At 44.4% G+C, this 49,433-nt stretch carries 39 protein-coding genes and 1 pseudogene; 20 read left to right on the plus strand and 20 right to left on the minus strand.

Annotation, left to right across the window (positions count from 1 at the left end; all coding sequences use genetic code 11):
* The first annotated feature begins 74 nt into the window (after positions 1-74).
* Positions 75-919, plus strand: a pseudogene (locus F6K63_RS28295) (IS630 family transposase).
* Between the two features lie 41 nt (positions 920-960).
* Positions 961-1,212 carry a macro domain-containing protein gene (locus tag F6K63_RS28300; RefSeq protein ID WP_287313785.1) on the plus strand — a complete coding sequence of 84 codons (252 nt, stop codon included), beginning with the start codon at positions 961-963 and terminating at the stop codon, positions 1,210-1,212.
* Positions 1,213-1,333: 121 nt separating this feature from the next.
* On the opposite strand, the gene F6K63_RS28305 is transcribed toward F6K63_RS28300, so the two are convergent.
* On the minus strand, positions 1,334-1,459 hold the full coding sequence (locus tag F6K63_RS28305) for a hypothetical protein (RefSeq protein ID WP_287251041.1): 126 nt from the start codon (positions 1,457-1,459) through the stop codon (positions 1,334-1,336).
* A 172-nt stretch (positions 1,460-1,631) separates the two neighbouring features.
* On the opposite strand from F6K63_RS28305, the gene F6K63_RS28310 reads away from it, so the two are divergent.
* Positions 1,632-2,459 carry a TlyA family RNA methyltransferase gene (locus tag F6K63_RS28310; protein WP_287251039.1) on the plus strand — a complete coding sequence of 276 codons (828 nt, stop codon included), beginning with the start codon at positions 1,632-1,634 and terminating at the stop codon, positions 2,457-2,459.
* A gap of 296 nt (positions 2,460-2,755) precedes the next feature.
* Positions 2,756-3,475 carry a DUF1822 family protein gene (locus F6K63_RS28315; RefSeq protein ID WP_044494771.1) on the plus strand — a complete coding sequence of 240 codons (720 nt, stop codon included), beginning with the start codon at positions 2,756-2,758 and terminating at the stop codon, positions 3,473-3,475.
* Between the two features lie 314 nt (positions 3,476-3,789).
* Here the strand turns inward: F6K63_RS28315 and F6K63_RS28320 are convergent, their stop codons facing one another.
* The 5 genes from F6K63_RS28320 to F6K63_RS28340 form a co-directional block, all read right to left on the minus strand.
* Entirely contained in the window at positions 3,790-3,993 is a 204-nt protein-coding gene (locus F6K63_RS28320; protein ID WP_008188204.1) for a hypothetical protein, read from the minus strand.
* 64 nt (positions 3,994-4,057) lie between these two features.
* On the minus strand, positions 4,058-5,296 hold the full coding sequence (locus F6K63_RS28325) for an RNA-guided endonuclease InsQ/TnpB family protein (protein ID WP_008188205.1): 1,239 nt from the start codon (positions 5,294-5,296) through the stop codon (positions 4,058-4,060).
* A gap of 114 nt (positions 5,297-5,410) precedes the next feature.
* Entirely contained in the window at positions 5,411-5,740 is a 330-nt protein-coding gene (locus F6K63_RS28330) for an RpnC/YadD family protein (protein ID WP_008188206.1), read from the minus strand.
* Between the two features lie 305 nt (positions 5,741-6,045).
* On the minus strand, positions 6,046-9,591 hold the full coding sequence (locus tag F6K63_RS28335; RefSeq protein WP_287313787.1) for a WD40 domain-containing protein: 3,546 nt from the start codon (positions 9,589-9,591) through the stop codon (positions 6,046-6,048).
* A gap of 706 nt (positions 9,592-10,297) precedes the next feature.
* Positions 10,298-13,759: a GAF domain-containing protein gene (locus F6K63_RS28340; protein WP_287267900.1), complete on the minus strand. Its 3,462-nt coding sequence runs from the start codon at positions 13,757-13,759 to the stop codon at positions 10,298-10,300.
* Between the two features lie 801 nt (positions 13,760-14,560).
* On the opposite strand from F6K63_RS28340, the gene F6K63_RS28345 reads away from it, so the two are divergent.
* Positions 14,561-15,595 carry a phosphate/phosphite/phosphonate ABC transporter substrate-binding protein gene (locus F6K63_RS28345; RefSeq protein WP_008188209.1) on the plus strand — a complete coding sequence of 345 codons (1,035 nt, stop codon included), beginning with the start codon at positions 14,561-14,563 and terminating at the stop codon, positions 15,593-15,595.
* A gap of 264 nt (positions 15,596-15,859) precedes the next feature.
* Here F6K63_RS28345 and chrA read toward each other — a convergent pair whose 3' ends face one another.
* On the minus strand, positions 15,860-17,098 hold the full coding sequence (gene chrA, locus F6K63_RS28350) for a chromate efflux transporter (RefSeq protein WP_287252808.1): 1,239 nt from the start codon (positions 17,096-17,098) through the stop codon (positions 15,860-15,862).
* Between the two features lie 10 nt (positions 17,099-17,108).
* Entirely contained in the window at positions 17,109-18,119 is a 1,011-nt protein-coding gene (locus F6K63_RS28355; RefSeq protein ID WP_287252810.1) for a sulfotransferase family protein, read from the minus strand.
* A 1,209-nt stretch (positions 18,120-19,328) separates the two neighbouring features.
* On the opposite strand from F6K63_RS28355, the gene F6K63_RS28360 reads away from it, so the two are divergent.
* Both F6K63_RS28360 and F6K63_RS28365 read left to right on the plus strand, forming a co-directional pair.
* Positions 19,329-21,023: a beta strand repeat-containing protein gene (locus F6K63_RS28360; protein ID WP_008188212.1), complete on the plus strand. Its 1,695-nt coding sequence runs from the start codon at positions 19,329-19,331 to the stop codon at positions 21,021-21,023.
* A 388-nt stretch (positions 21,024-21,411) separates the two neighbouring features.
* Complete coding sequence (locus F6K63_RS28365; protein ID WP_287313789.1) at positions 21,412-25,134, plus strand: two-partner secretion domain-containing protein; 3,723 nt, start codon at positions 21,412-21,414, stop codon at positions 25,132-25,134.
* 720 nt (positions 25,135-25,854) lie between these two features.
* Here the strand turns inward: F6K63_RS28365 and F6K63_RS28370 are convergent.
* Together F6K63_RS28370 and F6K63_RS28375 are read right to left on the minus strand one after the other, a co-directional pair.
* Positions 25,855-26,061, minus strand: a complete 207-nt coding sequence (locus tag F6K63_RS28370) for a hypothetical protein (RefSeq protein ID WP_008188216.1) — start codon at positions 26,059-26,061, stop codon at positions 25,855-25,857.
* A 194-nt stretch (positions 26,062-26,255) separates the two neighbouring features.
* Entirely contained in the window at positions 26,256-27,608 is a 1,353-nt protein-coding gene (locus F6K63_RS28375; protein ID WP_008188218.1) for a DNA cytosine methyltransferase, read from the minus strand.
* A gap of 274 nt (positions 27,609-27,882) precedes the next feature.
* Between F6K63_RS28375 and F6K63_RS28380 the strand changes: the two genes are divergently transcribed.
* The 5 genes from F6K63_RS28380 to F6K63_RS28400 all read left to right on the plus strand — a co-directional run bounded on the left by F6K63_RS28380 (position 27,883) and on the right by F6K63_RS28400 (position 31,931).
* Positions 27,883-28,164, plus strand: a complete 282-nt coding sequence (locus tag F6K63_RS28380; RefSeq protein ID WP_207554303.1) for a hypothetical protein — start codon at positions 27,883-27,885, stop codon at positions 28,162-28,164.
* Between the two features lie 310 nt (positions 28,165-28,474).
* Positions 28,475-29,944, plus strand: a complete 1,470-nt coding sequence (locus F6K63_RS28385) for a sodium/pantothenate symporter (RefSeq protein ID WP_287251102.1) — start codon at positions 28,475-28,477, stop codon at positions 29,942-29,944.
* A gap of 35 nt (positions 29,945-29,979) precedes the next feature.
* A complete protein-coding gene (locus tag F6K63_RS28390; protein ID WP_267872020.1) occupies positions 29,980-30,108 on the plus strand; it encodes a hypothetical protein in 129 nt (42 codons plus the stop codon).
* 331 nt (positions 30,109-30,439) lie between these two features.
* Positions 30,440-31,000: a 3'-5' exonuclease gene (locus F6K63_RS28395; RefSeq protein WP_287297545.1), complete on the plus strand. Its 561-nt coding sequence runs from the start codon at positions 30,440-30,442 to the stop codon at positions 30,998-31,000.
* A 379-nt stretch (positions 31,001-31,379) separates the two neighbouring features.
* Positions 31,380-31,931, plus strand: a complete 552-nt coding sequence (locus F6K63_RS28400; RefSeq protein ID WP_287251099.1) for an RNA 2'-phosphotransferase — start codon at positions 31,380-31,382, stop codon at positions 31,929-31,931.
* Here the strand turns inward: F6K63_RS28400 and F6K63_RS28405 are convergent.
* Together F6K63_RS28405 and F6K63_RS28410 are read right to left on the minus strand one after the other, a co-directional pair.
* Complete coding sequence (locus F6K63_RS28405; RefSeq protein ID WP_287251098.1) at positions 31,924-32,226, minus strand: hypothetical protein; 303 nt, start codon at positions 32,224-32,226, stop codon at positions 31,924-31,926. The genes F6K63_RS28400 and F6K63_RS28405 overlap by 8 nt on opposite strands.
* 15 nt (positions 32,227-32,241) lie before the next feature.
* A complete protein-coding gene (locus F6K63_RS28410; protein WP_287313791.1) occupies positions 32,242-32,964 on the minus strand; it encodes a phosphoribosyltransferase in 723 nt (240 codons plus the stop codon).
* A gap of 164 nt (positions 32,965-33,128) precedes the next feature.
* Here F6K63_RS28410 and F6K63_RS28415 point away from each other — a divergent pair, with 164 nt between their 5' ends.
* Positions 33,129-33,824 carry a uracil-DNA glycosylase gene (locus F6K63_RS28415; RefSeq protein WP_287313793.1) on the plus strand — a complete coding sequence of 232 codons (696 nt, stop codon included), beginning with the start codon at positions 33,129-33,131 and terminating at the stop codon, positions 33,822-33,824.
* Between the two features lie 10 nt (positions 33,825-33,834).
* A complete protein-coding gene (locus tag F6K63_RS28420; RefSeq protein ID WP_287313796.1) occupies positions 33,835-34,326 on the plus strand; it encodes an NUDIX domain-containing protein in 492 nt (163 codons plus the stop codon).
* Between the two features lie 49 nt (positions 34,327-34,375).
* Here F6K63_RS28420 and sodC read toward each other — a convergent pair whose 3' ends face one another.
* From sodC to F6K63_RS28435, 3 genes are all read right to left on the minus strand, one after another.
* Entirely contained in the window at positions 34,376-34,906 is a 531-nt protein-coding gene (gene sodC / locus F6K63_RS28425; RefSeq protein WP_287313798.1) for a superoxide dismutase [Cu-Zn] SodC, read from the minus strand.
* A 291-nt stretch (positions 34,907-35,197) separates the two neighbouring features.
* Positions 35,198-35,539, minus strand: coding sequence for a hypothetical protein (locus F6K63_RS28430; protein ID WP_008186364.1), 342 nt, complete (start codon positions 35,537-35,539; stop codon positions 35,198-35,200).
* Positions 35,540-35,654: 115 nt separating this feature from the next.
* Positions 35,655-35,996 (minus strand): hypothetical protein, encoded by a 342-nt coding sequence (locus tag F6K63_RS28435; protein WP_008186367.1) that lies wholly within the window; start codon positions 35,994-35,996, stop codon positions 35,655-35,657.
* 1,145 nt (positions 35,997-37,141) lie between these two features.
* Between F6K63_RS28435 and F6K63_RS28440 the strand changes: the two genes are divergently transcribed.
* Positions 37,142-38,392, plus strand: coding sequence for a competence/damage-inducible protein A (locus F6K63_RS28440; protein WP_008186371.1), 1,251 nt, complete (start codon positions 37,142-37,144; stop codon positions 38,390-38,392).
* A 68-nt stretch (positions 38,393-38,460) separates the two neighbouring features.
* Here F6K63_RS28440 and F6K63_RS28445 read toward each other — a convergent pair whose 3' ends face one another.
* The 3 genes from F6K63_RS28445 to rpaB all read right to left on the minus strand — a co-directional run bounded on the left by F6K63_RS28445 (position 38,461) and on the right by rpaB (position 40,463).
* Positions 38,461-39,000 carry a DUF456 domain-containing protein gene (locus F6K63_RS28445; protein ID WP_008186373.1) on the minus strand — a complete coding sequence of 180 codons (540 nt, stop codon included), beginning with the start codon at positions 38,998-39,000 and terminating at the stop codon, positions 38,461-38,463.
* A gap of 28 nt (positions 39,001-39,028) precedes the next feature.
* Positions 39,029-39,673 carry a cofactor assembly of complex C subunit B gene (locus tag F6K63_RS28450; RefSeq protein ID WP_008186376.1) on the minus strand — a complete coding sequence of 215 codons (645 nt, stop codon included), beginning with the start codon at positions 39,671-39,673 and terminating at the stop codon, positions 39,029-39,031.
* 61 nt (positions 39,674-39,734) lie between these two features.
* Positions 39,735-40,463, minus strand: a complete 729-nt coding sequence (rpaB, locus tag F6K63_RS28455; RefSeq protein ID WP_008186378.1) for a response regulator transcription factor RpaB — start codon at positions 40,461-40,463, stop codon at positions 39,735-39,737.
* Between the two features lie 204 nt (positions 40,464-40,667).
* Between rpaB and radA the strand changes: the two genes are divergently transcribed.
* Together radA and F6K63_RS28465 are read left to right on the plus strand one after the other, a co-directional pair.
* Positions 40,668-42,266, plus strand: coding sequence for a DNA repair protein RadA (gene radA, locus F6K63_RS28460; protein ID WP_008186382.1), 1,599 nt, complete (start codon positions 40,668-40,670; stop codon positions 42,264-42,266).
* Positions 42,267-42,326: 60 nt separating this feature from the next.
* Complete coding sequence (locus F6K63_RS28465; RefSeq protein ID WP_154659846.1) at positions 42,327-42,485, plus strand: hypothetical protein; 159 nt, start codon at positions 42,327-42,329, stop codon at positions 42,483-42,485.
* A gap of 30 nt (positions 42,486-42,515) precedes the next feature.
* Here the strand turns inward: F6K63_RS28465 and F6K63_RS28470 are convergent, their stop codons facing one another.
* Both F6K63_RS28470 and F6K63_RS28475 read right to left on the minus strand, forming a co-directional pair.
* Positions 42,516-43,262 (minus strand): creatininase family protein, encoded by a 747-nt coding sequence (locus F6K63_RS28470; protein ID WP_008186384.1) that lies wholly within the window; start codon positions 43,260-43,262, stop codon positions 42,516-42,518.
* A 184-nt stretch (positions 43,263-43,446) separates the two neighbouring features.
* Positions 43,447-44,892 carry a zinc ribbon domain-containing protein gene (locus F6K63_RS28475; protein ID WP_287297553.1) on the minus strand — a complete coding sequence of 482 codons (1,446 nt, stop codon included), beginning with the start codon at positions 44,890-44,892 and terminating at the stop codon, positions 43,447-43,449.
* A 309-nt stretch (positions 44,893-45,201) separates the two neighbouring features.
* Between F6K63_RS28475 and F6K63_RS28480 the strand changes: the two genes are divergently transcribed.
* From F6K63_RS28480 to phoU, 3 genes are all read left to right on the plus strand, one after another.
* On the plus strand, positions 45,202-45,948 hold the full coding sequence (locus F6K63_RS28480) for a response regulator transcription factor (protein WP_008186390.1): 747 nt from the start codon (positions 45,202-45,204) through the stop codon (positions 45,946-45,948).
* 533 nt (positions 45,949-46,481) lie between these two features.
* Positions 46,482-47,789: a sensor histidine kinase gene (locus tag F6K63_RS28485; RefSeq protein ID WP_287255524.1), complete on the plus strand. Its 1,308-nt coding sequence runs from the start codon at positions 46,482-46,484 to the stop codon at positions 47,787-47,789.
* Between the two features lie 706 nt (positions 47,790-48,495).
* Positions 48,496-49,158, plus strand: coding sequence for a phosphate signaling complex protein PhoU (phoU, locus tag F6K63_RS28490; RefSeq protein ID WP_008186395.1), 663 nt, complete (start codon positions 48,496-48,498; stop codon positions 49,156-49,158).
* The last annotated feature ends 275 nt before the right edge of the window (positions 49,159-49,433 follow it).

Consider the following 49,433-nt stretch of genomic DNA (forward strand, 5'->3'; position numbering starts at 1 on the left):
TATAGTTGTTTCAATTAAGGATAAGACGGTGATGAGGTAAAATGAAAAGGGTATATTTTCAATAACTGACAGCAATGCCATACAGTCTAGATTTCAGAAAAAAAGTAATAAACTATATAGAAAAAGGTGGAAAAATTACAGAGGCAGCGAAAGTATTTGGGATAGGAAGAGCGACAATATACAAGTGGTTGAATCGTTCCGAACTAAAGGCTAATAAAGTAGAACGTCGTCAAAGAAAGCTAGATTGGAAAGCCTTAGAACAAGATGTCAAAGAAAATCCAGATGCTAAATTAATAGAGAGAGCCAAAAAATTTGGAGTGCGCCCAAGTGCAATATTATACGCACTCAAAAAAATGAAAATAACTCGTAAAAAAAAAGAACTTCGTTATCGGGAAAGAGATAGGAAAGAAAGAATAAAGTATTTAAGAGCATTAAGAGAATTAATAAAAATATATGGAATTAAAAGCCTTGTATTCATTGATGAGTCGGGGTTTTACAAAATACAGTCATGCCTTTATGGATGGTCAAAAAAAGGGAAAAAACTGTATGGTGAACAAACAGGAAAACGAATAAAAAGAGAAAATTTAGTAGCAGGAAGAAGGAAGAAATCAAAAGATTTAATAGCCCCTTGTTTAGTGGTAGTCTTAATGCCGAAGTATTTGAAGGATGGTTAAGCCAATATTTATTAGCCTCATTAACAATTCCTTCAGTATTAATTATGGATAATGCACCAATTCATAGAAAAAATGCAATTAGAGAATTAGTAGAGTCAGCCGGTCATCAAGTATTATTTTTGCCGAAATACTCTCCAGATTTCAATGATATAGAGCATGATTTTAGTGCTTTAAAGAGAGCCAGAATGTATACTTCTATAGACACTTCTCTGGATGAAGTAATTCGTGAATATTGTGCTTCTTAGTGTCTCCTCCTTATTTAAAATAACTATACATTTGGAATTCTTTGAGCTGTCTTTGGGAAGAAGTTCGCCGGAAGGGTCATGGTATCGACGTTGCTATACCTGTTATTGGAGCGGACTTAGCTCGTACTAACTTACCTCGAATGGCATTAGCTAAGTTAATTATTCTTTCATTCGTAGTGGCTTCTAAGAAGGAGTTTGTCACCAGGAAACTAACTTTAGTCATCCATCCTAAAGACTTAGAAAACACAGATTTCTATGAATTAGAGGATTTCTTGACATCGGCTTGTTTTTGATATTGTCCTTAAAATCGGTATTATATAGTGTTTTCAATGGGGTGAGCTACAAAGCTCCTAAGTTAATGGGAGTAGGGATTAAGACCTGAGGGGGTGATAACAAGGGTAAAAAGGTGGCTTGTCACTCCCTTTGGGATGCGATCGCATTTACTACTCGATTCCAGTTTCTCCACCAGCGAAGGTAACACAACAACCCAAACCAAAGTATCTCAGTGGTAAACTGCAAAGAGATCAAAAGTGCAGCCACTAGGCATTAGGCTCTTTATAAACCCCCCCTTCCAACCTCCTAACCTCCTAACCTCCTAACCTCCTAACCTCCTAACCTCCTAACCTTCAACCTCCTAACCTTCAACCTCCTAACCTTCAACCTCCTAACCTCCAACCTCCTAACCTCCTAACCTCCTAACCTTCCAATCCCATTGGTTAAACAACGACTCGACAAATTATTAGTAGACCTTAACCTGTGTGAATCCCGACAGCGAGCTCAGGTGCTGATTCGTGCCGGTGAAGTAATGGTAGATGGACAAATATTAGATAAGCCAGGAACTGAAATTAAGACCACGGCTCAGATTCAGGTCAAAGAGAAACCCCCTTTTGTATCCAGAGGAGGGCAAAAACTTGCCAAAGCCTTAGAGGTATTTGGGATTTCAGTAGAAGGACGCATTTGCCTAGATGGTGGCATTTCCACCGGTGGCTTCACCGACTGCTTGCTAAAAGCTGGAGCAAAACAGGTTTATGGTGTTGATGTGGGATATGGACAAGTAGCCTGGAGTCTGCGCAATGACCAGCGAGTGGTGTTGAAAGAACGTACCAACTTACGCTATCTTCAGCCAGCCGACTTGTACGGTGTTTCACCAGTCCCGAATCAAAGTCAAGTCTATGCTGATTTAGGCGTAGTCGATGTTTCCTTTATTTCCTTAACCAAAATTCTTCCTGCTCTGTGGCAACTGCTATCCCCTCCCCGTGAAGTAGTGTTGCTAGTCAAGCCTCAGTTTGAAGTTGGTCGTGACCGTGTCGGAAAAAAGGGAGTAGTTAGGGACCCCCATCACCGTGCGGATGCGATCGCAAACGTTCTAGAATCCGCCAAACAGCTGGGTTGGCAGTACAAAGGATTAATCTCCTCTCCCATTACTGGCCCCGCCGGGAATATCGAGTACTTACTTTGGCTAGCAATGGATAGTATATTATGCTATCCCGATTTAGCAGCAATTAGAGAGATTACCAGCAAAATGAAGAATTTAGAATGAAGAATGAAGAATTTAGAATGGTTAAGGGTTAAGGCATAATTTCAAATTCTACATTCTTATAGCGTTTATCATAGCTATCAGATACACAATATTTTTAACCTATTGCCTATTGCCTCTTATCTGCTCCCTGCTCCCTGCTCCCTGCTCCCTGCTCCCTAAAACCCAGACATTTGTACCTCAAAAGTCGTAGAATTTATATAATTTAAAACTGATACAAATGAGACAAAAACTGAGAAATTTTGCGATTGTCTGGCCATTATTATGAAAATTGCAGAGTGTATTGGAGTAACTTATTAATGTCACACACCACTATTCCAGCAGGACAAACCCACAAAGCAGTTCCCGTTTTTCGCAGAGGTTCCGGAAGGCAAGGGGATTCAGGATCTAATAGCTCCCATTCCCCATTCCCCATTTCCCCTTCTCCCTTCCCTAAGGATAGTTTGAGATTAGACAATTTTAGATTAGACCCCAGCCCACCACAGCGATCAAAACCCAGTCAAAAGGTGGTAAAACTAAAGCGGTGGTTAGAGGATTGTTTTGATCCGGGTTGGGAAAACGTGGAGACTATCTTAGAGCAATACCCAGAGCGAGTTTTAAGTTTTAGAAGTGACTCCTTTCACCAAGCGATGCAGCGCGGTCTTGGGGGTTTCCCCCATGAGCGACTGCATCAAGAAGCTAGTAGCAAATTCCATACTACAGCAGGAGTGAAAAGAGGTAAGCTACTCGGTACTGAGATCGGCTGGGGTGATCAGCAAGTCGCTTTATTAGTGGAGCTACATCGGACAGAATCACCCAAAATGAATCTATCCATTGAGCTGCATCCTGCTGGTGGTCGAGACCTTCTCCCCAAAGGTTTACAAATTATGGTGCTAGATGAAGAAGGAATTGTGGTGATTCAAGTCCAAGCCAGAGAGACAGAAAATCTTAAGTTGCAAGTTAGCGGCGAAGCAGGAGAACATTTTACCATTAAGTTGGTTTGGAATGATATCAGTATTACCGAAAATTTCTTAATCTGAATGCTTACAATCAGATTAAGAATGAAGAATGAAGAATGAAGAATGAAGAATTAAAAAAAATCCAATTCTAAATTCTAAATTCTAAATTATACATTCTTCATTCCAATAATTTCTCAAATTTTCCTGTGGCACTTTCCGTTAAGCGCACCGTAAGGATTCAGCTATCAGCTAATAGGCTATTAGCTTTTGAATAAAACAGGTCAGCATTGGTTGAATCTAAGTTATGTAACAGTGTCGAAGCCCGTGCCACAAACATTAAGCCTATGCCACAAAGCTGACTGCTGACTGCTGACTGCTGAATGCTTACAGCGCACCTAAGAACTTTGCTCACCAGAAGCTAGCTGCTGATTAACCACAACCATAAACTCCTCTACAGAAGCAATGGTAATTGCCTGTCTGTGCAACATTGTCAAAATCGAGTCCTCCTTAATTTGGTTGATTGTTTCCACCAACTCACTAGGCACATCTTCAAAACGAAGCCGAAGTACTTCCAGGAGCCATTCTCGACCTTTTTCCAAAATGCCGATTTCAATCCCTTCTTGACGAGCAAGGCGTTCAAAACTAGTAACTTGACACTCCCCACTAATCGCGAGACGGGGATTCTTGGTTCAATGACTCGGCTTGCTGTGACAGGTTTTCACCAATCAAAGTAGAGGCTAAATCTCCCCAAGCGTTTGGAATATTATTCCAAGTTCCGGTGTGCCCCACCGTACTCAAGGCTCGATTCAAAATGTTGATTGCGGCGTTGTGGTCACGATCTAATTCACATCCGCACGAACAGACATGGGTTCTAGTAGAAATCGACTTCTTAACCACTTCGCCACAATTAGAACAGTTTTGCGAAGTATAGGAAGGATTGACTGCAACAGTTACTCTACCAAACTTCGTACCAAAATGTTCTATCCATTTTCTGAATTGGTACCAACCTGCATCATAGATAGATTTAGCAAGAGAGTGGTTCTTAACCAAGTTTTTAACCCTCAAATCTTCATAGGCTACCAAATCGTTAGATTGGACTACGCAACGCGCCAGTCTCTTGGCATGTTCTTCACGCTGCCTACTTATATTAAGGTGAGTCTTGCCTAGTCTATTAATGGCTTTCTTACGGTTGGCTGTTCGCGAAGCGTGGCCTACGGCCTTGCCTTTCTTTTTCCGGGAAACCCGACGTTGATGAAATTTTAGTCGTTTCTCACCTTTTCGATAAAATCTAGGGTTAGGTTGACTATCGCCATTAGAATCGGTATAGAAGTTTTTTAATCCAACATCTAAACCAATAGTTTTGCCCGTTAATTCTATCTCCTCATAAATGTCAGTATTGACACAAAATTGGACATAGTATCCGTCTGCTCGGCGGACTATCCTAACTCTTTTTATCAGTTTTATTTCCAAACACCATAAATCCCATGTTCCTTTGAGTTTAAGTTTTCCAATACCTTTCTTGTCGATAAAATTAATCCACTTTTTGTCTGGACATAGTTTCCATCCCGTAGTCTTATATTCCACCGAGTGGCAGTGCTTTTTGAATTTTGGAAAACCTTTCTTCCCTGGGACTTTCTTCTTGCAGTTGTCATAGAAACGTGCAATCGATGACCATGCTCTTTCAGCGCTAGCTTGTCGAGCCATGGAATTGAGTTCATTGGCAAATGGGAATTCTTTGGCTAGGACAGCACAAAGAGCACTTAAATCAGTTTTCTTTACACCTTTATTATCCATCCAGTGACGGATGCATTTATTGCGAATAAATTTAGCTGTTTTTATAGCTTCATCAATCGCATTATATTGTTTTTGCTTGCCGTATGCCTTGAACTCTATAACTATCATCAGTATCGACCTTTTTTACTTACTTTATTATACACCACGCCGGATAAAAATTACGGAATATTGAAAAGATTTTTTTCACGGCTAAAAGCGCGCTACCAACCTTCATCCCCGCTTTTAAAAGACCATGAGCGACTCCATCAAGACATTGTACACATAAATCCTCTCAGCAAACACGGATTCGTATTGACTTTGGACTTCCACATGAATTAGTACCCAAGTTTCCTGGCCATCGCTGCGCCAAACCTTAACTAATTTGTCTGCTTCCCTAGTGCTAATTTCCCCATCCCGGGCTATCTGTTGGAATTCCTTGTCGAGAAATTCATAGCCTTTATCCCAGTCAATGTTTTCCTCAATTTCGGGAAATAAAAATGCCATAAAAGGTTGGAAATATAAGGAAATTGCCTCTTTCCATGGATTATCGTAGTCTGCACGTTGATTGGTCATAACTCATGGAATAAATGTTACCCAATTCAGAATTTATAATAACTATTATACTACTAAAATTATACCTTATTAATACAGTTTAAATATCAGCTAATGCGCTACGGTAACAGCTAAGCTAAATGGGTTCGCGTAGGGGCTATTTCAGAGCATAGCATTCCCTATTATTTTGATACTGCAATGGCGACAACTGCAAAAATAATGAAGAATGAAGAATGAAGAATGAAGAATGAAAAAAATCCAATTCTAAATTCTAAATTCTAAATTCCCAATTCTAAATTCTAACTTCTAACTTCTAACTTCTAACTTCATCCTATCGCTCCCAACGTTTTCAGAGTTGCTTTCTGTGCCTCAGTTAACCCTCTAACTCCAGTAATATTCATGGCTTCATAGAGTCTAGGAGTTCTCAGGATTTTCAAACACTCCCCTGTTTCTACATCCTTTAGCCTTACCGTTTGGTCTTGAGACCCACTCGCCATAATTTGACCATCCACACTGAAGGCGACTGAAGAGACCAGATGGCTATGTCCGGTGCAAATGTCACGGCACTCCCCTGTGGAAACATCCCAAAGTCTGACCGTTTTGTCAGCACTGCCACTGCTTAGGGTTTTCCCATCGGGACTGAAAGCAACTGACAATACCCAATTGGTATGTCCCGTCAAGGTTTTGCAGCACTTACTCTCACGGATATCCCACAGCTTCACCGTGTGGTCTGTACTGCCACTAGCCAAAAGCTGACCATTGGGACTAAAGGCGACGGAGTGGACTCGATTACTATGTCCGCGCAAAATTCCTACACAGCTTCCGGTCTCACAATTCCATAACCTGACCGTGTGGTCGGCACTGCCACTGGCTAAGGTTTTCCCGTCATTACTGAATGCCACTGAACGCAGTCTATCGGTATGTTCTTGAAACGTTCTGATGCAGTGACCTGTGCTGACATCCCACAGCTTGACCGTGTGGTCGGCACTGCCACTGGCTAAGGTTTTCCCGTCACTACTGAATGCTACTGAAAATACCCAATCAGTATGGCCATGTAGTGTTCTAATGCAGCAACCTGTGCTAACATCCCACAGCCTAATCGTATTGTCTGTACTGCCACTGGCTAAGGTTTTCCTATCACTACTGAATGCCACTGAATAGACAAAGTCAGTATGTCCGGGCAAGGTTCTGATGCAGCTACCAGTACCATAATCCCATACTCTTACCGTGTAGTCGTTACTGCCACTAGCCAGGGTGTGACCGTCACTACTAAACGCGATGGGCATTGCCCAATCCGTATGTCCATACCAAGTTTTCAAGCATTGACCGGTTTGACAATCCCACAGCTTCACCTTTTGGTCTAAACTCACACAAACCAGGGTGTTTCCATAAGGACTAAAGGCAACTGAAAATACCTGATTGCTGTGTCCATGCAACGTTTTCAAACATTCATTGGTGCTAGTATCCCAGAGCCTGACTATGTGGTCGCCACCGCCACTAGCCAGGGTTTTCCCATCTGGACTAAAGGCGACGGAGTAGACACCACTACTATGTCCTGTGTAAGTTCTTAAGCAGCGACCTGTGCTTACCTCCCAAAACTTCACCGTGTGGTCGCCACTGCCACTGGCTAGGGTTTTCCCGTCACTGGTGAATGCCACTGACCCAACGCAATCCCTATGTCCAGTGCCAGTGTTCAGGCATTCACCAGTGCCACTATCCCAGAATTTCACCGTGTGGTCGTCACTGCTACTGGCTATAGTCTTACCATCTGGACTAAAGGCAACGGATCTAACCCAACTGCTATGTCCGGTGCAAGTTTTGAGACATTCTGCAGTTTTGATATCCCAGACTTTCAAGGTGTGGTCGCCACTACTAGTAACTAGGGTCTTACCATCTGGACTAAAAGCGACTGAACATACTTCATTAGTATGTCCGGTACAAGTCTTTAAGCACTTACCATCACTGACATCCCAAAACTTAACGGTGTGATCGGCACTGCAACTAGCTAAGATTTTACCATCATGGCTGAAAGCAAGGTCTCGTACCAAATTGGTATGACCCTCACATAGCAAAACTAGTTTACCGCTTGGTACTTCCCACAGGCGAACTTTCCAATCTGTATCACAGGTTGCTAATAGTTTACCATCTGGGCTGAATGCTGCTGATAAAATATTTCCTAAGGTTTCCGTAAATACTGAGCTGGTAAAGTCAGCATCAGCGAAATTGACATTGTGTAATTTAATCCCCTCTAGGTTAGCTTGCCAAACTGTTAGATTAGAAAAGTCATAGCTGTTTAAATCCACCTGTAATTGGCGCATTATATTAATTATATTGCCGCAGATATATGCCGGATCTTGAGTTATTTTTTTTACCGTGGAAGTTGGGGAGCGCAGCATTGAAATAATTTCCAGCAAGTGATTGCTGAGCTTTTTTGTGGAACCAAAACTGGCGAGTAATCTTTCAATAATTGGTTCGAGAATAAGACAAACTTGAGTATCCCAAACATACTCAGGAGCAGTAGCTTTGACTAATGCGTGAGTGCGCAACAGAGCAAAATTTTGACTAGTAATTTCCTCAGGAATCTGCTCAATTAATCGATTAAGCATGTATTCCATCACGACAGGTTGTTGGGTAAACCCAGCCGAGGTTTTTTCAATCAATGAGCGCCGTTGTAGAGACCCTAAAGACTGTAAAATATCAGGAGCGCATCGGTGGCAGACAACGTCCTGTTCCAACTCTTTAAAAAAAATCGGTTCGCGATTAATAGCTAGCCAGTACATCAGGTCTTGTTGTGTAGCACTCAGGCGCTGAAACTGCCGATCTAGCAAATCCCGAATATCATCAAAAATGAATGAGCCTTGGTTTAAAAAATTCAGGAACTGAGCAATATTACCATAAAAAAAGTCTCTGACCAGACAAGCCACCATTTTTAAAGCTAAAGGATTGCCAGCATAGTGCTCAATTACAGTTAGCCACTGGCTGTCATCCCCAGCAAAATTTCCTTTTTCCTTCAGGATTTCCTGCCCATCGGTTTCTGATAAGCCTTTGAGTGGCAAGCAGCGAATGGGTAAGTTTTCCCCCTCCAGAATAGTCAAGTCCTGGGGTGGCTCCCGAGAGGTCAGTAATAGACAGCTGTGGTGGGCGGTTTCACCAATACTTCTGAGCAGCTCACCGTATTCAGCATATCCTTCTCGATAACTACCGGTGCGATCGCCACTTTGCAGAATCGACTCAACATTATCTAGAACTAGCAAGCAACGCCGCCCTTGTAAATACCGAATCAATCGCAGAATTTTGCCATCCACAGAGGAGGGTAAATTGGTTTCCTGCTGTCCAGACAAAAATTGAATCAGGTCTGCCAGGAGTTCTTCTAGGGGAGGCGCATTGCGTAGAGTCCGCCAAATCACAAACTCAAATTTATCTTCCAGAAGATGGGCTAAAGTCACAGCCACAGAGGTTTTACCAATTCCCCCCATCCCTAGAAGTGTCACCAGGCGGCACTTGTCCTGAAGAATCCATTGCTGTAGGGTGTTGAGTTCCTCAGTACGACCGTAGAAACCTCTTAGCTTTGGTGCTTGTCCCCAATCAACACGTTTAATTTGAGCCACAGTGGGACTCTTGCCGTTATTGATTTGATCTGCCTTAATCTGATCTGGCTCAACAACCTTTTCCCAATCAACCCCTACAGCACTACAAATAGCGATGAAGGTGTCACAGCGAATCGGTTGTCTGGCCCAAAATCGGTTTAAAGTTGCCCTAGAGGTTAAGGCACTGCTACACCAAGCTTCTGCGGTTTTGTTCCATTTTTTCAGGCGTCTAGCCCGGTCAAGCAATTTGAGTCCTAATTCAGAAGCTCGCACTGAATTCTTCATACCGAAATCTGGTTCTGCTCACTATCCACGCCAATTGTTATGCCAAACTCTGAGATAACCATGAAGTCAATCTGAGACAATTGAGATAATCACCTCAGACAAGGGCACAGGTAACTTCGGATCCTAGAACAGCAAGGGTTTGAGGAACTTTAAGTTTTTTGAACACAGTTAATATAATTTAATGTAAGCATTCAGCTATCAGCTATCAGCTATCAGCTATCAGCTATCAGCTATCAGCTATCAGCTATCAGCTATCAGCTATCAGCTTATGGGCACGCTACTTGAGGTGCTATCAGCTATCAGCTATCAGCTATCAGCTATCAGCTATCAGCTATCAGCTATCAGCTATCAGCTATCAGCTATCAGCTATCAGCTATCAGCTATCAGCTTATGGGCACGCTACTTGAGGTGCTATCAGCTATCAGCTATCAGCTATCAGCTATCAGCTATCAGCTATCAGCTATCAGCTATCAGCTATCAGCTATCAGCTTATGGGCACGGTTGAGGAGGAAACCGTTAAGAATAAAATACGTAAGTATTAGTTTAATTTGAGTTAAGTCACAGCGTCAAAGCCTGTGCCACAAAGCTGTTTGCGTAGCGTGGCCTACGGCCAACGGCTGACAGCTGAAGGCTGACAGCACCTCAAGTAGCGTGGCCTACGGCCAACGGCTGACAGCTGACAGCTGACGGCTGATAGCTGGTGTTATCAAAAATCTTTAAAACCACTAACCGACTCCTGCAATTCCTGAGCTACGGCTACGGTTGAGGTTAAGGAACTTGAAATTTGCCTAGAGGAATCAACGGTGCGTTCCGAGAATTGAGCCATCTCTTTGATCAACATAGCCACGTTCTGAGTGGTTTCGGTTTGGGAAACACTCCCCTGGGAAATGGCTGCTACTAGCTGCTCGATCTGGCACGAAGCTTCCATCAGCTGTTTCAGATTCTGCTTAGCTTCCTCAACTCGACTTGTGCCCTTCTCCACCACAGCAGTGCTCTGTTCCATTACCTTCACTAATTGAGACATTTCTAGGTCGATATCATCTACTATTTTGTGAATTTCCTGGGTAGCTTTGATCAATTGGTTGCTAAGCTGATTTACTTCTTTGGCAATCACGACAAAACCCTGAATCCCATTACCAGACCGCCCAGCCTCAATCTCAGCGTTAATAGCCAAAACATTGGTTTGAACCAAGAGCATGTTGCTCTTGGCAACCACCTTAGCAATCTTTTCGGAAGATTTACCTAGCTGCTTCACTTTTGAGGTCGTTTCCCCAATCGTGTCTCGCAATTCCAGCATACTCTCCTGAGTTAGGTTAATAGCAGTGCTGCTAGCTTCAACAGTGGTTGTAACTCCATCAACTACTCTCGCCGCCTGATCAGCATTCTCAGCCACTGCTTGAATCGAATCGGTGATTTGCTCTACTGAATCCAGGGTGTGAGTGGTTTCTGAAGCCTGCTTAAGAGCATCTTCTGCTAGTTGACCGACTACCACCTCGTTGTTTCCTAGTAAGGTATTGACTTCAACCGCTGAGTTGTTGACCTGGGTTACGAGAGTTTGCAAATTCTCAATAATTGTGTTAAAACAATCAGCAACTTTACCAATCTCATCCAAAGTCCCGTCAGAGCGCACTGTCAGATCTCCTTGTGCTGCCCCTTGCAAATTTTCAAGCAGTACCAGCAGTTGCTTCTGGAGTGCTTCTTTTTCCTGTCTTTGCTCTTGAGAAATTCTTTCCCTCTTTTCGAGGAGATTAGCCTGCTCTAGAGCAAAGCCCAATTGAATCGCCACCTGAGTGAAAACCTTGATATCCGTTTCCTGCCAAGCTCTTGGCTGTGAACATTGATGGGCAGCCAGAAAGCCAATCAAGTTCTCTGCCACCAAAATCGGTGCCACTAAACTGGCCTTAGCTCCAAGCAGTAGAGAAGTTTGGCCAAGCCTCTCTACTTGGGACTGCTGGTACTGGGTCAACTCACCCTCAAGATTATCAATGGCTAGAACCTGACGTGACTGGTAGTGATCAACATCCTCTAGGGCAAAATCCAACTCTTCTTTCTGTGTTTGTGGGGTAACAGACCCATCCAGAGTTACTGAAAGGCCAACCATTGACCCTTTATGATTCTGTTCGAGGAGGTAAATGATTGTGCGATCGCACGAGAGCGCTCTTTTAATTCCCACCACCGTAGCCGCGAAAATCTTTTCCCGTTCTAAGGATTTAAGCATGCTAGCAGTAATCTCATTTAACCTTTGGGAAATGTCCACCGTGGCTTGCTGCTGTTCCAGGAGCAGGGCTTGGGTAAGGGCATCACCAATTTGTCTAGTTAACTGCTGCATTAACTCACGTTCTGACTCCTGCCAAGGGTGGGGTTTTGAGCAATCATTCGCATACAACAAGCCGAAAAGTTCACCCCCAACTATAATTGGCGCAACCAGGCTGGCTACGACACCAAGGCGTTGAAGGAACTGCCCAGGAGCACCAGTTAGAGTAGCTTGTTGAAGGTTCTCGACACTAACAAGCTTCTCCAACTTAAACTTTGTAATTTCCCCGGTCGTGATTGGTTCGTAAATAGTTTGCCCTAGGGCTTTAACAAAACCAGAATTTACGATCTCCGCTGCAATTATCCCGCTTTTGAAGTCAGGATTAAAGCGATAGATAAATACACGGTCTGTGTTGAGGGCAAGGTGTACCCCATAAACGGAAGTTTGTAGGATATTGTCGAAGTTTAAGGATTGCTGAAGCTGGTTGCTGACTAGCACTAGTGTCCGCGCCTGTTCAGTTTCTTGTTCTTGGTCCTGTAATCGACCTTTGACCCGTGTCACCAGGTTATTAAAGACTTGAGCCAGTAGCTGCGTCTCGGTAGCACCAACAAGCTCCGCCTGAACGTTCAGGTTGCCTGCAATCACCGCTTTGGCAGTATTAGCCAACTGACCCAAGGGTTTTGCTAACTGATCGGATAAAGCTCTGACTACCAAGGTAATAATAATGCCCAGTACCACGAACAAACTAGCAAAGCCTATTGCCGCTTTTCTACCCGCTGCTCTGAGTTCACTAAGTTTGATCGAGACGGCCACAGTCCAATTGCTATCAGGAACTGCAACCAATATATAGTGCCTGCTATTATGATCAAAGGTGGCCAGCTTTAAGTTTGGGAAAAGTTCTGAATTAGCTGATTTTATCGTCAGTCCCTTCTGCTGCACTGTTTGCCCAGTTTCAAAAGCTTTGAGCAAAATTTTTAGGTTCTGTACAAGTGCTTGATCCTTTGCCCCGAGCAGTTTCTGTGGCTGGTCTTTACTCTTCCCTTGGTAGATGGTATCAACAACAGCCACAGTGTCGTCTTTTTTCAGGGCTAGTAGCTGCATAGATTGAGAATCCCCAATTTCCAAATCCTTCAGCAGGTTTTTCAATATGCTGCTGAAAACCGAGGCAGGCAAAACTCCTCTAACAACCCCTAGGAATTCATCAGTTGCTGGGTCTGTGATCGCTTTGCTGAACTCAATCACGAACCTATCGTCAGTGTCATCAAATTTCGTTTTAATCACCTGCTGACTGGGATCATCTTTTGCCTCTTGCCACCAGGCTTCATCCCGTTGGACAAAGTCAGTAGTAAGACTGTTGTAAGCTACATTAAACCCGTGCTTTTCGGTGAAAGATATCTCGGCAAACTCATAAAGTTCTGTAGTTTTACGTAAGTAATACTTGAGAGTTTCATTTGGCTGGATTAACCTGGTAGCGGAGAAAGACTCTTCAACCTCGTAGTAGGGTAATTTGGAAAGGTTTTGATCTTGAGAAACTTTTGTTGCAGTGCTAGCCGCCTCAACTACTAGAGGGCTAGCCGCCAATGTAGAAGGTATTCTTTTTGCTTCCTCCAAAAATATATAGAAAACTCTGCCCGCAACTAGGGTTTCACCCTCTAATAGTTGCTCAGCTTGCTGTTGGGAGCTGCGGGAAATAGCACTGTAGCTGAATAGTCCAGCCAGACCTAGAGGGGTTAAAACCGCTGGGAGAATGGTCTTCAATAATTGAGTGCGCAGATCATTACTTTTCCTTTGTGGTTGGGAATTGTTGGAATCGGTGGGTTGACTTGATTGTTGATGGTAGTGCTGTTGTCCATCTTGGGTTATCCCTTGAGGTATGACTGGTAATTCCCAGGCTAAGTCTTTTGAACAATGCATATGACCGTGACTATTTTTCCTAGAAGGATAGCTATAGCGTTTATAAACGATTTGTGAAAATCCAGAAACCCCTAATTATTGGTAGTGCTGGAATTTTGACCCCGTGATCGTTCACAACCTATTTATAATTTATAGATTTACTTCAGTTTTTAATCTAACCATATTTATCGAGGAATTTCTCTCAGTAAATTAACTGAATTTTGTGTCTTAAGAGTTACGCTAATTTACTGATTAGCGCAATTATCAGGACGAGTGAGGTACAAATTCCTAGGTTTTAGGGAGCAGGAAATTCGGAGCAGGGAGCAGCGGATATGGGAAGTGGGAAAAGGGAAGTGGGAAACAATCCTGTGTACCTCATAGCTATAAGAAACGCTATATACGCTACTGGGAGTAGTTATGTATAGCGGTTTTTAATCTAGTAAGGTACAAGTTTTTGAGGTGCGCTTGACCTTGGCGAATTTAATTCGCCAAGGTCAAGCGCACCTAAGGTTTTAGGGACTTCGGAGCAGGGAGCAGGGACTTCGGAAGAGGGAAGAGGGAAGAGGTAAAAAAATATGTGTACCTCATGAGGATAAAAAGCGCTATAGTCATGGCTAACTCTACAGGTATATTTTTTCGGCAGTCTTGTGTATACTCGTAACTGCTGACAGTAAAAACTAAGGCTGGCTAGGGTATGTCTAAAACTTTATCGAAACTTTATCAAAGTATCCATCAGGTGAAATAACTCTTGTCAAGAAAAAAATAAGATCTAGTTTAAATTATTTTTATGATTATTTTTCTTAAAGAATTTAATCGGTTTTGATGGTTAAAAATATAGTTAACTCAATAAGTTATCAACAGACAATAATTCATCTGTTGACTGGTGTATCTATTGCTATTATCCTAGGGCTTACCGCCTGCGAGAATAAAAATTCTGCAAACCCATCAGTGATACCCGTTGATACTTCCCATCAACAAGTGTCGGACAATACTGTCCGGGTGGGTGTGCTTATCATTGATAGCGTGGATTCTGTCAAACAACGGTATCAGCCACTCCTAAACTACCTCTCTGGGGTGATTAATCGCCCTTTCTCCTTAGTACCTGTTACCCAAGAAAGTCAATTCATTGAAGTAGCCCAAGGTAATTTGCACTTTACCACCAACAATCCTCTGGCAGCTGTGCAAATCCGTCGGCTCTACGATACGGAGTTTCTACTTACCCACTCTCGACCTCAGGTGGGTACAAAATTTGGTGGTCTGATCATCGTCAGAAGCGATAGCAATATCTACAAGCTGAAGGATCTGCGGGGTAAGAAGGCAGCCTGCGTGGCTTTTCAAACGGCGGCGGCTGGCTGCATTTTCCAAATCTATCATCTGCTTCAACATGGTATTGACCCGTTCCTGGACTTCAGCAGTTTTGTGGAAAACAAATCACAAGACCAGATCGTGCTTGATGTAGTCAACGGCAAAATTGATGTTGGGTTTATCCGTACATGTCAATTAGAAAAGATGGTCAACCAAGGCTTGCTGGAAAACCTGGAACAGCTGAGAATCCTAGAGTCGGCTAAGGACGAATTCTTCTATACTCATACCACCGAGCTCTATCCCGAGTGGCCGATTGCTGCGGTTAAGGGTACTGACCCGCAATTAGTCGCAGCAGTGACCGAAGCGCTTCTAAATATCCCGCCGAACCATCCAGCCCTGGCAGCTGCTAACATAGATAAGTTTTTACCGGCAGAGGATTATGGCTCCCTGGATAAGCTGATTGAAACCTTGAGGCTAAAAAGTTGGGATGCTAATAGGGATCCGTTTAGGAATTCTGGGAACAGGGAACAGGGAGTAGGGAGTAGGGAGTAGGGAGTAGGGAGTAGGGAGTAGGGAGTTTTGTAGGGTGGGCAAGGGGAAATCAATGGGAGCGGTTGGGTTGACGAATCACCTTGCCCACCAGGATTAACTGTGGGTAGCTTGGCTTTTTGGTGGGCAAAAGTCCTAGAGTTTTCAGTACAGCTTATCTGTGATCACCTCTTGCCCACCCTACAGGGTCTTAAAGATTTTTAAGGGAGGTGATCCGCTGTTCCCTGTTCCGGTGATCCGCTGTTCCCTTTGCTATAGCAACCCATTCTAGATTGAGTAAAGTACTAAGCCGAAAATTCCAGCAATCGGGATAATCAACAGCACCTTCACGCGGAACCGCCACATGGCAACTAAGGCTGCGGCAAAGATCACCAGGCTGCCAACATGAAATTCAGCACTCCCAGCTACTACAATAGCAGCGGTAATGATCATGCCAATCACGGCAGGACGAATTCCTGTGAGCGCCGCCTGAATGACTGTAGATTCTTTGATATGTTTCAATAAGTGGGAACAGGTTACCATCAGCAGTCCTGGTGGTAAGAAAATCCCTACTGTTGCTACTATTGCTCCCGAAATCCCTTTCACCACATAACCGATGAAGGCAGCGCTGATCAGAATTGGTCCAGGAGTAATTTGCCCGATTGCGATCGCATTAGCAAATTCTGTCTGAGTCACCCAACCATAAGTATTCACTACCACTTCTTGAATCAGGGGAATGAACACGTAGCCTCCACCAAATAGCATCAGGCTCATTCCGGAAAATGTCACGAATAGTTTCCCGAGGCTGGTTTCCCCCAAAAAGGGTAGGGGAATCAGAGAAAGCAACAGAAAACTCAGGAGGATCACGAAGGTGACTGAGAGCTTCAGCCAGGAAATCCCCTCAATTGACTCCTGAATCGGTTGAGCTTGAGAACTCTCCTGTCCCGACTGCTTAGTGTCACGTAACCAAAACCATCCTAGCAATCCAGAACCCACCACCACTAGCACAGTAATGTAGAATCCTCCTACTACCTTGAGTAGGACTGCCGCTATTAAAGCAATCAGTAGTTCCCGCCAGCCTTTGATCGCTTTTTTGCTCATGCGCCTGGCGGCACTCAAGATAATCGCCGCCACCGCAGGAATAAATCCCGCAAAGGCTTTTTGAAGTGCTGGAATTTCCCCGGCCTGGAGATAAGCAATGGTTAGACCAATTACCAGGATAAAAGAAGGGAGCAACACACCAATAGCACTGACTACAGCCCCATTAGTCCTCCCCAAGCGATAGCCCACATAGGCTACTACATTAGCAGCAACTGGACCAGGTAAAACAGTGGCTAAGGAAATGCCGTCCAGCATATCTTCATGGGTGAGGAGTTTGTGCCGCCGCACCATCCGATTCTCCACTACGGAAATCAGAGCCATGAAACCGCCAAACGCTGTACTTCCGATCTTGAAAAAGTTCCAAAACAGAAACCAAAGGGATACCGACTCGGAATTTTCCGAGTTTACATGCAGTTTTTTTAACATAGTCAGTTCTTTAAGCCACTACGGTCTGACGTGCTTTAATCTCTTTGAGCAGAGTGGCTTGGCGATCCCGTCGCTTTAAGTCCTCAGGATCCATCTTTTGGCGTACTTCTGCTTTCAAGCTTTGGTTAATCGCATTAAATTTAGCGATCGCACTGCTGCTGAATTTGATTTCTTTGCCTTTAAGAATTCCAACCCGTTCGTAACCGAGAGCATCAAGTACATCTCCCGCCACCAATTCAAAAATCAGGATTTCCTCATCCGTAGCTTCCTGGAGAAACTTCTTAGTGTTTTGCTTAATTACAGGTTGCGTGACATTACTCCATAGGGAGCTAGAAGTGGCAGCATTCGAGGCTTCCTGGGATTGATGGAAATCCAGAATCTCAGGAGTATAGTGGACGCCAAGAAAATTACACAGATCCTGCAGGGTAGTCTCAGGAGAGCTGATTAGGGTTTCATAACTGATACTGAAAAACCTCTCGGGACTTAGGCGAGAGCGCATCTGGAGTGCTAAACCCTGGGCTTTTGCCCATTCTTGAGCAATATGGTAGAAGTGCTTTTCCCCAACCACTGCCTTTTTAAAAGAAACCGCCACATCTCGACCATCCCGGTACAAATAGATAAATTTAGCGTTTTCCAAGTAAGCGGTAATCTCTGGCAGGTAGTAAACGTTGGCTAAACTTTTGCAACACCATTGCTGTGCTCCCCAAGTTTGTGCCATAATATCGTAAACAGAGGCAAATATCGCCACCAAAGACCGCTCTCGGCAAAGGGAAATGACTTCCTTTGTATCTAAATTCACACCCTCCCAAGGAACGGGATTGAGTTCCACTAAACGACACACATCATTGACTAAGAGGGTAAAGGTGTCCGTTTGACTCAAATCCCCATAGCTAGGTAGTAATGGCATCATCCGCTGCAATATGTGAGGGGAGTGGGGAGCAGCGAGATCACCAATCTGATTCAACATCAGGCGCAATAAATTAGAGCCTGAGCGTTGGGTGCCGATCATAAAAATAGACATAACTTTGAGCTATCCTCATCACTGAATTCCAATTGCTGACCTTGATCACCGATTAAGTAGAAGCAGCCATCAGAAAACGTTGTGGTTGCAATGCACCACAATAAAAGCTTGGTCTTCACCAAACCAACTCTCCCTAGCTGTGAGTGGAGCGGTGTCTAGCTGACTAACCGTAAGCATTCAGCTATTAGCATTCAGCTATCAGCATTCAGATATCAGCATTCAGATATCAGCATTCAGATATCAGCATTCAGCTATCAGCATTCAGCTATCAGCATTCAGCTATCAGCATTCAGCTTATGAGCTACGTCACAGGTTTCTAGCCTGTGCCACAAAGCAGACGGCACCTCAAGTAGCGTGAGCTAAAAGCTCACGGCTGACGGCTGTTCACGTAGCGTGCGCGTAGCGCATATGCTTACAAATTGTTTAACAACCGATCAGCGGGTTTATATCTTGGTTGTAAACAAAATTATTGCCGGAAAAGGCATGCATGTAAGAGGTAAAAGGCAAGAGGGGAAAGATATCCGGAGTTTTATTGGAGAATAAAAAAAGACCTCCTATGTTTACATCTGATTTATAAAACCTATAAACCAGATCACACCTTCGTTAACTGATTACCCGATCCGGGGTAACAGCCGAAAATTAAGCACTATCACTAAAGTAGATAGGCTAAATGATTGAAATTAAGACTGTAGGTTAATGGGGTGATGGGAGAATAACACGCTTGTTAAGCCAAATGTGATAGGAATTACTTTATAAATGAAGCAAAACTGAAGCAAAACTGAGAAAAAAAGCAAAACTGAGACAACTGAGACAAAAACTGAGACAACTATTATTCCAACTTATGCTATATAGCGCCTCTGAATAGGATTAATTTCATCGGTTGATGGCTCAACCTGAGATTAGTCTGAGAAAAATATAAGCTCACCCTGGGCTAAGTATGAAAAAAATTATACAACTAAACCTAGTTAAAATAACTGAGCTAAAAAACTGATACAAAAACTGAGACATTAGGCTCTGATCCGAATGCCATTGTAGAAATATAGACACCTTAGCGACTAGACAAAAGCGCTAATGCCCTGTTAAAACCTATGGTTTTTGCCTAAGGGTCAATGTTTGCCTGAGGTTAAAAACATTACACTGGTCTATTGCCGGTAGACCAGTGTTTACTTCCACTCTCAACTTAATTCACTTGCATTCGGAGGAACTTTCATGTCAAACACTTTTATTCCCACTGGAGAAACTCTAACCGAGCCAGTAATACTACCCGGAGTAGGGGATTCTTTAACCGTATTCGGTACATTGGATGTTGATGGTAGTGCTGTTGATATCACTGGCACTAATGCCAGCATCTTTAACGCAGAAACAGGCACAATTGATGGTAGCTTCAATGGTGTCAACTTCGTTAATGGTGGTGTTTCTTCTGGCACATTAACCAACCAAGGCTTGATTACCAGTGATAGTCGTCCCGTCAACATCGGTGGTCAGAACATCAAGGTTGATAACTTAGCCCAGATTATCTCCTCTGCCAGTCCGAGGGATGGTGTCGTTTACGCTGACCAGACCGCTACATCCTATGATATTTTCAATGGTCCTGATGCTGTAATTGATGTGGGTGAGGGGAATGATGGAGATGCCATTTCTCTACAACTCGGTGCTAATGTCACAGGCAGTGTGGTTAATCAAGGTACGGTGACCGGACGTGGTGTGCCGGTGGGTAACAACCAAGCTACTGCGATTCGCCTCAGACAGGGTACTGACATCGGAGGAGCGGATGTCTCAGTCTTCAATGGTGATATTGTCAATGAAGGCACTTTGATCTCAGAAACTGATAGTGGTATCCTGATTGAGTCGGGAGTAGAACTCAATGGTACCATCGTTAACAACGGTACGATTGATGGTGCTTTCAACGGCGTCAGCTTTGCCAATGGCGGTACCTCTTCTGGCGCGCTGCAAAATTTCGGTACTATCACTAGTGCTAGTCGTGCCGTAAATATCGGTGGTCAAGATATTAGCCTTCAAAACTTCGGTCAGATTCTCAGCTCTGCCAGTCCCCGGGATGGTGTGGTTTACACTGACCAGAGTGCGCTTTCCTACTCGATTGTCAACGAAAGTAGTGGTCTGATCGATGTCGGTGAAGGCAATGATGGGGATGCCATTTCTCTACAACTCGGTGCTGATGTCACAGGTAGTGTGATTAATCGGGGTACGGTGATCGGACGTGGTGTGCCGGTGGGTAACAACCGAGCTACTGCTGTTCGCCTCAGACAGGGTACTAATACTGACCTCTCAGTCTTCAATGGTGATATTGTCAATGAAGGCACCTTGACCTCAGAAACTGATGCGGCACTGCTGATTGAGGACGGAGTCGAACTCAACGGCGAAATCATTAATAGGGGCACTATCAACGGTGGTGTTGTTGCAGGCAGCCCTCAGGTGGGTATTGATGTTCAGGATGCTGAGGGTGACGTAACTATTGTTAACCAAGGCACTATCAACGGCGATGTTCTACTCAGTGGTGGTGATGATACCTATGATGGGATCGCAGGCACTGTTAACGGTACTGTTTTCGGTAATGAGGGCAATGATACTCTGATTGGTGGTAGCGCTAATGATGTCTTGAACGGAGGGGTTGGCAATGACTTGTTAACTGGCAATTCAGGTGCAGACATCTTCGCCTTCGGCAGTGAAATCTTCCAAGACGGTCTCCAGGACTTTGACCAAATCACTGACTTTGAGGCAGGGGATGCCTTTGATTTCGCTGATGAATTCTTGGGCAATATTAGTTTCGGTCGCGAAACAGTTAGTGGTCAAGAAGCCGTAGTAGCCATCCTTGGCGGCGAGGATAATCTGACTGTATTCGGCAATCTCGATGCTGCTGAGCAGGCACTTGATGTATTTGTCTAACACAAAAGTGTCATCCCAAGACTGTTAGCGATCGCTAGTTAGATTAGCGATCGCTTTTAGCGTGACCAAAGGTCAATCGCATTTTTTTTCTCAGCTAAATGGTTACATATAGCGGTTTGCGACTTTATTTTTTACAAATTTCTGGGTTTTTAGGGAGCAGGGAGCAGGGAGCAGGGAGCAGGGAACAGGGAAAAAATCCTGTGTACCTTATAGTTATGAAAAACGCCATAGCAATCCGTTTAGGAATTGTGATAATTTTTATTCCCTGTTTCCTTTGCTATATTTTTATTAATTTTTATTGTCTTTTTAAATAATTGTTAAATCAGTAAACCTTAACTCCAACTTTATGAAATAATCCGAGAAATCGGGAGCATTTTGATTGATAAACATGAAACCTCGGATTGACCGACTTGTGGCAGCAAGTCCCTTTGTTCTGTGTTCTCTATTAGCTGCAACTACGGCATTAGGGCAAATCACCCCAGATAATACCGTCGGTAATGAACGGTCTGTAGTAACGCCCAATGTTGATGTTAACGGGAACCTAGCAGATTTAATTGAAGGTGGGGCGATTAGAGAAAGCAATCTATTCCACAGCTTTCAAGATTTTAATGTGGCCGAGTTTGGACGAGTTTATTTTGCGAATCCAGCAGGAATTGAGAACATCCTCAGTCGGGTAACGGGAGGTAATGTTTCCAATATTTTGGGGACTCTAGGAGTGTTGGGCAATGCTAATTTATTTTTGATCAATCCCAACGGTATTGTCTTTGGTCCCAATAGCATACTGGATATTGGAGGTTCATTTTTTGGGAGTACTGCTGATAGTGTGTTGTTTGAAGATGGCACAGTATTCAGTGCTAAAAATCCGAATGGTAAACCGTTGTTGACGATTAATATTCCCTCTGGGTTGCAATATGGTTCTAATCCCGGGAGTATTACTAATCAATCTAGTCTGTTTCAGGTACCAAATGGTCAAACCTTAGGGCTAATTGGTGGTGACATTAATATTCCTGGTGGTAATTTAACAGCAACCGATGGACGCATTGAGCTGGGGAGTGTTGGTTCTAATAGTGTAGTGAACTTGACCCCAAAAGATACTAGTTTTGTGTTGGATTATTCAGGAGTTCAAGAGTTTCAGGATATTAGTTTGTCTGAGAGGGCTATAGTCATTACCAGTGGGGAAGGTGGTGGGAGTATCCAGGTGCAAGGGGCTAATGTGACTTTACGCGATCGCTCTTTTGTTTTTGCGAGAACCAACGGCAGTGGAAGTGGCGGTCGCATAGTTGTTAAGGCTTCTCACCTCAGCCTTGAGGGTGGTTCTAGGATAACTACAGATGTATTGGGCTCAGGACAGGGGGGAGATTTGATAGTGAATGCCACTGAATCTGTTCGAGTAATTGGTGTATCGGCTGATGGTAATTTCAGCCTCTTGGGAGCCCGAGTTTTTCCAGGAGCAACAGGAAATGGGGGAGATTTGAGTATTACCACTGGTCAGTTAATGGTCTCTGATGGAGCAATTGTTTCAGCTAGGACTTTTGGTGAAGGGGACGGGGGAGATTTGACTGTGGATGCCGACTCAAAGGTTCAACTGATTGGTACCTCAGCCGATGGTCGGTTTCCCAATGGCTTGTTTGCTCAAACTTTTGGGACAGGAAATTCGGGAGATGTGAATATTGCTACTGGGCAGTTAATTGTCAAAGATGGAGCAATTGTTTCAGCTAGCACTTTTGGTGAAGGGGACGGGGGAAATTTGACTGTTGATGCCGACTCAAAGGTTCAACTGATTGGTACCTCAGTGGATAGTCTGTTTCCCAGCGGCTTGTTTACTCAAGCTAATCGGGAAGCAACAGGAAATGCGGGAGAGTTGAAGATTACCACTGGGCAGTTAATGGTCTCTGATGGAGCACAAGTTGCAGCTGGCACTTTGGGTGAAGGGGACGGGGGAAGCTTGATAGTGAATGCCTCCGAAAAGGTTCAAGTGATTGGTACTGATGCCGATGGTCGGTTACCCAGCGGCTTGTTTACTCAAGCTCAAGGAACAGGAAATGCAGGAGAGTTGAAGATTACCACTGGGGAGTTAATGGTCTCTGATGGAGCACAAGTTGCAGCTGGCACTTTTGGTGAAGGGGACGGCGGAAATTTGACTGTGGATGCCTCCGAAAAGATTCAACTTATTGGTACCTCAGCCGATGGTGTGTTTGCCAGCGGCTTGTTTTCTCAAACTATTGGGACAGGAAATGCAGGAGAGTTGAGTATTACCACTGGGGAGTTAATGGTCTCTGATGGAGCAATAGTTTCAGCTAGGACTTTTGGTGAAGGGGATGGGGGAAATTTGACTGTGGATGCCTCCGAAAAGGTTCAAGTGATGGGTACCTCAGCCGATGGTCGGATTGTCAGCGGCTTGCTTGCTCAAACTTCTGAGACAGGAAATGGGGGAGATGTCAGTATTACCACTGGGGAGTTAATCGTCTCTGATGGAGCACAAGTTTTAGCTAGCCCAATCGGTGAAGGGGACGGGGGAAATTTGACAGTGGATGCCTCCGAAAAGGTTCAAGTGATTGGTACCTCAGCCTCGGGTCGGTTTCCTAGCGCCTTGTCTACTCAAACTCCAGGCACAGGAAAAGCGGGAAATTTGAAGATTACCACTGGGGAGTTAATGGTCTCTGATGGAGCACAAGTTGCAGCTGGCACTTTTGGTGAAGGGGAAGGGGGAGAGTTGATTGTGGATACCTCCTCTACAGTTCAAGTGATTGGCACCTCAGCCTCGGGTCGGATTGTCAGCGGCTTGTTTACTCAAACTGAAGGGACAGGAAAAGCCAGAGATGTGAAGATTACCACTGGGGAGTTAATTGTTTCTGATGGCGCAGCTGTTTCAGCTAGCACTTTTGGTCTTGGGAACGGGGGAAATTTGACAGTGGATGCTTCCTCTACGGTTCAAGTGATTGGTACCTCAGCCTCGGGTGGGTTTGTCAGCGGCTTGTCTACTCAAGGTAATCCCGGAGCAACAGGAAATGCGGGAGATTTGAAGATTACTACTGGGAAGTTAATTGTCTCTGATGGAGCAAGAGTTTCAGCTAGCACTTTTGGTCTTGGGAACGCGGGGAACTTGAGTTTCAATACCTCCTCTACTGTTCAACCCATTGGTAATTTTACCTCAGCCGATGGTCGGTTTAATCGGGGAATCACACCAGATGCAGGAAATTTGTTGGAAATTACCACTGGGCAGTTAATTGTCTCTGATGGACCGGTTAGTGCTAGAAGCTTTGAACAGGAGAATTCAGCAGGGGAGGTAAAGATTAATGCCAACTCTATCTTCCTTAACAACAATGGAATCATCGCAGCAGAAACAGCAGGAGGAGACAAAGGCAATATTACTCTATTTTCCCGTAACATCCGACTCCTCAACGAAAGCAAGATTAGAACTGACGCCCAGAATGTAACTGGGGGCAATATCACCATTGATACTGAAACCTTAGTCGGTCTGGGAAATAGCGACATCACCGCCAATGCTGAATTTGGCCCAGGAGGTAGTGTTGAGATTAATGCCCAAGGCATCTTTGGTTTAGAGTTTCGAGACCGTCTAACTCCAGACAATGACATCACCGCCACCTCCACCCTTGGCTCATCCTTCAACGGTGATGTAATCCTCAACATCTCCCAGGTAGACCCCACCTCAGGCTTAACGGAATTACCAGCAAGCCCCGTAGATGCAGAAGCGATCCTGGCCAATGACCTTTGTGGCTTTGAAAATAATCGGATTGCTGGCGGGAGTTCCTTTATCATTACCGGAAAAGGCGGTTTACCAGCTAGTGCAGAAGATCCGGTGATTAATGCCCACAGAACAGTGAGGTGGCGAACTCGTCCTGGCTTACCCAGCAGCAGCAGGAAACAATCATTACAGCAATTACAGCAGCAACCTTCAGTGATACAGCCTCAACCTCCCGAAGAAAAAAAAGTGATTATCGAAGCCCAAGGCTGGGTCAGAGCAAAGGATGGCACAATTATTCTGACTGCGCAACCGTTTAGGGGGACTCCTGTTGATCAGATATTGCCCAATCTTGATTGCCATTCGGGTTTAGGGAACAGGGAACAGGGAACAGGGAACAGGGAATAGGGAACAGGGAATAGGGAGTCGGGAATCGGTGGAACTGGCATCTTGCCAGTATCCGGCCTTGGCAATCGGTGGAACTGGCATCTTGCCAGTATCCGGCCTTGGGCAGGCAGGATGCCCACCCCACTCCTATTCATCTCGCGCCTAAGCAATACCAAGAAAAGTTGCACCTGGCTGACAATAAATGATCAGCCAGAGTTCAATGCAACTATCAACTCACAAATTTTAATCATAACAAAAACTGAGATCAACACTGATCTCTTTTGGATCTAGGTAAGCTGTTTGAGCTAGTGGTGCGTTACGGGCAGCAACCTAACCCTGGCTACGAGGCGGAAAATGAGCGCTCCCCTAACGCACCACTAGCAACTGAATCTCTTTACTAGCAGATGGGGTGCTCGGTTGCTCGGTTGCTCAGCTGATGGGAAAAATTTGTATTAAGGCTAATTATCCTCAGATGATATAATTTAAGGTTGGGGGTTGTTTGATATCATGTCCGGATAATTAGTGATAAAAAACTTTCTGAGATTAAACCTTACTCCTTTACTTCTGCCTTCTGCCCTCTGCCTTATGCCCTCTGCCTTGCTTTCCCCAAAGTGTAAGTATTCAACGGGAAATTATATCACTTGCTGCCAACCACAGGTTTAAGAGCGCACAGGGTTCGGGCGCAAGGGAAGCGCCCCTAGAATTGATTGGTTTGACGCTCATGATCAGAAGTGATATAGTTTATTCCACTACTCGAATCAATCCACGGTTCAAACCGTCATAAATCTCTTGGACTAGGGTTTGCTCTTCTAGTGAAAGTGATGCCTTGGCTAGTAAAGCTGACATAAAGAGCTGTTGGTCAATGCGGGTAATTTGGCGCATATGAATAATACGCTTAGCTATTTGCTTAACCGGGAATTTGGGGAAGATGACTTGAAAGGATTTCATGGGCTCCACATAATCTCTGTAATTTTAACTATCGACAATTTTGAAGAGATCTTCTGTGAGAGAAAGTCCTACCTAGTAGTGATTCGAGATCAAGATTTGTTGTGATAGGATAGGGCTTAAGCTGTGATCTGAGTTACAACGATGGCAGACTAGTAGCCGATCAGGGTTGACGGTCGTTATATACAGCATCTTTTCTATGAGAAGAGAACGACAGGAGAAGGGAAGCAGCAGATTAGAAAAGGAATAAATACTACTATATTCCAATACTTAGATGCCTGTAACTGTTTAAAGGTTAATAGTTTGGCATCTGAGAGCTTTATAGTTGTGGTTGGCACTGATGGTTGAACCGCCAACGCTGTCATAATTTGTTTACCCAAAACCCGTCCTAATCGTGGTGGTACAGCATTCCCCACCTGTCGAAATCCATGCCATTTGGTCCCGTGGAAGCGAAACCAATCTGGAAATGAGTGCAGTCTAGCGGCCTCCCGCACGGAGATCACCCGTGGGTAATCAGGATGAATGGGGCGAGGAGAGGTGTAGCGACCGTTTTTATAACCAGTACCTGCTCTGAGGGTATGGCAAGGTTTATCCCAGTGTAAGCGTCGTAAGCGACTGGTAGTTTCTACCTCGCCCATGGGTGTGTTTCTAAACCGCTCAATCGAGCCTTCGGTGTGGTGGGTTTGCAGGGAACTGGTCAATAGTTGAGGATGCCACTGGCGGGGATAGGCAAAGTTACCAGGATCGGTGATCAAATCCCGTAACTTTTCTACATAGGGCATGGCTAAAGCTTGGAGCAGGTCTAGCTGTTCTGGTGTTAGTTCAACACAATCGCTTTTCTGGAGTTCAGGAAAATCATCTAAGTTAGGCAAGTCTGCGATCGCATCCTTAACAGTTACCCATTGGTGAGAGGATAGTTCTGAGGAAGGATAAGCCACTGGTGCTTCCCCAAGCCTAGAACCGAGTAAAAACAACCGCCGCCGTTTTTGTGGCACACCAAAATCTGCTGCATTCAAGACCTGTACTGGTTCAGTTATAGTGTACCCAGCTGCTTTAAACTCACTGATTAGCTGCTCGAACAGGTGTTGGTATTTGTTCTGAGCTAAGCCTGGAACATTCTCCATCACAAAGTAGCGTGGTTGGAGTTCTTTGACCAAACGGCAGAACTCAAACACTAAATTATTGCGTACATCATCTACTTGACGCTTACCGATCAACGAGAATCCCTGACAAGGGGGTCCACCAATGACCAGATCAATGACTAGATCAATGGTAGAAACCTGCGATGAAACCTCTGTACAGTGTTGGTTTTGCTCCCTTTCAGTCCCCCACTCCCTCAGGGCTTTCTGAATTTCTTGACCAGACAGGGTAGCAATGTCGGTACATAAAACCTTGGTTTGAGGGGAATTGAAGGCATACACTGCCCCATGAATTGGGTCTTGTTCAACGGCGAGGGCAACATCAAAGCCCGCCTGCTCAATCCCTAGGGAGAAACCACCAGCACCAGCAAATAAATCAACGGCTAACGGTCGATGAGGGAAATTTGCCATGCCGTTTATGGTAGTCTAATGTTTATTGCGCTGCACGCTTCGGAACAGGGAACAGGGAACAGGGAACAGGTAATGACAAACCTTGTCACATAGCGCTGCTCACGAAAATAGGCAAATTAAATGGACACTAGCTTACCTATAATTGTTGATCAGTAGGAAACACTATTGTTTACCATACCTTAGTTAGTACTCTCTTTTACCATTCACATTAATCTAGCTCTCACAGAAGTCGCGAGTAGTAATAGCAATCCGTGTAGGAATTGTGATAATTTTGATGCCATATTCCCTACTCCCTACTCCCTACTCCCTACTCCCTACTCCCTTTGCTAAAGTGCTGATGCCAATTTTAAAATCCTCATTTTTCTGGTTTTTCTGCTTTACGGTAATTTTCCTGCTATCCCAAGATTTCTGGTCTTGGCAGCAAGACATTTCCTTCTCCTTGCTCCATCTTCCCCCCTGGGTATTCTATTTTATTGCCTTACAAATTCTCCTCGCAGTCGCGTTGTTACTATTTGTGGTAAATTTCTGGGAAACTTCGTCTAAGGAAGACCGTTAAAAATATGACACTAGCTTGTAGGGTGGGCAAAAACAGTTTGCTTCTTTTGAGTATTCTAGATTATATTACTTTGCCCACCCTACTTTAATTAGTAGGGTGGGCAAAAACAGTTTGCTTCTTTTGAGTATTCTAGATTATATTACTTTGCCCACCCTACTTTAATTGGTGTGATAGCTGATAGTTGATAGTAGGGTGGGCAAAAACAGTTTGCTTCTTTTGAGTATTCTAGATTATATTACTTTGCCCACCCTACTTTAATTGGTGTGATAGCTGATAGCTTACACTTCGTCTAAGGAAGACCGTTAAAAATATGACACTAGACTCGATTATTCCCTATGTTGTGCTGGCAGGGTATTTATTAGTAACCCTTGTGGTAGGTCTAGTTGGTTATCGCCAACAAAAAAACACTCCTGATGATTATTTTTTAGCTGACCGTAACATGGGAGCAATTCTCCTATTTTTTACCCTAATTGCTACCAATTTCAGCGCCTTCGCTTTTCTAGGATTTTCAGGATCAGGGTATCGCATTGGTCTGAGTTATTACGGAATGATGGGGTTTGGAACTGGCTTAATCGCACTAACCTTTTATTTTATCGGTTATCGAGTCTGGCTTTTAGGCAACAAACACGGCTTAATCACGCCTTCTGAATTGATTGAAGCCCGTTTCCGTAGGACAGGTGTATCCCCTGGGATTAGCAATACCCTCAAATTAATTTTTCTGGCGGTTATGGTAATTTTCACCATTCCCTACTTAACCCTGCAACCGATTGGAGCTGGCTATATTATTGAAACGTTAACCAATGGACAAATTCCCTATTTTACAGGGGCTACCTTTTTGACAGTTGTGATCGTGCTATATGTGTTCATGGGGGGGATGAGAAGCGTTGCCCTAACCGATGTTATCCAAGGGGTTTTAATGTTTACCTTAATGTTAGCGGCATTGGCAGCAATTGCTTCTAGTTTAGGAGGGATTGCTGAAGCTAACCGTACTGTCTACACCCTCAAACCAGAATTGTTTTCTCGACAGGGTATAGATAATTTTTTTACACATCGTAAGTGGTTTAGCTTTATGATTCTCTGGATGCTTAGTGTCCCTATGTTTCCCCAGATGTTCATGCGCTTTTATGCTTCAAAAACTAGTAATTCTCTAAAAGTTTCGGTAGTGATGTATCCCCTGGTAAGCGCTACCATGTTTATTTGTCCGGTGCTAATCGGAATGTGGGGACATATTTCCTTTTCTGACCTGACAGGAAAAGCATCTGATCAAGTGTTTCCGATGATGCTAACAGAACATACACCAATCTGGCTAGCCTCCTTAGTGATGGTGGGAGCATTAGCTGCAATGATGTCAACCTTAGACTCCCAGCTTTTGGCCCTCAGTTCCATGCTAACCAGAGATATTTATTTTGCTTATTTCCGTAAAACCGCTTCCCTCAAAGAACAAACCTTTGTTGGTAGAGTACTGATTGTTTTATTGGCAATTATTGGTTTAATTATCGCCAAAAATCCCCCAGGTACGATTACTGCGATCGCAACCCAAGCCTTTACCGGATTAGCAGTACTGTTTCCGACGGTAATTGCAGTATTGTATAGCAAAACTATTCATCCTCTAACCTGCATTGTATCGATTCTTGTGGGTGAAGCCGCAGTGATTGGCTTTCAGTTGGGGATTATTCCCAAAAGTCTTACCTTCGGTTTTCTGCCAGTTGTCCCTATTGTTGCTCTTTCAGCATTAATTATTGTTGTGGGATCAATCAAGCCGATCCGGAGACTTGATTGATATAAGGGAGTCGGGAGTCGGGAGCGGTGCGACCCGTGGCGAATTTAATTCGCCAACGGAAAGCGCACCGAGGGAGTCGGGAGCAGGGAGCAGGGAGTAGGGAGCAGGGAACAAGGAAAAAATCTTGTGTACCTCATTACTATGATAAATGTGGTCAGTGCTGAGTCTTGAGTAGACGTGCTTGAGAACTTGTATTATATTATAATACAAGTATATGACTTAGTTAAAAGCGTCTTGAAAACCTTGTAGGGGGGAAGCATTTGGGCAATCAATGTAGGCTGACACCCTAGTAAGTCTGTCCAAATACCTCCCCCTTCCCACCAGTAAAGAGACTACAAGGGATGCCAAGGGTGAACAACCGTCAACCAACCTTCAACCTTCAACCTTTAAGCTTCAACTTGCCAACCTTCAACCTGCCAACCTTCAACCGTCAACCGTCAACCTTCAACCTTTAACCTTCAACCTTCAACAAACGTCAACTAGCCGGAGGCTAATATGTCCAAAAAACTCGACCAAATTCTTGTTGTGGATGTTGAAGCCACCTGTTGGCAAGGGAAGCCACCCCCAGGACAAGAAAACGAAATCATTGAAATTGGGATTTGTGTATTGGATGTTGTTTCTGGGAAGCCCCTGGAAAAAGATAGTATTTTGGTAAAACCAGAACGCTCAAGGGTCAGTGAATTCTGTACCAAACTGACTACATTAACCCAGGAGCAAGTTGACCAGGGAATTTCTTTTGTTGAAGCTTGTTCAATGCTACAGGATAAGTATTTATCTGCTCGTCGAGTGTGGGCAAGCTATGGAGATTATGATCGAAATCAATTTCAAAAACAGTGTACATCTCGTTTTTTGAGATATCCCTTCGGTCCGAGACATATCAACATCAAAACCTTGTTTGCGATTAGTCAAGCTTTGCCCCATGAAGTTGGTATGGCACAAGGTTTGGATTTACTCAATCTACCGCTGGAAGGTACTCACCACCGGGGAGGAGATGATGCTTGGAATATTGCTCGGATATTCTCAACCTTACTTTTGCAATTAAGAACTAGACCATGATCTCGACTAGACTTTTTCCAGAAGTCGGGAATCGGGAATCGGGAATCGGGAATCGGGAATAGTGAACAGGGAACAGGGAACAGGGAATAGGGAATAGGGATAATAATTGATGAAAACAGTATAAAAAAAAATGTATCGCGGTCTTTAATAATGTTTATCACCACTATTTTAAACTTACAGGGTTTTTCATAGCTATCAGGTACACAGGATTTTTTTACTATTACCTATTACCTATTACCTATTACCTATTACCTATTACCTATTACCTATTACCTATTACCTATTACCTATTACCTATTACCTGCTCCCTGCTCCCTACTCCCTGCTCCCTAAAACTTAAGAATTTGTACCTCACCCAATTGAAAACTGCTGTATCAATATGAATCCGTCTCGATTAGTAAAAATTAGTAAATATTTGAGTCAGCATCTTCGGCACCAGCCTCAGAGAATTGGAATCACACTCGCTCCTGGTGGCTGGGTTGGTGTTGAGGAACTACTGGCGGCGTCTAAAAAGCATTCCTTTCGGATCAGCCGTGCTGATTTAAATGAAGTAGTTGCCAAAAATGACAAGAAGCGCTTTTCTTTCGACTCCACAGGTACCCGAATTCGTGCCAATCAAGGTCATACGGTTCAAGTCGATTTGCAACTAGAAGTTGTGGTTCCACCAGATGTGCTTTATCACGGTACGGGTCACCGCGCAGTTGAGTCAATTCTGCGCCAGGGTTTGTGTAAAATGTCGCGACACCATGTCCATCTATCGACGGATATGGCAATTGCAAAAAAAGTTGGAGCAAGGCATGGTCGCCCTGTGGTTTTTGCCATTGATGCTGCAGCTATGCACAAAGCTGGTCACAGCTTCTATTGTTCCGATAATGGAATCTGGTTAGTGGATTGGGTATCACCAGAGTATTTACAGTTTAAAATTAAGTAAAAATGTCATCGACAAGGTGAGAAAAAGCATAAAAGCTGTAGATGATCAACAGGATAGCCATTACCTGCACCATACGGGAATTAGAGGAAGGCATGGTTGTACCCCTTACCCACATGGATACGGCTGCTCCCATGGCAAAGCTAGAACTGAGTACCAGATAGGGCCAGTCACTGGTATATCCCCAGGTGGCTAGTAAAGCCATTGCCAATGAGGTCATCATTAATTCAACGAACTCTGGTGGATTGTACTGGGTTGAAAGCACTAATGTTCGCCACCAAAACTGCCAAAGTCTCATAATTAAAGCAGATAGTTAATGCTCTAGGCTAGCGTTGACTGAAGACTCTGATATTGTAATATAGTTATGCTTATAGTTATGCTGCTGTAAATAGCTTAGAGCTTCTTGAGTTTTAACTTGAGGAAAGTTCAGGTAGAAGCGGCTAACACTTAGAAAGGGTTCCGGTGTTTGTAAGATAACCATGCGATCGCACCACTGTGATAACCAGCGTATTAATCCTCTTGGTGCCACTGGTGTGCAAATCCAAACCTGTGCTGGATTGTGGGCTTTTACTGCTTCGGTTGCTGCTGCTATGGTCATCCCAGTAGCAATGCCATCATCAACCAGCAAGGCTAGGGCACCAGTAGGATTGGTTTTCGGACAACCCGGTTGCAGTTGAGCTAGCTGAGCTTGGGCTTTTTCTTGAGCTTGAGCTAATACTATTTCTCGCCATTGAGGATTTTTGTTTCGCCATCGCCTTTGCCCAGACCACAGTACAACTCCCGACGAAGTCACCGCACCGATTGCTAATTCTGGGTTGCGAGCTGTGGTAATTTTTTTGGCCACTACAATATCTAGGGGACAATTGAGTGCCCGAGCTACTGGTGCTGCTACTGGTATACCCCCCCGAGGTAGTGCATATACAATAGGCGTTGCATCAATACCTGTAGCGTGCAGCCTGCTCACCAGGGGGATAAGTGCTTGAGCGAGTTGCTCACCGGCATCAGCGCGATCGCTAAACAGCGGGACAGTGTGCATGGCTTCCTCCGGTATGAAGTTGCCTGACTTATATTATAATTACCGATTTTTGTCAAGATTACTGTATCAAAAGAAAGAATTGTAATAATTAGTTGCTCACAATCTCCTGAATCTACTATTAGTAGTAAGGTGCCTTATGCCTGCAAAAATTTCTGTGAGTCCTCATGTCCAACGGAGAACAACTTAGTCTTTTTGACGAGTCAGAGTTAACCCCATCACCGCCCAACAATGTCCAAAGGGAGCTAATCCCCACTGATGCCAAAATCCCTATTCCTGCTGGCACTTACGAAACCATGGAATCATTGACAGAACACTGTCAATCTTGCCAACGCTGCGAATTAGGAGCTACCCGCACTAAGGCTGTTATTGGACGTGGCAACCCTAAGGCCCTAATTATGATTATTGGGGAAGGACCGGGTAAACAAGAAGATGAGACTGGTATGCCCTTTGTAGGCAGAGCAGGGAAACTGTTGGAGAAAATTTTGGCATCTGTGAAAATCGATACTGAACAAGATGTATATATTTGTAATATGGTCAAGTGCCGACCTCCTGGTAACCGCACTCCTACTCCTAATGAAATTGAGGCGTGCAAACCTTACTTGTTGGAACAAATTCGCCTAGTAGAACCCCAAATTATTCTTTTCACTGGTGCTACAGCGGTCAAAGGCTTAACTGGTAACAAGCAGGGCATTACTAAAATTCGCGGCACCTGGATGGAATGGGAAGGGCATAAGTGGTGTATGCCAATTCTCCATCCTGCTTACTTACTGCGGAATCCGAAACGAGATCCAGGTAGTCCAAAGTGGATGATGTGGCAAGATATCCAGAAAGTGCGTGCTAAGTTAGACGAGATTCGATGAAACTTCAAAAATGATTATTGATGAAACTTGGTATCAACGACCACCTGGAGTTTCTGAGGCTACCTCCGCTGGTGGTATTGTTGCCCGCCGTTGGGAGCAGCAGATATACATTGCTCTAGTTCAAGAAGGCAATAGACTTGAATACGTTTTACCGAAAGGTCATGTAGAACCAGGAGAAACTATTGTAGAGGCAGCAGAGCGAGAAATTGCGGAAGAAGCGGGCTTAAATGACCTAAAATTTATTGCTGAACTGGGAGTTAAGGAACGATTAGACTTTGCCAAACAGTGTTGGAAAAAGACTTACTATTTTTTGTTCATTACTGACCAAATTGACGGCACTCCTACTGATCCCAATCTCAGTTACCAGCTGGGGTGGTTTCCAATAGATGAATTACCAACATTATTCTGGCCAGAACAACAAGAACTGATTAAAACTAATAGTAAGCTGATCCAAAAGTCTTTAGGGATTGAACAAGAAATGGGGAATATCAAAAATGGGTAATTTTATATTCCCCATCGGTTACCGTTAACTAAAACGCACAACACTGTGGCTAAATCACACCACAAGCCGCTCGAGCACCACCCCCTCCCAAGGGTTTGGGGATGTCTGAATAATTGTCACCTTGGGCGTGAATGATCAGAGAGTGACCCTTAAGGTCAGCAACCTTTAACCGTGGGGCTACTACTGGAGTGTTAGCAACACCCTGTTGATTAAACACTAGCCGTGGCAAATCACCTAAATGACCATTACCGAATGGTCCTTCATGTTTGCCGGTATTTTGTGGATCATAATGACCACCAGCAGCTAAGCCAGGAACTACTTTACCCTCCTTCTGGGCTGGACCACAGTTGGGCTTTGCATGGACATGGAAGCCATGTTCTCCAGGAGTTAATCCAGACAGATTGGAGGTTAGCTGCAGACCCTTCTCGGTTTCGGTTGCTTTGACAATGCCAATCTCTTCACCAATGCCTTTGGTATCAGTCAAATGCATGGTGACGGTTAGTGGTGTTGACACGGATTGATTGGAACAAGCCGAGATTATAAATATTGCGATCGCAGCTAATAGGCTGATAATTTTCATACTCAACTACACCCCACTTACAGATAGGTCTCCAAGGGTTTGAGATCCTTTTGGATTTCCGTTTCGCTATTCCCTACCGTAACTTTTTTGAGCTTGAGCTGAGTTTTCCATCCTTCTACGGTCAGACAAAGTAGGATGATGATCACTATCGAGCTCAGGGCTCTCAACTGGAGTATACAACAGTGACGCGCTGATTCTAGAGAAAATCAGCTGACAGCGGTCAGCTGACCGCGTAGCTTGCGTGGCACAGGCTTCGACGCTGGGAGGTAGCGCATATGCGCTACCTAAGTATTAATCCCGATCCAGGTTGGATAGTTGAGTGTTCACATGAGCCAGATAGCTAGAATCATGGATGGTTTCTGGGGATAATCTTCCTCTTGCAATAGCACTGGCTACGAGGTCTTTGGCGGTAATTCTCTTGCTTTTTATAGCGCTGATGAAAGCAGCATTACTGGGAATACCTTGGTCAGCAAAGTAGCCTTGATAACCGAGATAGACCAGGTTAAACGGTTGAACTTCGACAATATTGTTACGGCTGGTGGTGGAGTTGGCAGCGATTTCCGATGCTAAGACGGGAGTGGTAGCGGTGGCAATCAACAAAGTGCCTAAACTGCCAAGTACGAGACGTTTCATTTTTGTTCCTCCTAGGGTTGATTCGCTTAATTGGTTAACTGCTTATCTTTAATTACTAGAATGTAGGTCTTAACTTATGTAAGCATTCAGCTATCAGTTAATGTTTACATAAGTATTAATCCCGATCCAGGTTGGATAGTTGAGTGTTTACATGAGCCAGATAGCTAGAATCATTGATAGTTTCTGGGGATAATCTTCCTCTTTCAATAGCACTGGCTACGAGGTCTTTGGCGGTAATTCTCTTGGTTTTTACAGCGCTGATGAAAGCAGCATTACTGGGAATACCTTGGTCAGCAAAGTAGCCTTGATAACCGAGATAGACCAGGTTAAACGGTTGAACTTCGACAATATTGTTACGGCTGGTGGTGGAGTTGGCAGCGATTTCCGATGCTAAGACGGGAGTGGTAGCGGTGGCAATCAACAAAGTGCCTAAACTGCCAAGTACGAGACGTTTCATGTTTGTTCCTCCTAAGGTTGATTCGCTTAATTGGTTAACTGCTTATCTTTAATTACTAGAATGCAGGTCTTAACTGAGGAGGAAGTGACCGTTAACTGAGAATTTGATAAGGTGTTGCTAAGGAAACTGAATTAACCCTGGTTGACTGACAAAACTAATCAACCACGTACTGGTACGAAAGTATTTTGAATTCCAGTCGATACCGTCGTTTATCATGTTGTTTTCGTGAGGCCATCACCGGGTCAGGATCATGAGCAACTCAGGTGCGACCCGTGGCGAATTTAATTCTTAATGGTAAGAGCGCACCTATGTGAAACGAACCCGACGAATCAGTCTCCAGGCATTTTCCCTCGGAGGCTTTGACATCATGTTTATCACTACCCTCGCCTTGACCTACTGGTTTGCCGTAATATCATGTCAGGATAATTACCCTTAATAAAAATTTCCCCCATCTCCCCATCTCCCCACACTTCCCACCCTCCCCACACTTCCCACCCTCCCCACCCTCCCTCATAAGGGTAGGTTTTTTACAAAGACCTCAGGTGTGGGGTGACCGGGTGTGGGGGATAAGAAAATGTACTTAATTTGTCGTTAAAAATCATCAAGACAGTGAGATGCACCCACAGGGAATCGGAAAAAAAACCTGTGTACATCATAACTATGATAAACCCTATCAAACGCTACTAAATATAGCATTTAAAAATAGATAATCAACCCCAATGTTGATGATTTAGCATAACACAAAAAAATACTGGTATATATTTTATGCTGCTCTTAATTTACCTAACATAATTTTATTTTTCATGAAAAATAAAATTATAGTATAGCAGTCGCCAGAGCAGTTAGGACATGACAAAAGTCTCAAACCTAAGTAAGCGCAAGAGTTTGACTTCTGACTTCTGACTTCTGACTTCTGACTTCTGACTTCTGCTATATTTATAGGTATAATAAATAAATTAGGATAATTTTTAATGCTATATTACCTACTCCCTATTACCTATTACCTATTACCTGTTACCTTTTTAGATCAATCCTAGTTTCACATATCATGTGAAAACGCTATAGTTTTAAAATTGCTGTCAGTGTGGGATTATAAGATAAGAGCCGAAAGAAATGAATGTTATCTTGCCCCTGAGGCATAATCGATGAGTGCAGAAATTATTTGTGTAGGTACCGAACTGCTGCTGGGGGATATTCTCAACAGCAATTCTCAGTTTTTAGCCCAGGAGCTAGCCGCATTGGGGATTCCTCACTACTATCAGACAGTAGTGGGAGATAATATCGGGCGTTTACAGCAAGTATTGGCAATTGCTAGTGAGCGCTCCACTATCCTAATATTTACTGGTGGTCTTGGTCCGACGCCCGATGACTTGACCACGGAAGCGATCGCTAAATTTTTTGGGGCTCCTCTGATTGAAGAACCAGATGTTATAGAGGACATCACTCAGAAGTTTGCCCGGCGGGGACGTCAATTAACTACCAATAACCGCAAGCAAGCCCTAATTCCAGAAGGGGCACAAGTATTACCCAACTTGAATGGAACAGCTCCTGGTATCATCTGGAAACCCCGTGCTGATTTAAGCATTCTCACGTTTCCTGGTGTTCCTAGGGAAATGAATCAGATGTGGCGAGACACGGCTGTTCCCTATCTCAAAAGCCAAGGCTGGGGTAAAGAAATCGTTTATAGCCGGATGTTGCGGTTTTGGGGGATTGGAGAATCGGCTTTGGCTGAGAAAGTTGCTCCCTTTTTTGACCTTACCAACCCCACCGTTGCTCCCTATGCTAGTAAGGGACAAGTGAGGTTAAGAGTTTCGGCCCGTGCGGCTTCAGAAAGTGAAGCACAACAGTTCATTGAACCAGTAGCCCAAAAATTACAGGAGATTGGGGGAATTAACTATTTCGGTACTGACACCGATACCCTAGCCTCTGTAGTGGGTCAGCTATTAACGGCTGCCTCAGAAACGTTGAGCGTAGCAGAATCCTGTACTGGTGGCGGTATTGGCAGTATGATAACCAGTGTCCCGGGGAGTTCTAATTATTTTTTGGGGGGTATCATTGCTTATGATAACGCTGTGAAAACTGGTGTACTGGGAGTGAATTCCTCAGACTTGAAGGCGATGGGGGCGGTAAGTAAGGTTGTAGCAGAGCAAATGGCAACAGGAGTGCGATCGCTTCTTTCTTCAACCTGGTCACTTAGTATTACAGGCATAGCTGGACCTGGAGGCAATACCGATACCAAGCCTGTGGGTCTAGTTTACATTGGTCTAGCCGGACCAGATGGCATTTTAGAATGCTACAAGTACACCTTGGGTCAACATCGGAGTCGGTCTGACCTACGTCACATCAGCGCCTGCTATGCCCTTGATCGCCTACGGTGCAAATTGCTGAGTCGGTGAACTTGTTAGTTAGCGTTATTTAGCAGGCAGTAGTGCACCCCATCACCCTGTTCAATCTAAATTTCAAGCTAAATCCCTGCACCTGGGGGCCAAGTGGTGAAAATAAACACCACCACAGTAGCGATCGCAAGCATTGCCTGAATCAAATTTCCTACCAATGAACCGACTACAATCCCCAAGCCAGCTTTAAAGGATTGCTTAATTCTATCCTGTAACTTTAACTTCCGTTGATAGAGAAACTCACCTACAAACGCCCCTAACAACGGTCCAAGCAAAATCCCTAGTAACGGTCCGCCGAAGGGCAAGGCGGGTAAAAGACCAAACACCCCCATGAACAAGCCGATTATGGAACCAATTTGTCCCCAATTACTAGCACCAGCTTTTTTGGCTCCCCAGTAAGCGGCTAAAAAATCGACCCCCATACCCAGTAGCAACACAAAGATAGCTACGCCCAATGCCCAGGTGACGCTACTAAAGCCCTCAGCAATACCCCAAATTATGGTGGCAGCTAAAATCAACATGGCACCGGGAATGCCAGGAACAACCGAACCAATAATGCCTACTAGCATCAGCAGAATCAGGAACCAGTACAAAATGATTAACCACATTATTTAAATTCGAAGCGGTACCCACATCTTATAAATGACCAGAGAGAGTATTGGCGACTTTATCAGCAATCCCCTCAATCCACTTTTCATCTTGTTTAGTGTAACTTCGGGGAGCATTGGCTGCCAAAATTAGCGCTCCTTGGTTGCCAATCGGTTGACATATGACACCTTGTGTGTTATCAGGCAAGTAGTCAAATTCAAGTCGCCCTGGATAGAGCTTCAGGTTAACCAGATACACGGCTTTTTGAGTTTCTAGAACCCGCTTGAGAATGGCTCCAGGCTCGACTTGGGGATTTTTGCCCAAGATCCCCCGCCGGAGCAGGACTTTGCCTTGGTATACCACCACAAGCGATCGCGTTACTGTATTAGTCAGTAATAGATGGGATGCCCAGGCTAATTCAGTTTTGACCTGATCTGGCAGCTCTGGAGCGAGGTCGAAACCCTCTTCGCCAATCAGTTTAACGGCATCAGGAGGTTTGGGCTGTACCTGCTGCCACAGTAAACCTGTCAAAATCAAGACAGCACAAACAATTACCCCTACAGCATCAGAACGAGCTTGAGAATTGGTGAGCTGGGAGGTTAATAAACGATTGATCAGCAACAGACCCCCTGCCAATCCTCCAACCGCAAATGGCAGCAGCCGCAGTACATCATTTTGGTCGGGTTTAGCCATCACTCACCTGTTGGTTATTAGTTCAGGACTTACGCAGCTGAAACGAAACATCAAGGTGTTATTATTTGTCATCTGGTTCAATGATCCGTTGGAACAAATAACCTGTACCTCGTGCGGTGAGAATTAGCTCAGGATTACTAGGATCATCCTCTAACTTGGCTCGTAACCGGGAGATGTGGACATCTACTACACGGGTATCCACATGGCGTTCAGGGGTATAGCCCCACACTTCCTGCAAAATTTCAGAACGGGAGAATGGTTCTCCGGAACGTCTGACTAATAACTCTAGAAGACTGAACTCCATCCCAGTCAGGCGAATCCGCTCATCCCCTTTGTAGACTTGTCGCTTATTGGTGTCGATTTTGATACTCCCGACATGAATCACCCCAGAACTAGGAATACCAGCAGCCCCCACTTTATCAAACCTGCGCAGTACGGAACGAATACGGGCTTCCAATTCTTTTGGAGAAAAGGGCTTGACCACATAGTCATCTGCTCCTAACTCTAGACCGGTAATCCGGTCAGCTACATCCCCTAAAGCAGTTAGCATAATAATGGGAATGTCTGATTCCTTGCGTAATTCTTGACAGACACCATAGCCGTCTAGCTTTGGCATCATCACATCTAACACCACTAGGTCAGGCTCTGTATCACGAAATGTGTTTAGGGCTTCTTCTCCATCAGCGGCTGTGACTACTTCGTAGCCAATCATGGATAACCTAGTTTCTAATATTCGACGGATACTGGCCTCGTCATCAACAACAAGAATTTTTTCTTTATGAGTTTCCAATGGACGTTATACTCCTGAAATGGTGAAGTAAGATTAATGATTTATTAATTTATCAGTAGTTTATCTCTAAAATGTAACCCTTTACAAAGTTGGTTTTATCGTTGAGAATTATATTTTCCTTGCTGGTGAAGTCTTCCTTGACTTTCATTAATGTTAATTTAATTATTGAGTTTTTTTAAGAGTTTTTAAGACTTTTCAAGTAGGATGCCGAAGCCTAAAACGCTCTATGTGTGTAATGCCTGTGGTGCTGAGTCCTCCCAATGGTTCGGCAAATGTCCTGCCTGTGGTACTTACAATTCCTTGGATGAGGTAGCTCCCCCAACTCCGGTCAAAATCAGTCGCGGGGGTTGGCAATCCAATACTTATTCGGATAACCACGAGCCTAACACTGGACCGGCTCAACCCAGATCATCCCTTACCTTCTCAGAAATTGTTGATACTGTCGAGATCCGCTTCCCCTCAGGCTATGGGGAACTCGACCGAGTGCTCGGAGGTGGCGTTGTGCCTGGGTCTTTAGTATTAATTGGTGGCGATCCAGGCATTGGCAAATCAACCTTAATGCTCCAAGTTGCCAATCAACTTGCCAAGTTACATCGCATTCTATACGTTTGTGCAGAAGAATCAGGACAGCAGGTAAAACTGCGAGCATCTCGCCTGGGTGTGGTATCAGCAGAAACCTCTGATCTCGAATCTAATAACAGTAGGGTCAAAAACGACCCTAAGTCTTCTAAGTCTAAGTCTTCTAAGTCTAAGTCTTCTAAGTCTAAGTCTTCTAAAACCCCTATAGCCGCTCAAGAGTCTGACTCTCAAGAGTCTGACTCTAAAGACGCTGAGCTGTATATTCTACCAGAAACTGATTTAGAGGAAATTCTGCGAGAGTTGGAGTCCCTCAAACCTCAGGTAGCAGTGATTGACAGTATTCAGACTCTTTATTTTCCGGCCTTGACCTCTGCTCCTGGTTCTGTTGCTCAAGTGCGGGAATGTACCTCTGCCCTGATGCAGGTAGCAAAGCGGTCAAACATTACTCTGTTAATTGTGGGTCATGTGACCAAAGAAGGCGCGATCGCAGGACCAAGGGTACTGGAACACTTAGTCGATACTGTATTGTACTTTGAAGGCGATCGCTTTGCTTCCCACCGGCTACTGCGTTCTGTTAAAAACCGCTTTGGGGCTACTCATGAAATCGGTATTTTTGAAATGGTCAGCAACGGTTTGCAGGAAGTCTTGAATCCTTCTGATCTGTTTTTGGGTAACCGAGATGAAATGAGTCCTGGTACTGCTACTGTAGTGGCTTGTGAAGGTACTCGTCCGATTCTGGTAGAGTTGCAAGCCCTAGTAAGTCCTGCTAGTTATGGGGCACCCCGCCGCTCAACCACTGGAGTTGATTACAACCGCTTACAACAAATCCTGGCAGTGTTGGAAAAGCGAGTTGGGATTCCCCTATCCAAATTAGATGCTTATGTAGCAACAGCAGGAGGGCTAGGAGTAGAAGAACCAGCAGCTGATTTAGGAATGGCTATTGCGGTAGTAGCTAGTTTTCGCGATCGCGTTGTCGATCCTCGCACGGTTATGATTGGTGAAATCAGCTTAGGGGGGCAAGTGCGACTAGTCTCTCAGATGGAACTCCGACTCAAAGAAGCTGCCAAGTTAGGGTTCAAGCGAGCCATTGTACCCAAAGGTCAAACCTTACCTGATCTCGGTATTGAAATTATTCAAGTATCGAGAGTACTAGATGCCATTATTGCTGCCTTGCCTGGGGGATTACGCCAGGACTTCCCTGAAGATATCGAGGATCAGATCTAAGATCTAAGATCAAGTTCGGTTGAATACCCATCATAACCAGGAGGGTGGGGAGATGGGGAGATGGGGAGATGGGGAGATGGGGAGATTTTTATTAAGGGTAATTATCGGTATATCATATCCTATCTCTTTGATAATGTTCCCGATTCCCGATTCCCAATTCCCGATTCCCGATTCCCGATTCCCGATTCCCGATTCCCGATTCCCGATTCTAAATTCTAAATTCTAAATTCTAAATTCTAACTTCCCGATTCAATCTGCGGCCATAAACTCCAAATAACTACTACTCAACTCCTTGACTGCCAACTCATAAAACTGCTTACCATGTTGCGGTGTTGCTAAGGCTGGATTAGACCCCATACGACCATCGGGATAACGGCGACGAAAATCTGCGGCTCCATAAATTGGGTGTCCAGACGCAACGGTTTCTGACAGGGGTGCTCGTTTAATGGCTTCGGGATAGAGATATTGGGTAAGTGCTACCTCAGAAGGAGTAGCATGGGAACCTTCTTGATTCCCATACAACTCCTTAGCTAATTTATAGACAGAACGGCACATAAACCAATTAGCTACCCGACACTGAACCCTTTCCCCATTAGGAATCTGTAAATCGCTCAAGTGGGCGTAACTTTCAGAAAACGCTGCCTTAAGGGTAGCGATATTACCCCCATGACCATTGATAAAGAAAAACTTGGTGAACCCAGCTCTAGTCAAGCAAGTCAGATAATCTTTGATCACCTGAATTAATGTACTCGGTTTCAAACTGATGCTACCGGGAAAAGCCGTGTGGTGTAGCGCCATCCCGACATTAATGGTGGGAGCAACTAGGGCATTGGTTGCTTCAGACACACCTTTTGCGATCGCTTCTGCACATATTGCGTCGGTGCCAATCAACCCCGTTGGTCCATGTTGTTCCGTTGAACCAATGGGCAGAATAATCCCTGGTGATTGCTTTAGGTAAGCTTCAATTTCTTTCCAAGTACTCAAGTGTAGCAGCATGGTTCATTTTAGAGGGTTAGTTGTTGTGGGATACTCTTAAACCGTGATTAATCGGGGTAAACCCGGTACCACGGGTCAAGGTGCAATTTATTGTTGCTTGAGTGAGGGGTGGTCAAACAGCAATTGGAGTCAAGCCTACCACCCATCTTGTCTAAGCGCTCCTGGCATCCCGGCCAGGAGATCCCTAAAAGATTGAGCAAAGCTCATGCTTAGGGTCAAGCCAACCTAGCTCAACCGCATTAGCTAAACTCAAGTCCATATCTTCAAGGAATCGCGCGGTACGACGCAACAACACTGCTTGAACTTCAACCCTAGTCATAAACCGGGAGATTTCCTTGTCTGTACCACGGGCAAGGATGTTTAATGCAGCATTGTGATCAGCCTGCAACACGACCCCATTAAATCTGATAAAACTGTCCCCTTTCCTAACCCCTAATAGAGTGCCAGTTACGGAGTCAATTTGCGACGTGTAGCTTGGCTGAATTTCTGAAACTACTGAACCAGTCCAGTTAGCCCATTTTTGTAAAGAGTCTCGAATAGCTCCTTTCATCCAGCTATTCAATTTTCGAGACATTGATAATGATTGACGTTTCCCTTTGATTGGTTGGGTTAAATCTTCCGCAAAAACTTTTAATGATTCCCCATTAAAAAGTGACCTACTTGCAGCGCCTATAATAGCTATAATTCCTGCCTGGTCTTTTCTTAAGCGACGATTTTCTGTTTTTCGGCTCAGATTATTTTCTAGTATGCGAGCTGACTTGGCAGGATCTATTTTCTCTAATTTTCTATGCAGCGCCCACAACTGGCCACGATTCCGGTTTTTCTTGACAATTCTGTCAGACTTGTTGGTCGCTAATTTACCTAAGCCCAGACCATAGGCACGACCATCCGAATCATAAAACACTTCCGTGTAACCCTTATCCACGCCCAGACAGCGACGTTCGCTGGTAACATTGACAACCCCGTAATTAACCAAGAAATGGATTTCAAATCGCTGCAACAATGGGTTGTAAATTAGCCTAATTTGCCCAGTTATTTTTCGATTAGATCTCACCAAGAGCCGATTACGTTTTCCACGACGTAGTCCGGCTAATTCTAATTGGTAGGTGTACCTATAAATACGCTTACAGGAGTAACCACCCTGTTGATAAACTATCTGATTCTTAACCCAAGAATGGCCACGTCGAAACGTTTTTCTGACAATTCGATGTAAAAACGGATCACTAAGAAAACTTGGAGTTGATAGTTGTTTGTAGCATTGACTTCGACGCTTTTCGTTTTCTTTGCCTGGAAAGCGCTTATGTAGAATTTTCCCTAATGCTTCAATACCAGCAGCTTGTTGGGCACTAATGGCTTTAGCGACATCGCTAACCGTCCATTCCATTAGTTTGGATGGTAGACCTAAAGATTCTGGAGTTCTCAAAGATCTAACCTCTGGGTAGGCTTTCCGCCAGTCGAGTCCCCAATGGCTAACGCTGCCAAGCTTGTTGTAGGACTCAGAACGAACGATGCCTAAGCGTTGCATTATGGCAAAAAGCTCAGTTTCAACTGCCATTGACATCCCAATTACTGGGACTACCTGGGTTGAAAGCTTCTTTGTTGTGCCTGATTTTTTCTTGCGCTTAGACATCGTTGGCTATTCTTGGCCTTTTTGTCTATTATACCCCAAAAAATCCCGTTTTATCCCGCTTTTTGACTACTTAATTGCAAGGCATTTGCCCAACCTCTCCTTGCTAGTAGGTGCAGAGGTATGGATTGGCTGTAAGACTTGGGGTTTTATCTTAATTAGGCACAATGGCTCCATAATCTATCTGCAGCCAGATAATATATTGGTAAAAATAAGGTTAATTGATGATTAAGTCAATATTCTGATTGACAGATGCGTGTTACTGCTTGTATATCTTGACTTGTAACCTCAGTTACCAAGTTTTCTTACTTTATGCTTGCTCTCGACATACCCCACAGTCCTTCCGGTTCAGAACTGACCAAGGCTAAACAAGTCTTAGTGGTGGAAGACGAAGAACTAATCCGAGAAATGATCGTCCTAGCCCTGCAAGAAGAAGGTTACGAGGTTTTAACTGCTTCGGACGGCGCTACAGCTTTGACTATGCTTCAGGATAGCGATCACACTGGTTACTCTGTGGATTTGCTCATATTAGACCTAATGCTACCTCAGGTGAATGGTTTAGATCTGTGTCGGTTGCTACGTTATCGAGGAAATCCCATTCCGATCATGATTCTTAGTGCCAAAGCTAGTGAAACAGATCGGGTTTTAGGTTTGGAAGTTGGTGCAGACGACTACCTCACTAAACCGTTCAGTATGCGGGAGTTGATTGCTCGTTGCCGAGCCTTAATTCGTCGCCAACACTTGAATGGTATCACTCCAACACCCGTCCAGCAATTCCGAGAGATCAAGCTGTACCCCCAAGAGTGTCGGGTGACGGTTCGGGGAGAAGACGTTAATTTATCTCCCAAGGAGTTTCGACTTTTGGAGTTATTTATTAATAATCCCCGCCGAGTTTGGTCTCGGGACCAATTAATTGATCAAGTATGGGGAATGGATTTTGTGGGAGATACTAAAACAGTGGATGTTCATATTCGCTGGTTACGGGAAAAATTAGAAGAAGACCCCAGTAAACCAGAATACCTGATCACTGTAAGGGGTTTTGGTTATCGCTTTGGATAAATAATGAAGGATAGAGAAAGAATAGATAAAGGATAGATAAAGAATAGATAAAGGATAGATAAAGGACAGATAAAAAATCAAGAATCAAGGATAAATAATCAATGAAATATGAAGGAAAGATAAAGGATAAAGTATTATAAAGTACGAAGTCCTTTATACTTCATATTGTAAGCATTCAGCCGTTGGCCTTTGGCCACGCTACTTGAGGTGCCGTCAGCTGTCAGCCGTCAGCTGTCAGCCGTCAGCTTAAAATAAACCTATGCAGACCTATGGCCACGCTAAGCGAACGGGAGAATTTAATATTGATAGAGAAGCATGAGAATTGAAAGTATGGGTAAAAGCCCATTGCCCATAAGCTGAGAGCTGAGAGCTGAGAGCTGAGAGCTGAGAGCTGAGAGCTGAGAGCTGAGAGCTGAGAGCTGAGAGCTGAGAGCTGAGAGCTGAGAGCTGAGAGCTGAGAGCTGAGAGCTGAGAGCTGAGAGCTGAGAGCTGAATGCTGAGAGCTGAATGCTTACTTCATATTTTTTTTTATTATGACCCTCCTAGCATTTTTACTAGGTCTGGCTTTGGGAATTGGGCTGTGGCTGTGGCAGCAGCGCCAACTCAAACAACGGCTACAGCAAATGTTGGGAACACTACAGGTGGATGCTACCAGCAACTCATTGTCAGCAGTTTCTCGTTTGCGGCAAGCGATCGCAAGAGCCAATCACCAACGAGAAGTGATGGAGCAGGAACTGCAAACCTGGCAAGAATTACTTCAGGTAGCCCCCTTAGGTTATTTTCTGGTGGATGAAGAAAACCAGTTACTCTGGTGCAACCAGCAAGCACGTCAGTTATTACATATTCATGACTGGGAATCAGGAGAAATCCGGTTATTCCTGGAGTGGGTGCGTTCCTACGAATTAGATCAGCTGATTCAAACTACCCGTCAGCAGCAGCAACCTGGGATCTGTGAATGGGTATTTCACCCCAGTTGCTTAAAGGGGGAGGCCATGGGTGAAATGCGATCGCTTTATCTAAGAGCTTCCAGTTGGCCCTTACCCCAGAAACAAGTTGGTGTGTTTCTCGAAAATCAACAACCTTTGGTAGAACTGGCTGAGTCTCGCAACCAGTGGTTTGGGGATTTAGCCCACGAACTCAGAACCCCGTTAACCTCCATTAGTTTAGTGGCGGAAACGTTACAGAGTCGTCTGGAGGCTCAGGAAAGCCGCTGGGTGGAGAAAATGCTCGCAGAAGTCAAACGGCTGATTCAGCTTGTGGAAGATTGGCTGGAAATTAGTAAACTCAAGCAAGACCCCACCCTACATCTTAACTGTCAATCCATAGAACTAAAGAGTTTAATTTTTAGGGTCTGGCAAACCCTAGAACTCCTAGCCCAACAGAAGAACTTAACCCTTGCCTATCATGGACCCAATCAATTGTATCTGGAAGCTGATCCCTCTCGCCTGACTCAGGTGTTTCTAAATTTATTTGACAACAGTATTAAACACAGCCCACCTCAGGCTGCTATTAGAGTTGAGGTTAATGCTATATCTTCCCACAAGGCGTTGGAATGCGATACTTGGATTCAAATTAAGGTGATCGACGCAGGAGATGGTTTTGCCGAGTCAGATTTACCCCGTGTCTTTGAGCGACTTTACCGGGGAGATCACTCAAGAGCCAGAGACCAGAGTAATTATAGTAATGGAGAGCCATTACCTGTGCGTGGTGGCAGTGGTCTAGGACTATCCATTGTGCAGCAAATTATTGAGGCTCACGGTGGCTCTATCCTAGCCACCAATCACTGGGAAACAGGTGGTGCCTGTATAGAAATTGCACTTCCAGATACCACCAAAGGTTGATTAAATTTGCTATTACTAAGTGTTATACTACCATATCCTGCTCGCCCAATCATCAGCTGCCTGTCATGAACCCTTTTCGCCAATGTGCTGGTAGGTTGAAGGTTGAAGGTTGAAGGTTGAAGGTTGAAGGTTGAAGGTTGAAGGTTAAATGTTAAAGGTTGAAGGTTGAAGGTTGAAGGGTGTTCGCCCTTGGGGTTCCTGTAGGGTAGGTTGAAGGTTTAATAACCTGTAACCTGTAACCAGCTAACCTGTAACCAGCTAACCTGTAACCAGCTAACCTGTAACCAGCTAACCTGTAACCAGCTAACCTGTAACCAGCTAACTTTCAACCAGCTAACCTGTAACCAGCTAACCTGTAACCAGCTAACCTGTAACCAGCTAACCTGTAACTGGCTAACCTGTAACTGGCTAACCAGCTAACCTGTAACCAGCTAACCTGTAACCAGTTAACCTGTAACCAGTTAACAGCATGAACCCAAGCCCTAAACCCTAAACCCTTCATCGAAATACTGCCTGCTAATTTGTTTACCGGAAGGATGGGAGCGATCGCATCTAATCTTGATGTGCTGTTGGGCAGTTATTTATGTTACGGCAAAGCTTTCTTCCCCATGCATAAATATATATAAATCACAGGGGCTTCCAGCCTTCCCTTAGCAACCCCTATTTCCTGGTGAGTTTATCTTCTGCTAATAGTTCTGTCAGCAACATGTCTGAGCGTTCACACTTCCAGCGCTCCCTGAAGCGTTTGGCACAAGATGTTTTGCGTATGGGGGCTCTGGTAGAGCAATCTTTTAGACTAAGTCATCAAGCCCTGTTTGAGCGCAATCTCGAGACTGCCCAACATCTTGCCTCTCTTGATAAGCGCATTGATGGCTACTATCACCAAATTGAGATGGAATGTGTCACGTTAATGGCTCTGCAATCTCCCGTTGCCCAAGATTTACGGCTTCTGAGTGCCTTTATGCAACTAGTACGAGACTTAGAGCGCATTGGTGATTATGCTGAAGACCTGGGAGAACTATCAATAAAGCTGTTTCCTTATCCACCCCATCCCTGTATGCCAGAGGTGGAACTTATGTCTCATCATGCCCAAGCTATGCTGGCAACAAGTTTAAAAGCCCTAGCGGATTTAGATGCCATTGCTGGGCAAACGGTCAAAAAGCTGGACGATACAGTAGACGATGCCTATGACCAACTGTATCAAACCTTGGCCAGTCAGCGGGATATCAAGGGTGTTGTTGAACCAATTCTTTTACTAGGACTAGTGATTCGCCATTTAGAACGAATGGCTGACCATGCTACCAATATTGGTCAACGAGTCTCTTATATTGTCACTGGTCAACGTTCAGGAGTTACTCCTAGGCGTTAGGTTCACTGGTTAGATAGCAATCCGATCTGAGTTTTTAAATACCAGAACAAGCCAAGAGGGTAAAGATGGGTAAGAATCTGAAGCCCTTGCTTGTTGACGTTGCAATTAGGATTGCTATATCATATCTTAGCTAAATAAGATGCTAGCCGTGACATACTCCCACACGCTCATCGAAGATTACAGTGTGGGCTTCTTACCAACTCCAGCCATCACTATCGGCTTTCGCCGACGCGGGGCGCGTTCGGATACACGGGTTACTTTATTAACGACACGGG

The sequence above is a fragment of the Moorena sp. SIO1G6 genome, from assembly GCF_010672795.1.
GTDB lineage: Bacteria > Cyanobacteriota > Cyanobacteriia > Cyanobacteriales > Coleofasciculaceae > Moorena > Moorena producens.

Coding starts and splice junctions, on each gene's coding strand:
- F6K63_RS28315 (WP_044494771.1), top strand. CDS start 2,756: ATGTCACACACCACTATTCCAGCAGGACAAACCCACAAAGCAGTTCCC.
- F6K63_RS28325 (WP_008188205.1), bottom strand. CDS start 5,296: ATGATAGTTATAGAGTTCAAGGCATACGGCAAGCAAAAACAATATAAT.
- F6K63_RS28330 (WP_008188206.1), bottom strand. CDS start 5,740: ATGACCAATCAACGTGCAGACTACGATAATCCATGGAAAGAGGCAATT.
- F6K63_RS28335 (WP_287313787.1), bottom strand. CDS start 9,591: ATGAAGAATTCAGTGCGAGCTTCTGAATTAGGACTCAAATTGCTTGAC.
- F6K63_RS28340 (WP_287267900.1), bottom strand. CDS start 13,759: ATGCATTGTTCAAAAGACTTAGCCTGGGAATTACCAGTCATACCTCAA.
- F6K63_RS28345 (WP_008188209.1), top strand. CDS start 14,561: ATGGTTAAAAATATAGTTAACTCAATAAGTTATCAACAGACAATAATT.
- chrA (WP_287252808.1), bottom strand. CDS start 17,098: ATGTTAAAAAAACTGCATGTAAACTCGGAAAATTCCGAGTCGGTATCC.
- F6K63_RS28355 (WP_287252810.1), bottom strand. CDS start 18,119: ATGTCTATTTTTATGATCGGCACCCAACGCTCAGGCTCTAATTTATTG.
- F6K63_RS28360 (WP_008188212.1), top strand. CDS start 19,329: ATGTCAAACACTTTTATTCCCACTGGAGAAACTCTAACCGAGCCAGTA.
- F6K63_RS28365 (WP_287313789.1), top strand. CDS start 21,412: ATGAAACCTCGGATTGACCGACTTGTGGCAGCAAGTCCCTTTGTTCTG.
- F6K63_RS28370 (WP_008188216.1), bottom strand. CDS start 26,061: ATGAAATCCTTTCAAGTCATCTTCCCCAAATTCCCGGTTAAGCAAATA.
- F6K63_RS28375 (WP_008188218.1), bottom strand. CDS start 27,608: ATGGCAAATTTCCCTCATCGACCGTTAGCCGTTGATTTATTTGCTGGT.
- F6K63_RS28380 (WP_207554303.1), top strand. CDS start 27,883: ATGCCATATTCCCTACTCCCTACTCCCTACTCCCTACTCCCTACTCCC.
- F6K63_RS28385 (WP_287251102.1), top strand. CDS start 28,475: ATGACACTAGACTCGATTATTCCCTATGTTGTGCTGGCAGGGTATTTA.
- F6K63_RS28395 (WP_287297545.1), top strand. CDS start 30,440: ATGTCCAAAAAACTCGACCAAATTCTTGTTGTGGATGTTGAAGCCACC.
- F6K63_RS28400 (WP_287251099.1), top strand. CDS start 31,380: ATGAATCCGTCTCGATTAGTAAAAATTAGTAAATATTTGAGTCAGCAT.
- F6K63_RS28405 (WP_287251098.1), bottom strand. CDS start 32,226: ATGAGACTTTGGCAGTTTTGGTGGCGAACATTAGTGCTTTCAACCCAG.
- F6K63_RS28410 (WP_287313791.1), bottom strand. CDS start 32,964: ATGCACACTGTCCCGCTGTTTAGCGATCGCGCTGATGCCGGTGAGCAA.
- F6K63_RS28415 (WP_287313793.1), top strand. CDS start 33,129: ATGTCCAACGGAGAACAACTTAGTCTTTTTGACGAGTCAGAGTTAACC.
- F6K63_RS28420 (WP_287313796.1), top strand. CDS start 33,835: ATGATTATTGATGAAACTTGGTATCAACGACCACCTGGAGTTTCTGAG.
- sodC (WP_287313798.1), bottom strand. CDS start 34,906: ATGAAAATTATCAGCCTATTAGCTGCGATCGCAATATTTATAATCTCG.
- F6K63_RS28430 (WP_008186364.1), bottom strand. CDS start 35,539: ATGAAACGTCTCGTACTTGGCAGTTTAGGCACTTTGTTGATTGCCACC.
- F6K63_RS28435 (WP_008186367.1), bottom strand. CDS start 35,996: ATGAAACGTCTCGTACTTGGCAGTTTAGGCACTTTGTTGATTGCCACC.
- F6K63_RS28440 (WP_008186371.1), top strand. CDS start 37,142: ATGAGTGCAGAAATTATTTGTGTAGGTACCGAACTGCTGCTGGGGGAT.
- F6K63_RS28445 (WP_008186373.1), bottom strand. CDS start 39,000: ATGTGGTTAATCATTTTGTACTGGTTCCTGATTCTGCTGATGCTAGTA.
- F6K63_RS28450 (WP_008186376.1), bottom strand. CDS start 39,673: ATGGCTAAACCCGACCAAAATGATGTACTGCGGCTGCTGCCATTTGCG.
- radA (WP_008186382.1), top strand. CDS start 40,668: ATGCCGAAGCCTAAAACGCTCTATGTGTGTAATGCCTGTGGTGCTGAG.
- F6K63_RS28465 (WP_154659846.1), top strand. CDS start 42,327: ATGGGGAGATGGGGAGATGGGGAGATTTTTATTAAGGGTAATTATCGG.
- F6K63_RS28470 (WP_008186384.1), bottom strand. CDS start 43,262: ATGCTGCTACACTTGAGTACTTGGAAAGAAATTGAAGCTTACCTAAAG.
- F6K63_RS28475 (WP_287297553.1), bottom strand. CDS start 44,892: ATGTCTAAGCGCAAGAAAAAATCAGGCACAACAAAGAAGCTTTCAACC.
- F6K63_RS28480 (WP_008186390.1), top strand. CDS start 45,202: ATGCTTGCTCTCGACATACCCCACAGTCCTTCCGGTTCAGAACTGACC.
- F6K63_RS28485 (WP_287255524.1), top strand. CDS start 46,482: ATGACCCTCCTAGCATTTTTACTAGGTCTGGCTTTGGGAATTGGGCTG.
- phoU (WP_008186395.1), top strand. CDS start 48,496: ATGTCTGAGCGTTCACACTTCCAGCGCTCCCTGAAGCGTTTGGCACAA.